The organism is Rhodanobacter sp. FW106-PBR-R2A-2-24 (assembly GCF_058789615.1).
In genome coordinates this window covers 2,837,521-2,893,748 of the sequence record NZ_JBYTBV010000002.1, presented here as the reverse complement: position 1 = coordinate 2,893,748, position 56,228 = coordinate 2,837,521, and the positions used below count along the sequence as shown (strand labels likewise).

Here is a 56,228-nt window from a genome sequence, read left to right as displayed (position 1 = left end):
GCGAAAGCGGTTGATGACAAAGCCGCGCACGCGCGCACGCTCGCTGTCGGAAAGCAACGCCAGCGTGCCCACCAGATGGGCGAACACGCCGCCGCGGTCGATGTCGGCCACCAGCAGCACCGGGCAATCCACCGCCTCGGCATAGCCCATGTTGGCGATGTCGCCCGCGCGCAGATTGATCTCGGCGGGGCTGCCCGCGCCTTCCACCAGTAGCGCGTCGTACCGCGCGACGAGCCGCGCGTGCGAAGCCAGCACCGCGTCCATCGCCACGCGCTTGTAGTCGTGATAACCCGCCGCCTGCATGGTGCCGATGGCGTGACCGTGCACGATCACCTGCGCGCCGGTGTCGCTGGCGGGCTTGAGCAGGATGGGGTTGAAATCGGTCTGCGGCGGCAGCCCGCAGGCCTGCGCCTGCACCGCCTGCGCGCGGCCGATCTCGCCGCCGTCCACGGTCACCGCCGAGTTCAGCGCCATGTTCTGCGGCTTGAACGGCGCCACCGCCACGCCCTGCCGATGCAGCCAGCGGCACAGCGCGGCCACCACGGTGCTCTTGCCAGCGTCGGAGGTGCAGCCCTGGATCATCAGCACGCGGGCGTTGGCTGGCGTTGAGAGTTCAGTGGCCGGCGTACCCTCACCCCAACCCCGCTCCCGGGGGGAGAGGGGCTTCAGGGCAGCGGCGAGGCGCGACCAGCCGGCCTCGTCGGCGGGCAGGCCGAAGCGCAGGCTGGGCGGCTCATCGAACAACCGGGTGAGGATGCCTTGCGCGGCCAGCGCGCGATGGCGTGCCGGCGCATCGGCGCACACACACCACTGGAACAGCGCGCAGCCGCCGCTGGGTTCCAGCCCGTGCGCGCGCAGCAGCGCGGCGAGCCGTTCGCCCTCGGCGGCGAGCCGTTCACGCTGGCGCGCCTGCCACGGGCGATCGGCCAAGGCCCGCCGCAGCACTTCGCGCGCCGGGCCGCTCAGCGTCCACGGCCCCAGCTGTTCGCGCAGCGCGGCGAGCAGCGGCGGCGCGGCGGCGACGAAGCCGGCGCGCGCGCCGGCCAAGCCGAAGAACTTGCCCACCGAGCGCAGCACGATCAGCCCCTCGCGCGCCGTGTACGCGCACAGGCTGTGCCGCGGCGTGGTGTCCATGAAGGCCTCATCCACCACCAGCCAGCCGCCGCACGCGGCGAGCCGCGCGTGCAGCGCCAGCAGCGCGTCGACGGTGAAGCGCTCGCCGCCGGGGTTGTTGGGATGGATCAGCACCAGCACGTCGAACTCGTCGGCGCGCGCCAGCAAATCAGTCGCCGCCGCGCGTTGCACATCGTGGCCCGCCTGCGCCCAGGCATGCGCATGCTCGGCATAGCCCGGCGCCAGCACGCCGACGCGCGAGCGCGCGCGCAAACGCGGCAGCGCCTGGATCGCCGCCTGCGAGCCGGCCACGGCCAGCAGTTGCGGCGCGCCATAGTAGTCGCGCGCCGTCTCGATCAGGCCGTCGTCGTCTTCCGGCAGGCGTTGCCAGCAGCGGGCGGACAGCGGCTGCGCCGGGTAACCGTGCGGGCTGATGCCGGTGGAGAGATCCAGCCAATCAGCCAAGGGAATGCCGTAGTCGCGCGCCGCGCATTGCAGCCGGCCACCGTGCTCAAGCATGCGCCAGCGCTCCGGCCACGCCGATCACCCAGGCCACGGCCAACCACAACACCACCGCACGACGCACCAGGGCCATCGCGCGGTCGATGTCGGCGGCGGTGGGCGGTGCGCCACTGCCCAGCTCGGGGCGCGTGATCCAGCGCCCTTGGTACGGCGCCAGCCCGCCCAGCCGCACGCCCAGCGCGCCCGCGCCGGCAGCCATCACCGGGCCGGCGTTGGGGCTGACCCACAACCGGCCCTGCGTGCGCCAGGCGCGCCAGGCGCCTTCGAAATGGCCGCACAGGCCGTAGCTCAACGCCACCAGCCGCGCGGGAATGAAATTCAGCACGTCGTCGGCGCGCGCCGCGCACCAACCGAAGAAGTGGTAGCGCTCGGTGTGATGCCCCCACATCGCATCCAGCGTGTTGGCGAGGCGGTAGAGCACCACGCCGGGCGCGCCCAGCACGGCGCACCAGAACAGCGCGCCGAACACCGCGTCGTTGCCGTTTTCCAGCACCGATTCGGTGGCGGCCTTGGCCACGCCCTCGGCGTCGAGCACGCGGGTGTCGCGGCCCACGATGCGGCCCACTGCCTGCTGCGCGGCGGGCAAATCACCAGCGGCAAGCGCCGCCGCCACCGGGCGGGCATGCTCGGCCAGCGAGCGCAGGCCGATGGCCGCGTACAGCAGCGCGGCGTTCAAGCCCAGCGCCAACCACGGCGACACGCCGGCGCACAGCCGCTCAAGCGCCCAGGCCAGCGCCACCAGCGGCAGCACCGCCAGCGCCCAGGCCAGTACGCCAGCAGCGCGCCGATCACGCCACAGGCGCTGTTCCAGATAGCCGGCCAGACGGCCAAACGCCACCAGCGGATGCGCGCGGCGCGGCTCGCCCAGCCAGGCGTCCAGCAGCACGGCGGCGAGCAGGGTCAGCGCCACGCTCACGGCAGGAACAGCCGCATGGCCGCCTCCGGGTTGGACGGAAAATAAAAGTGCACGAAGCTGGCGGTGAGCCGTCGGTCGCGATACACCGCCTCGCGGCTGGGCGCGCCGTTGGGGTTTTCCGCCAGCGCCAGCGGCGTGGCCGCGATGCTGGCCTGGGCGTGGTGGAAGGTGTGGCCGCGCAGCACGCCTTCGGGCAGGACCACCTGCTGCAGGCCCAGCGCCGCCAGCCTCGGCTGCAGCACGGCGTGGCCGGGCAGCAGGCCGGCCAGCGCGGCGGTCTGGCCGTGGCCGTCGCCCAGTTCATCGAACAGGCACAGCATGCCGCCGCATTCGGCCAGGATCGGCTTGCCCGCATCGCGATGGGCACGCAGCGCGGCGAACCAGTCGCCACGTTGCGACAACGCCGCGAGGTGCAGTTCGGGATAGCCGCCGGGCAGCCAGAGCGCGTCGCACTCGGGCAAGGCTTCGTCCGCCAGCGGCGAGAAGAAACGCAGCTCCGCGCCCGCCGCACGCAGCACGTCGAGGTTGGCGGGGTAGAGGAAACAGAACGCGGCATCACGCGCGATGGCGATGCGCCGGCCGCGCAGCAGCGGCGGCACGGCGGGCAGCGCGGCGGCGGCGAAATCCACCGGCGGCGGTAGCGCGGTGTCGGCGTGCCGGCCCCAGGCATCGGCCAGCGCATCGAGGCGGGCGTCGAGATCGTCGAGTTCGCCCGCCGCGACCAGGCCGAGGTGGCGCTCGGGCAGCGCCAGCGTTGCCTCGCGCGGCAGCGCGCCCAGCCAGGCGATGCCGGGCGGCAGGCTCTCGCGCAGCAGGCGGGCGTGGTAGTCGCCGCCGATGCGGTTGGCCGCCACGCCGTACAGCCGCACGCCCTCGCGGTAATGCGCCAGCCCGTAAGCCAGCGCGCCGAAGCTCTGCGCCATCGCGCTGCCGTCGATCACCGCCAGCACCGGCAGGCCCAGCCGCTGCGCCAGATCGGCGCTGGACGGCGCGCCGTCGAACAGGCCCATCACGCCTTCGACAAGGATCAGATCCGCGCGCTGCGCCGCCGCGTGCAGGCGCGCGCGCACCTCGGCCTCGCCGCCCATCCACAGGTCGAGCTGGCAGGCCTCGCCGCCGGCGGCGCGACCGGTGATCAGCGGGTCGAGAAAATCCGGCCCGGTCTTGAACACCGCCACGCGCCGCCCCTGGCGCGCATGCCAGCGCGCCAGCGCCGCGGTGACCGAGGTCTTGCCCTGCCCCGAGGCCGGCGCCGACACCAGCAGCGCGGGGCAGGCGACGTTCACAGCTCGATGCCCTTCTGCGCCTTGATGCCGGCCTTGAAGGCGTGTTTCACCACGCGCATCTCGCTCACCGTGTCGGCCACTTCGACCAGACCATCGGGCGCGCCGCGACCGGTGATGACCACATGCTGGCGCGGCGGGCGCGCAGCCAGCGCCTGGGTGACCTGTTCGAGTTGCACGTAATCCTTCACCAGGGCGATGTTGAGTTCATCCAGCAACACGAAATCGTAGCCGGGATCGGCCAGCATGCGCGCAGCTTCGCGCCACGCCGCCTGCGCCTTCTCGACGTCGCGCGCCTTGTCCTGGGTTTCCCAGGTATAGCCCTCGCCCATCACGTGGTAGTCGAGGAGGTCGCCCTCGAAACGGCGGAAGAACGCCTCCTCGCCGGTGGCGAAGGCGCCCTTGATGAACTGCACCACGCCGCAACGGAAACCGTGCCCCAGCGAGCGCGCCAGCATGCCGAAGCCCGACGAGCTCTTGCCCTTGCCGTTGCCAGTGTTGACCACCACCACACCGCGCTCGATGGTGGCGGCGGCGATCTTGCGATCCACCAGATCCTTCTTGCGCGCCATGCGCTCGCGGTGGCGATCCTCCGCCGTACCCGGCTCCGCAGGCGCGCTCATGCCGCGGCCTCGCCGGACGGATCGCGCGCCAGCGCCAGCCGCAGCATGGACAGCGCCGCCACTCCCGCGCCCACGTAGCCGGCCAGCACGCCCAGCCGCTGCGGGTAGTAATGCGCGATGCGCAGCGCAAAGCCGGCCAGGCTGGGCTCGGCATAGCGCCCGGAGAGGAAATAGAAACCGCCGCCGGAGAGCACGTAGGCCAGCAAGGCGACGGCCGCGCAGACCAGCGCCCCCAGCGCCCCCAGCGCCACCGACACCAGCAGGCGCACGGCCAGCGCAGACTCCGCCCGCACCTGGCCCAGCCAGTGCGCCAACACGCGCCCGGCCAGCCACAGGCTGGCGTAGGCCGGCAGCAGCACCCAGTACGAGGGCGACACGCACCACGGATCGACCTGACCGCCGTTGAGCAGGCCGAAATCCAGCGCGGTGGAGAGCGCGAACAACGCCGCGAAGCCCCACCACGGCCGCAGCCACAGCCCGGCCAGGAAGAACACCGCCCACGAGGCGCTGGGCAGCACACCGATGCTGGCCGCATGGTGGCCGCGGGTGACGATCATCAGCAGCGCCAGCGCGATGCCGGCGCCCCAGGCCGCCGCGCCGCGCAGACGCACGCTATCGCTGTGTGTGGCCGTCATGGCTCAGCCCTCCGCCGTCGCGCGGCGCTGGCGCGGCAGCCGCGCCAGCGCCGCGTAGCCCAGCAGGCCCACCGCCATATAGGTCAGCGTGGTGCGCACGAACAGCGGCCCCCACTGCCAGGCGCGGGCGAGATATTCGGCCAGGTGCGGGTTCGCATAGCGCCCGCCCAGCCAGTAGAACGCGCCGTTGGAGATGGCGAACGACAGCGCCGCCGCCAGCGCGGCCGCGCCGAAGGCCAGCAGCAGCGGCCACGGCGTCGCCTGCAGGCGGCCGGCCACCGCGCGGCCGGCATACCACAGCACGGCATAGGCCACGGGCAGGAAGCCGTAGGCCAGGGTGATGCAGAAATCGCTGTTGCCGGCCAGGCTCACCGATGCCCAGTCCACCGCCACGGCCAGCGCCAGCAACACGGCGAACAGCACATGCCGGCGCAGCCACAGGCCGCCGAGGAAGAACACCGCCATCGAGGCATCGGGCAGGTGCAGCAGCGACCCCAGATGGTGGTAACGGGTGGCCACCATCAACACCGCCAGCGCAAAAAACACGCTGGTGGACGCATTGCGGGACAAGGGCTTCATCGCGATGTACTCCTCGTGGAGGGATAGGCCGGTGGCCGGCGCAGGGCGCTCCGCCCTGTCCGGCCGCCTGGTTCGGCGCCTGTCCGAACCCGGCCCGACCGGCCGGGCCATCCCGCGCCCGACCGGCATGCGTCCCGTCCCTGGTTCGCGTGTCGCCGCTTCAGGACGCCGTCGGGCGATAGTTCAGCGTAAGCATCCAGTTGCGGCCGGGCTGGTTGTACCAGCGCGCGGTTTCGTAACGACGGTCGAACACGTTGTTGAGCGACAGGCGCAGGTTCCACGCCGGGCTGACCGTGTAGCCCAGGCGCAGGTCGGTCAGCGTATAGCCGCCCATGCGGCTCTTGTTGGCCAGGTCGTCGTAACGCTGGTCGGCGGCGTACAGGCTGCCGCCCACGCTGAAGGCGCCGAGCTGGCGATCCAGGTCGATGCGCACGCTCTGCCGCACGCGGCGCGGCAACACCTTGCCGTTCGAGGCGCCGGCCGCGTCGTTGCGCGGGTCCAGCCAGTTCGCGCTGGCGCGCCAGTTCCACTGCGCCAGGCTGCCGTCCACCGCCGCTTCCACGCCGCGGATGCGCGCCTTGTCGATGTTGGCCGGGGCAAAGGTGGCGGCGTCGAAGGCGATCAGGTGTTCCACCCGCGTCTCGTAGCCATGCAGCGACCAGTGGCCCCAGTCATGGCTGCCGCGCAGGCCCAGCTCGACGCTGCGCGAGGTTTCCGGCTTGAGCGCCGCGTTGCCGTAGCCGGGGAAATACAGCTCGTTGAAGGTGGGCGCCTTGTAGGCGGTGCCGTAGCTGGCGCTGAGGCGCAGCGCCTGGCTGAGTTGCCAGCCCCACAGCAGGCTGCCGGTGGTCTTGCCGCCGAACTGCGCGTTGTCGTCGCGGCGCAGGCTGGCCTGCAGCGACTGCGCGCCGAAACTGCCCTGCCACTGACCGAACACGCCCTGGTTGATGCGGTGATCCACGGCGTAATGCGTGCTGCTGTCGATGCGGTCGCGCTGCCAGTCCCAGCCCAGGCTGAACAGGCCACCGGCGGCGCCGATGTCGGCCTGCAGCGAGCCCAGGTCGCGGTGCGTGTCGAAGCGGCCGGCGGGCCAGCCATACAGCAGGTTGTCGCTCTCGTCGGCGCTCTTGCCCACGCTGGCGGTGACGGCGACATCCTTCGCAGGGGTGTAGCGCAGGCGCGCGCCGGCCACCTGCTGCACGACGTCGGCGGCATCGCTGACGCTGCCGTCGTACGCGTTGTGGCCCTGCGCGCGGAACAGCAGCGCATCGCCGTCCAGCTGCTCGCTGAAGCGGTAGCCGCCGCGCAGGTTGAGCGAGTTGTTGCGGTAGCCGTCGCGGTCGCGATCCACCGCCGGGCAACCGCCGTAGCCGGCGGGGTTGCAGCGGGTGGCGTCGATGCCGTCGGTGTTCTGGTGCGCCACATCCACCGAGTACCAGCCGCGCTCGCCCTTGCTGGCCACGCCCGCGCTGCCGCGCAGCGCGCCATAGCTGCCGGCGCCCAGACTGGCGTGCGGTGCGAACGGGCCTTGCGCGCGGCGGGTGAAGATCTGGATCACGCCGCCCACGGCCTCGGAGCCGTACAGGCTGGAATACGGGCCGCGCACGATCTCCACGCGCTCGATCTGATCCACCGGAATGTCCTGGATGGAGGCGCCGCCGGCGGTGGCCGAGCCGATGCGCACACCATCGACCAACACCAGCACGTGGTCCGACTCGGTGCCGCGCAGGAAGATCGAGGTGGACTTGCCCGGCCCGCCGTTGTTGGCGATGGACATGCCCGGCAGACCGCGCAGCAGATCCTGCAGCGAATTGGGCTGCAGGCGCTCGATCTCGGCGCGGTCGATCACGGTGACCGCGGCCAGGGTGGCCGATTCGGTCTGGTCGGTGCGGCTGGCGGTGACCACCAGCTGATCGAGGTCGGTGGCGCCATCGGCGGCGAAGGCCGGCGACAGCAGGGACGACAAGGCAAGCGCCAGCACACACCGGCGCGCAACAACGGGACGCAACGACACGCGAAACTCCTTCGGCCGCACCTTCCCGCGCGGCACCGTTTGGGTGGCGACAGGCGGCGAAGGAAGCGACGGCGCCATGCGGGCGCACGGCGTCCGCACACAAGCCCACCGCTTGTCGGGATACGCCGAAAGGCCGGTCTCCGGGCTTGCGAGCCAAGGCTTTGCGCCTTGCCGATCCACGCCTTCCCGCGCCGCAGCGCAGTGGCTTCGTGTGAACCGTTTGCTCGCCTACCGTTGCGGGGGCAGCTCCGGAATGGCCGTCCAAACGCGGACGACGGCACCGGATTCCCGTTTCAACCATTGGCACAAGCCAGCGGTCACCTCAGGCAGGACGCATGATAGGCGAGCGCCGCCGGCAAAGTCACGCGACGCGGCGGTACGCCACAGGCGAGCGCACCGCCGACCGTGGGAGCGTCCTTGCGCGCGACAGTAGCTCGCGAGAAACCCTTCGCATCTGAAGGCACTCCCACGCACGGTAACTGGCGGCTGCCGAACACGCGTCAGCTGGCGTGGAACACCAGGCGGCCCGCTTCGGCGCTGACGCGCACGGTGTTGCCTGGAACGTAGCGGCCATCCAGGATGTCCCGCGCCAGCGGGTTCTCCAGCTGCTGCTGGATCGCGCGCTTCAGCGGCCGCGCGCCATACACCGGATCGAAGCCGACGTTGCCGAGCAGGGCCAGCGCGTCGTCGCCCACGTCCAGCTTGAGCTGACGCTCGGCCAGGCGCTGCTCCAGGTTGGCCAGCTGGATCTTCGCGATGGCGCGGATCTGCGCCTTGCCCAGCGGACGGAACACCACCAGCTCATCCAGCCGGTTGATGAACTCGGGGCGGAAGTGCGCCTGCACCACGCCCAGCACCTGCGCCTTCATCTGCAGGTAGTCCGCCTCCGCATCCGTGCCGCCTTCGCTGGCGGCCTCCTGGATCAGCTGCGAGCCGAGGTTGGAGGTCATCACGATGACGGTGTTGCGGAAGTCCACCGTGCGGCCCTGGCCGTCGGTGAGGCGACCGTCGTCCAGCACCTGCAGCAGGATGTTGAACACGTCCGGGTGCGCCTTCTCCACCTCGTCCAGCAGGATCACGCTGTACGGCCGCCGGCGCACCGCCTCGGTGAGGTAGCCACCCTCCTCGTAGCCGACGTAGCCCGGCGGCGCGCCGACCAGGCGGCTCACCGAATGCTTCTCCATGAACTCGCTCATGTCGATGCGCACCATCGCGTCGGTGGTGTCGAACAGGAACTCGGCCAGCGCCTTGCACAGCTCGGTCTTGCCCACGCCGGTAGGGCCGAGGAACAGGAAGGAACCGCTGGGCCGGTTGGGATCGGACAGCCCCGCGCGGGCGCGGCGCACCGCATCGGACACCGCGCGCACGGCTTCGTCCTGGCCCACCACGCGCCGATGCAGCGCATCCTCCATGTGCAGCAGCTTTTCACGCTCGCCTTCCAGCATCTTGGCCACCGGGATGCCGGTCCAGCGCGCCACCACTTCGGCGATTTCCTCGGCGGTGACGCGCGTCTGCACCAGCTTGAACTCGCGATGTTCGGCATCGCTGGCGGCGGCCAGCTGCTTCTCCAGCTGTGGCAGGCGGCCGTACTGGATCTCGCTCATCGTGGCGTAGTCCTGCCGGCGCTGCGCCGCCTCCAGCTCATGGTGCGCAGCCTCGATCTGCTCCTTCACCTTGGTGCTGCCCTGCAGCGCGGCCTTCTCGGACTTCCAGATTTCGTTGAGGTCGGAGAACTCGCGTTCGAGCTTGCCGATGTCGGTTTCGAGATCCGCCAGGCGCTGCTTCGACTCGCTGTCCTTCTCCTTCTTCAGCATCTCGCGCTGGATCTTCAGCTGGATCAGCCGGCGCTCCAGCCGGTCCAGTTCCTCCGGCTTGGAGTCGATCTCCATGCGGATGCGCGAGGCGGCCTCGTCCATCAAGTCGATGGCCTTGTCCGGCAGCTGGCGGTCCGGGATGTAGCGGTTGGACAGCGTGGCCGCGGCGACGATGGCCGGATCGGTGATCTCCACGCCGTGATGCACGGCGTAGCGCTCTTTCAGGCCACGCAGGATCGCGATGGTGTCCTCGACGGAAGGCTCGCCCACGAACACTTTCTGGAAGCGGCGCTCCAGCGCGGCGTCCTTCTCGATGTACTTGCGGTATTCGTCCAGCGTGGTGGCGCCGATGCAGTGCAGCTCGCCGCGCGCCAGCGCCGGCTTGAGCATGTTGCCGGCATCCATCGCGCCCTCGCCCTTGCCGGCGCCGACCATGGTGTGCAGCTCGTCGATGAACAGGATGATCTGGCCTTCGTTCTTGGCCAGATCGTTGAGCACCGCCTTCAGCCGCTCCTCGAATTCGCCGCGAAATTTCGCGCCGGCGATCAGCGCGCCCATGTCCAGCGCCAGCACACGGCGACCGCGCAAGCCTTCGGGCACTTCATCCTTGATGATGCGCTGGGCAAGACCTTCCACGATCGCGGTCTTGCCCACACCGGGCTCGCCGATCAACACCGGGTTGTTCTTGGTGCGCCGCTGCAGCACCTGGATGGTGCGGCGGATCTCCTCGTCGCGGCCGATCACCGGATCGAGCTTGCCCGACTCGGCGCGCGCGGTGAGGTCGATGCAGTATTTCTCCAGCGCCTGGCGCTGCTCCTCGGCGTTCTCGCTCTGCACCTTCTCGCCGCCGCGCAACTGTTCGATCGCCGCCTCCAGGTTCGCCTTGGTGGCGCCGGCCGCCTTCAGCGCCGCGCCCAGCTCGCCCTTGTCCTCCAGCGCCGCCAGCACGAACAGCTCGCTGGCGATGAACGCATCGCCGCGCTGCTGCGCCAGCTTGTCGGTGAGGTTGAGCAGGCGGTTGAGTTCGTTGCCCAGGTTGATGTTGCCTTCCTGCCCGCTGACCTTGGGCAGGCGGTCGAGCAACTCGTCCACGCGCTGGCGCAGCGCCGGTACGTTCACGCCCGCCTTGGTCAAGAGTGGCGCGGTCGAACCGCCCTGCTGGGCCAGGAGCGCCGCCATCACGTGCGCGGGTTCGAGCATGTTGTGGTCGCGGCCCACGGCCAGCGACTGCGCGTCGGCCAGCGCCTGCTGGAAACGCGAGGTGAGTTTGTCCATACGCATCGGCTTGACCCCATCGAAGGTTTGGCGGCCGCGCCGCCACTGCCCGCAGAGATGCGGGTGGCGGCGCGGCATTCAAGCGGATGATGTCGCAGGGAAAGTCAAGGCGACGGCAGCGGGGCCGGGCGGGGCCGCGCGGCGCGACTCACCCCGCCAGCCAGACCAGGCTGGCAAATCGCCCGCTCTTCGCGCCTTCGCGGCGGTAGGAATAGAAACGCGCGTCGGTGAAGGTGTCGAAGCCGCCGCCGTGCACCCGCGCGACGCCGGCGGCGGCCAGGCGCTGGCGCGCCAGTGCGGCGAGGTCGCAGCGCCAATGCCCCGGCCGCGTGGCGACGAAACAGGCAGCGGCCGCAGGGGCATGATCCACGAAGGCGGCCCGCACTTCCTCGCCCACCTCGTAGGACGGCCCGGCGATGCACGGCCCCAGCCACGCCAGCAGGCGCGCCGGCGGCAGTTGCAGCTGTTCGATGGTGGCCTCCAGCACGCCGGCAGCCAGCCCGCGCCAGCCCGCGTGGGCGGCGGCGATGGCGCTGCCGTCGTCGGCGCACAGCAGCACCGGCAGGCAGTCGGCGGTGAGAATGGCGAGCACGGTACCGGGGATGCGCGAGACGGCGGCGTCGGCCTGCGGTTCCGCCGCGGCAGGCAGCGGGCCGAGTTCGGCCACGCGGTTGCCGTGCACCTGATGCAGCCAGCGCGGCGCACTGGGCAGGTGCAGCGCGGCGACCAGCGCCTCGCGGTTGCTGGCAACCCGCTCGACCGCTTCACCACTGCGCGAGCCGAGGTTGAAGCGGCCGTAGGGCGCGCTCGACACACCCGGGCCGTCGCAGGTGGTCACCGCGGCGTGCACGTTCGCGGGGGCGGGCCAATCGGGGAAGATCCAGCTGTCGGTCATGCTGCGGGAAGGGAGATGAGAGGTGGGGACGCGGTCAATCGTCGTGGCCGTGGGCGGCCAGGTCGTCGCGCAGGGCGACGATCAGCGCCGTCATGTCGGCAGGACGTTCAGTCGTGAAGGCCAGCGCTTCGCCGGTGATGGGGTGCTCGAAGGCCAGCCGCTCGGCATGCAGCGCCTGGCGACGGAAACCGCGCAGGGCGGCGGCCAGTTCCGGCGTGGCGCGCCGGGGCAGCTTGAGCCCGCCGCCGTAGAGTGGATCGCCCACCAGCGGGTGGTTGATGTGGGTGAGGTGCACGCGGATCTGGTGGGTGCGGCCGGTTTCCAGGTTGCACTGGATCAGGCTGTGCGCACGGAAGCGCTCGCGCAGGCGGTAGTGGGTGACGGCATGCTTGCCACTTTCCTCGTCGCGCACGGCCTGGCGCAGGCGGTCGCCCATGCTGCGGCCGATCGGCGCGTCCACCGTACCGCCAGCCACCAGGCTGCCCAGCACCACGGCCTCGTACTGCCGCTCCACCTCGTGGCGCGACAGCAGGTCGACCAGCGCGGTCATCGCCGGCAGGGTCTTGGCCACCACCATCAGACCGGAGGTGTCCTTGTCCAGCCGGTGCACGATGCCGGCGCGCGGCAGCTCGGCCAACGTCGCATCGTGGTGCAGCAGGGCGTTCAGCAGGGTGCCGGAGGGGTTGCCGGCACCGGGGTGCACCACCAGGCCGGCGGGCTTGTCCAGCACCAGCAGGTGTTCGTCCTCGTGCACGATGGCGAGCGCGATGGCCTCGGGCGCATCGTCCAGCTCGGTTTCCAGCTCGGCCTCCAGGTGCACCTGCTCGCCGCCGCGCAGCAGCTGGCGCGGCGGCGCCACGGCGCCGTCCAGGGTGGCCGCGCCGGACTTGATCCAGGCGGTGAGGCGCGAGCGCGAATAATCGGGGAACAACTCGGCCAGCGCCTGGTCGAACCTGCGTCCGGCCGCCGTCAGCGGCACCCGGGCCTCATGGCGTATCGCGGTCATGCTGCACCTCCAGCCACGCTGGCGGCGGGCCGCGGGGTCGCGCCGGTTTCGGCTATCATGCCTTTTCGATCAAACATCTGAATCCTCATTCATGCGTCCATCCAACGTCCTGCCCGCGTCGCCGTCCATCCGCCACAGCCTGCGCCTGCTCGTCGTGCTGGCGCTGGCATTGTCGCTGGGCGCCTGCTCGTGGTTCCACAAGCGCGACAACATCGACACCATGCCAGTGGGCACGCTGTACAACAAGGCGCACGTCTCGCTGGAAAACGCCGACTATGTGTCCGCGATCAAGGCCTACCAGCGCCTGATCGCGCGCTTCCCCTCCGGGGAATACAACGAGCAGGCGCAGCTGGAACTGGCCTATGCGCAGTACAAGGACGGCGACTCGGACGATGCCTACGCCACGGTCAAGCGCTTCATCAAGACCTATCCGGCCAACAAGCATGTGGATTATGCCTACTACCTGCGCGGCCTGATCAATTTCGACCGCACGACTGGCTTCATGGATCGCGTCTCCCGCAGCGAAGAGGCCGAATCGCGCCGCGACCAGGCCTACAACCTGGAATCCTTCGACGACTTCGCCGAGCTGTCGCGCCGCTTCCCCGACAGCGCCTACGCCAGCGATGCGCGCCAGCGCATGATCTACCTGCGCAACGTGCTGGCACAGTACGAAATCAACGTGGCCGAATTCTACCTGTACAACCGCGTCTACGTCGGCGCCGCCAACCGCGCGCAGTACGTGGTCGAGCACTACCAGCAGGCGCCGCAGACCGCCGACGCGCTGGCCATCCTCACCCGCAGCTACCTCGCGCTGAAGGAAGACAAGCTCGCCGACCAGAGCCGCCAGGTGCTGGCGCTCAACTACCCGAACCACCCCTACCTGAAAGACCCGAAGTGGCCGCACCAGGTGTCGATGTGGCGCAAGATGGTGCCGTTCGTGCGGCACCATTGAGGCCGCTTGCGGCCTCGATAAATCAGAAATGGAGGCTTCGGCTTTTGGCCGAACCCCACCGACTCACCGCCACCCCGAAGTAATCGGATAGCGCCGCTCGCGCCCGAAGGCGCGGGTGGTGACACGCGGGCCAGGGGCAGACTGACGGCGCTTGAACTCGTTGGCCAGCACCAGGCGCACCACGCGATGCACGGTGGCGGCCTCGAAACCCGCCGCGACGATCTCCGCCTGCGATTCCTCGCGCTCGATGAAGCGTTCGAGGATGGCGTCCAGCACCTCGTAGGGCGGCAGGGAATCCTGGTCGGTCTGGTCGGCGCGCAGCTCGGCGGAGGGCGCGCGGTCGATGACCTCTTCCGGGATTGGCGCAAGACGACTGACGCGCGAAGTCCCGTCCTGCCGAGTCCCGAGTTCCGAGTTCCACGTCCCGGCCCCGTTGCGCCAGCGTGCCAGGCGGTACACCGCCGTCTTGTACACATCCTTGATCGGCGCATAGGCGCCGCACATGTCGCCGTACAGCGTGCAGTAGCCCACCGCCATCTCGCTCTTGTTGCCGGTGGCGAGCAAGAGCTTGCCGTGTTTGTTGGAGAGCGCCATCAGCATCACGCCGCGGCTGCGCGACTGCAGGTTTTCCTCGGTGGTGTCCGGCCCCTTGCCGGCAAAAGCGGGAGTGAGCGCGTGGATGAAGCTATCCACCGTAGGCTCCACGTCGATCACGTGGTAATCCACGCCCAATTGCTCGGCCTGCAGGCGCGCGCCATCCAGCGAGAGCTGCGAGGTGTAGCGGGTGGGCATCATCACCGCGGTGACCCGTTCGGCGCCCAGCGCGTCCACCGCCAGTGCGAGGGTCAGCGCGGAGTCGATGCCGCCGGAAAGACCCAGCAGCACGCCGGGGAAACCGTTCTTGGTGATGTAGTCGCGGATGCCGCGCACCAGCGCGGCGTAGAGCACGGCCTCGGCGCCGTCGTCGCCATGCTCCGGCCAGGCGTCGGCACGCAGCACGCGTGTGGCCGGATCGAACTCGGCCCACAAGAGTGCGTCGACGAAGGCCGGCGCGCGCGCGGCGATGCCGCCGTCGCCGTTCACCAGCAGCGAGCCGCCGTCGTAGACCACCTCGTCCTGCCCACCCACCAGGTTCACGTAGGCGATGGCGCAGCCGGTTTCGCGCGCGCGCTGCGCCAGCACGGCCTCGCGTTCGGCCTGCTTCGCGCCGTCCCAGGGCGAGGCGTTCACCACCACCAGCAACTGCGCGCCGGCACGCGCGGCGGCCGCCGCCGGCTCGGCCTGCCAGATGTCCTCGCAGATCAGCCAGCCCACACGCACGTCGTCGATCTCGGCCACGGCACTGGCATGGCCGGGGCGGAAATAGCGCTTGTCGTCGAACACACCGTAGTTGGGCAAGGCCTGCTTGTGCGCGATAGCCTCCACCTGCCCCGCGCGCAGCAGCGCGGCGGCGTTGTAGACCTCGCCCTCGTTGTGAGGGAAACCCACCAGCGCCGCCGTGCCGTCGGCCTCGGCGGCCAGCGCTTCCAGCGCCTGTTGGCAGGCGGCGAGGAAACTGGGGCGCAGCAGCAGATCCTCCGGCGGGTAACCGGACAGCGTCAGCTCGGGAAACGCCACCAGCGAAGCGCCGCCGGCACGCGCCTCGCGCATCAGCGCGCGCACCTTCGCCGCATTCGCGGCGACCGCGCCCACCGGGAAATCGTGCTGGGCCAGAGCGAGGCGGAAGACGGTCATGCCGTGGGGATCCGGTAGCGGAAATGGCCTCGTATGATAGCGGCAGCCGGATTCCTCCCGGGCGGCGATCAAACCAGCGGCCGCTGCAACAGCAGCACGGCCAGAACCAGCATGAAGGCGGCCACCAGCCCATCCAGCGCCCGCCACGTCAGTGGGCTACGGAATACCGGCAACAGCAAGCGCGCGCCGTAGCCCAACGCGGTGAACCACAAGGCGCTGGCCGTACAGGCGCCACCCGCGAAGAACCAGCGCCCGGCTCCGGCGTAATGCGTGGAGAGGCTGCCCAGCAGCACCACGGTGTCTAGATAGACATGTGGGTTCAGCAAGGTGAACCCCAGGCAGGCCAGCACGGCGCGGCGCCGGCCGGCCGCGCGTTCGCCGGAAGGCTGCAGGCCGCTTTCGCCGCGCCAGGCGCGGTACAGCGCCAGCACGCCATAGGCCGCGAGGAAGCTCGCGCCGGCGTAGCGCAGCACCTGCAGGAGCCCGGGCAATTGCTTCACCAGCAGACCCACGCCGCCGACGCCGAGCAGGATCAGCAGCACATCCGAGAGAATGCAGACCGACACCACGGCACCGACGTGGCTGCGTTGCAGCCCCTGGCGCAGCACGAATGCGTTTTGCGCACCAATGGCGACGATCAGGCCCGCGCCGGCAGCGAGGCCCGCGAACCAGACGGAAGCTTGCATGAGATCGATCCGGCGATGAGGTACGCCATGGTGGCGTGCTGGCGTCCTTCAGTAAAACTAAATAATCTGAGTTCTGTTTAGAAAATCTGAATTGTCTTGCCGTTTCCAAGGAGGCCCCTGTGAGCCTGCTCCATCCGCAGCTTGCCGCCTTCGCCGCCGTGATCGGCGAAGGCAGCTTCGAGGGTGCCGCCCGGCGACTGGTGGTAACGCCTTCGGCGATTTCCCAGCGCGTCAAGGCGCTGGAGGATCGGCTAGGGCAGGTGCTGGTTCTGCGCCGGGCGCCCTGCCGCGCCACGGTGGCGGGCGAGCACCTGTTGCGCGGCTTGCGGCAGATGCAGCTGCTGGAGGCCGAAACCCTGGAAACCCTGCGACCGGAAAGCGCCACGGCTCCGGCGCGGACGACCCTGGCCATCGCGGTGAACGCGGACTCCCTCGCAACCTGGCTGATCGGCGCGCTGGCCAGCCTGCACGAACGGCACGGCCTGCTGTTCGACCTGCGGGTGGAGGATCAAGATCATTCGCTGGAACTGCTACGCGACGGCAGCGTGCTCGGCGCGATCGCGGCCGACGCGCGGCCCGTATCCGGTTGCACGGTGCGCCCACTGGGCATGATGCGCTACCTGCCGGTGGCATCGCCCGCCTTCGTGGCGCGCCACTTCGCCAATGGTTTGGACGCCGCCGCACTGGGTGGCGCGCCATTGCTGGTGTTCAACCGCAAGGACGCCCTGCAGTGGCGTTTCATGCGTCGTATCACCCGCGCACGCCTCAACCCGCCCACGCATTACCTGCCCTCCTCCACCGGCTTCGTGGAAGCTGCCGCGCTCGGCCTTGGCTGGTGCATGGCACCCGAATCGATGCTGCGCCCATGGCTACACGAACACGCCGTGCAGCCGCTGGCGCCCGGCCACTGGCTGGACGTGCCGCTGTACTGGCAACACTGGGCGGTGCGTTCGGCGTCGCTCGACCGGCTCACTGCCGCGTTGCTGGCGGCGGCGCGCCGGGATCTGCGGCAACGCGAAGCCTCCAGGTGAAGGATTTGCGCCGATGTGTGCGGGGGACGCGCGGCCGGAGTCATCGCAGGTCGGCGGCTTCCAGGCTGGCCACCAGCGCCAGCATGCCCTCGCACAGGGTCACCAGTTCGACATCGCCGATGACATAGGGCGGCATCACGTAGACCAGCTTGCCGAACGGGCGCAGCCAAATGCCCTGCGCCAGCAGGCGATCGAGGATGTGCTCCAGCCGCACGGCCTGCTGCAGTTCGATCACGCCGATCGCTCCCAGCACGCGCACATCAGCCACCTGCGGCAGGCTGCGCGCCGGCGCGAGGCGTTCGGCCAGCGTGCGTTCGATGCGCGCGATATTGGCCTGCCAGTCGCCCGCCAGCAGCAGTCGCGTGGAAGCCAGCGCCACCGCACAGGCCAGCGGGTTGGCCATGAAGGTGGGGCCGTGCATGAACACGCCCGGCTCGCCATGCGCGATGGCGTCGGCCACTTCACGCGTGCACAGCGTGGCGGCCAGCGTCATGTAACCGCCGGTGAGCGCCTTGCCCAGGCACAGGATGTCGGGCGTGATGCCGGCCCACTCCGAGGCAAAGAGTTTTCCACTGCGGCCGAAGCCGGTGGCGATCTCGTCGCAGATCAAGAGCACCTCGTGTGCGCGGCACAGGCGCGCGAGCTCGGCGAGGTATTGCGGGTGGTAGAAGCGCATGCCGCCGGCGCCCTGCACCACCGGCTCGATGATGAAGGCGGCGATATCGTCGCCGCGCTCGGCAAGGAGCTGCGCCACCGGCGCGATGTCATCGGCGTCCCACAACTCGCCGAAGCGCGTGCGCGGTGCGGGCACAAACAGGCGCTGCGGCAGCGTTGGTCCGAACAGGCCATGCATGCCGGTGACCGGGTCGCACACCGACATCGCGTTCCAGGTATCGCCGTGATAGCCCGAGCGCACCGTGGCGATGTTGGCCTTGCCGGGGCGGCCCTTGGCGTGCTGGTACTGGATGGCCATTTTCAGCGCCACCTCCACTGCCACCGAGCCGGAGTCGGCGTAGAAGATCGCGTCCAGCCCCTTGGGCACGATGGCCAGCAGCAGCTGGCCCAGCTCGATCGCCGGCGCGTGGGTGAGCCCGCCGAACATCACGTGGGCCATGTTCGCCAGTTGGTCGGTGATCGCGCGATTGAGCACCGGATGGTTGTAGCCGTGGATGGCGCACCACCACGAGGCCATGCCGTCGATCAGGCGCGTGCCATCGGCCAGTTCCAGATGCACGCCTTCGGCACGAGCGACCTTGAGCGCCGGCAAGCCGCCCAGCGCGCTGTAGGGGTGCCAGAGGTGGGCTTGGTCGAAGGGGTCGGTGAGCATGGGATTACCTCGCCACAGGCAAGATCAAGCCCCTCTCCCTCCGGGAGGGGGTTGGGGAGAGGGTTCGGGTGCTGCGATCCAGCATGCTCGCGCGTAGCGCACCCTCATCCGCCCCTTCGGGGCACCTTCTCCCGGAGGGAGAAGGGAACAACCAGGATTCGTCGTCGCCACTAAAAACAAGAGCCGCGACAGAGCGCGGCCCTTGCAACTCGTGGTACGAAGCCGCGCTTACTTCTTCATCAGCTTGGCGAGCGTCTTGCCGAGGTCGGCCGGCGACTTCACCGTGGTGACGCCGGCCTTCTCCAGCGCGGCGAACTTCGCCGCCGCGGTGCCCTTGCCACCGGAGATGATCGCGCCGGCGTGGCCCATGCGCTTGCCGGCCGGGGCCGAGGCGCCGGCGATGAAGGACACCACCGGCTTCTTGACGTATTCGCCGATGAATTCGGCGGCGTCTTCCTCGGCGCTGCCGCCGATCTCGCCGACCATGATGATGCCTTCGGTCTGCGGGTCGTCCTGGAACAGCTTCAGGCAGTCGATGAAGCTGAGGCCGTTGATCGGATCGCCGCCGATGCCGATGCAGGTGGACTGGCCCAGGCCTTCGTTGGTGGTCTGGAACACGGCTTCATAGGTCAGCGTGCCGGAGCGCGACACGATGCCGACCTTGCCCGGCTGGTGGATGTGGCCCGGCATGATGCCGATCTTGCATTCGCCGGGGGTGATCACGCCGGGGCAGTTCGGCCCGATCAGCACGGTTTCCGGATGCTGCGCCAGCACGTTCTTCACGCGCAGCATGTCGAGCACCGGGATGCCCTCGGTGATCGCCACGATCACGCGGATGCCGGCGTCCACGGCTTCGAGGATGGAGTCGGCCGCGAACGGCGGCGGCACGAAGATCACCGACGCATCGGCGCCGGTCTGATCCACCGCCTCGCTGACCGAGTTGAACACCGGCAGGCCGATGTGCTCGCTGCCACCCTTGCCCGGGGTGACGCCGCCGACGACCTGGGTGCCGTAGTCGATCGCCTGCTGCGCGTGGAAGGTGCCCTGCTGGCCGGTGAAACCCTGCACCAGCACCTTGGTGTTCTTGTTGATGAGAACGCTCATGTGTGTGTCCTTCGCTCTTGTAGGGGCCCGCTGGCGGGCGATTGCCGATGCACAGGCATCGCCCGCCAGCGGGCCCCTACGGGTGATTATTTGGCGGCGGCCACGGCTTTCTGCGCCGCGTCGTTGAGATCGTCGGCCGGCGTGATCGCCAGACCGGAGTTGGCCAGCAGCTCGCGGCCCTTCTCCACGTTGGTGCCCTGCAGGCGCACCACCACCGGAATCTTCAGGCCCACTTCCTTCACCGCGGCGATGATGCCCTCGGCGATCATGTCGCAGCGGACGATGCCGCCGAAGATGTTGACCAGGATGGCCTTGACCTTGTCGGACGAGGTGATGAGCTTGAACGCCTCGGTGACGCGCTCCTTGGTGGCGCCACCGCCCACGTCGAGGAAGTTGGCTGGCTCGCTGCCCGCCAGCTTGATGACGTCCATCGTCGCCATCGCGAGGCCGGCGCCGTTGACCATGCAACCGATGTTGCCGTCCATCGTCACGTAGTTGAGGTTGCTCTGCTGCGCGGCGGCCTCGGCGGCGTCTTCCTGGGTGAGGTCGCGCATCGCGGCGAGGTCGGGGTGGCGGAACTCGGCGTTGTCGTCGGAGTTCACCTTGCCGTCCAGCGCGGCGAGGTTGCCGTCGGCGAGGATGGCGAGCGGGTTCAGCTCGACCAACGAGAGATCCTTCTCGTTGAACAGCTTGTACAGGCCCAGCATGATCTTGGTCAGCTGATTGACCTGCTTGGGATTCAGATCCATCGCGAAGCCGAGCTGGCGGCACTGGTAGGGCTGCAGGCCTTCCACGAAATCCACCACGATGGTGTGGATGTCCTCGGGGGTGTCCTTGGCCACCTGCTCGATGTCCACGCCGCCGTGCTTGGAGGCGATGAAGGAGACGGCCTTGGAGTCGCGATCCACCAGGATCGACAGGTACAGCTCCTTGGCGATGTCGGTGGCGTCGGTCACCAGCACCAGGTTCACCGGCAGCGCGCGGCCGGCCGACTGGTAGGTTTCCATGCGGGTGCCGAGCATGCCCTTGGCGGCGGCACGCACGTCATCGAGGCTCTTGCAGAACTTCACGCCGCCGGCCTTGCCGCGGCCGCCGGCGTGGATCTGCGCCTTGACCATCCACTGGGAACCGCCCAGTTCCTTGGCGACATCGACGGCGGCGTCGGGGGAGTTGGCGACCTTGCCGGGCGGTACGTTGATGCCGTACTGCGCGAACAGCGCCTTGGCCTGATATTCGTGGAAATTCATTCGATAGCCTCGAGCGAATGGGGAAATACGGACTCGCGCGGCAAAGGAGCGGCGCGGGCTTGCGGGGGCGGGCGGCGAACGACGCTGCCGGCATGAAAGCGCGCCGCGCCGACCGGAATCTGGTCGAACCGCGCGACACGGCCTGCTATTTTCGCGTAAACCGCCCCGTCATGGAAAGAGGCCGGCCGGCATGCACGACCCTATACTCCACTTTCAGACGCCAGGGAACGCCGCCTGCCATGACCAGCACCGCCTTGCCGCAACTCGACGCCACCCAGGCCATTCCGCCGGCGATCCGCCACGAACTGCTGTTCCTCAACGGCTTCCGGCTGGTGCAGGCACTGGTCTATATCGGCCTGGCCTTCGCGCCACGGAGGATCGGCGGCCTTCCGCCCGATTCCATCCAGTTCGCCCTGCTGGTCACCCTGCCCTACCTGCTGTTCGCGGTGGCGGCGCTGAGCTTGACCCGGCGCTGCGTACCCTATGCCAAGGCCGCGGTATCGGTCTGGCTGGTGGTGGACATCATCGTCTCCGTGTTGGCGATTTCCGCGATCGGCTACGCCCGCATCGGCATCGCCATGATGCTGGCGGTGAACCTGGCTGCTGGCGCCCTGATCCTGTCGCTGCGCGTTTCCAGCTTCTTCGCCGCGCTGGCCACGCTGGGTCTGCTGGGCCACGCCCTGCTCGCCGCGCCAGACAACCTGCAGGGCGACCGCGACCTGCTGGAATCGGCGCTGTTCGGCGTGGCCTACTTCGCGATCACCGCGCTGAGCCAGGTGCTGGGGCGGCAACTGCGCGCCAGCGAAGCGCTGGCCGAGCAGCGCAGCACCGACCTGGCCAATCTGGCGCTGGTCAACGACCTCATCATCCGCCGCATGAAGACCGGCGTGCTGCTGGTGGACGACGGCAACCGCATCCACCAGATCAACGAATCGGCCTGGATGCTGCTGGGCAACCCCAGCGCCGACCAGCGCGACCTGGGCCGCCTCGCGCCCGAACTATCGCGCCGGCTGTACCACTGGATGACCTCGGGCAAGCTGGACGAAACCGCCACCCAGCTCGCCGACGGCGTACCCGAAGTGGTGCCGCGCTTCACCCGGCTGGCACCCAACGACGACTCGCTGGTGCTGATCTTCCTGGACGATACCTCGCTGGTGTCGCGCCGCGCCGAGGAGCTCACGCTCTCCTCGCTGGGCCGCCTGTCCGCCTCCATCGCCCACGAAATCCGCAACCCGTTGGCGGCGATCCGCTACTCGGCGCAACTGCTCGCCGAATCGGAAACCATGGACACCACCGACCAGCGCATGGTGGAGATCATCAACAACCACTGCGTGCGGCTGAACGAAATCATCGAGAACATCCTGCAACTGTCGCGGCGCGAACGTTCGCGCCCGGAGACGCTGGATCTGGCCCGCTGGGCACAGGCCTTCGTGGAGGAATACAAGCAGGGCAACGACATCGGCCACGATTCGCTGCGCGCCGTGGCCGGCGGCGGCGAGGCGGTGACCGCGCTGGCCGACCCGCAGCAGCTGCAGCAGGTGGCGTGGAACCTGGTGCAGAACGCGCTGCGCTACGGCCGCCTGCCCGGCGAACCGGCGCGCGTGATGGTGGTGGCGCGCAACGGCGAGCACGGCGTGCCGATCCTGGAAGTGATCGACCGCGGTCCCGGCATCCCGCAAAAAGTCGCCGCGCAGATCTTCGAGCCGTTCTACACCACCCACGAATACGGCACTGGCCTGGGCCTGTACCTCGCCCGGCAGATGGCCGAAGCCAACCAGGCCTCGCTGGAATACGTGCGCGTGGCCGGCGGCGGCAGCTGCTTCCGGCTGGTGCTCACGCCGGCGCAGCTGAACCGCGTCGCTGGCGAGGGGGAGGCGGCGGCGGGCTGAAGCGCCGCTTTGCCCGCATGTGGCTGCACGGGTATCCTGCCAGCATCCCCACCCTCCGAACCCGCCCATGAGTCAGCAGACCGTCCTGGTCATCGACGACGAACGCGACATCCGCGAATTGCTCACCATCACGCTGGGGCGGATGGATCTGCAGGTCGACGCCGTGGGCACGGTCGCCGAGGCGCGCCGCGCGCTGACCGGCAAAACCTACGACCTGTGCTTCACCGACATGCGCCTGCCCGACGGCAACGGTCACGAGATCGTCGAGCACATCGCGGTCAGCTACCCGGAAACCCCGGTGGCGATGATTACCGCCTATGGCAACGTGGACGCCGCGGTGAACGCGCTGAAGGCCGGCGCCTTCGACTTCGTCTCCAAGCCGGTGGACATCCAGATGTTGCGCCAGCTGGTGCGCACCGCGTTGCGCCTGGCCGAGGAGAAGCGCAGCGGCAAGGCGGCCGGCAAGGCCGGCGGCACAGGCGAACGGCTGATCGGCGACTCGCCGGCCATGCAGCAGGTGCGCGCCACCATCGCCAAGCTCGCGCGCAACCAGGCGCCGGTCTACATCGCCGGCGAGTCCGGCGTGGGCAAGGAACTGGTGGCTCGCCTGATCCACGAACAAGGCCCGCGCGCCGCTGGCCCGTTCGTGCCGGTGAACTGTGGCGCCATCCCCTCCGAACTGATGGAAAGCGAGTTCTTCGGCCATCGCAAAGGCAGCTTCACCGGCGCGGCCGCCGACAAGGAAGGCCTGTTCCAGACCGCCCACGGCGGCACCCTGTTCCTCGACGAAGTGGCCGAGCTGCCGCTGCACATGCAGGTGAAACTCCTGCGTGCGATCCAGGAAAAAGCCGTGCGCCCGATCGGTGCGCGCGAGGAAGCGCTGGTGGACGTGCGCATCCTCTCCGCCACGCACAAGAACCTGGCCGCGCTGGTCGAGCAGGGTCAGTTCCGCCAGGATCTGTTCTACCGCATCAACGTGATCGAACTGCACGTGCCGCCGCTGCGCGAACGCCGTGGCGACGTGCCGCTGCTGGCCGGATTCATCCTGCAGAACCTCGCCCGCAAGGACGGCAGCACGCCGCACAAGCTGCAAGCCGACGCCCTGCAGGCACTGGAAGCCTACGAATTCCCCGGCAACGTGCGCGAGCTGGAAAACATCCTGGAACGCGCCACCGCCATGAGCGACGGCGAACGCATCGAAGCCGCCGACCTGATGCTGCCGCAGCGCCTTGCGCGCGCTGATGCCACACCACAGTCCCCCCAGGCCGGCATCACGTCGCCCAGCACCAGCGATGGCGGGCTGGACGACTACATCAGCAACCTCGAGCGCGGCGCGATCATGAAGGCGCTGGAGGAATCGCGCTACAACAAAACCGCCGCCGCCAGGAAACTCGGCATCACCTTCCGCGCGCTGCGCTACAAGCTGAAAAAACTCGGCATCGACTGAGCACCCGTGGAAAAACCGCCCATCTGCGGCGGCTGCCCGCGACACTCCTGGCGGCGGCACGCGGCGCGGAAACGGTGGTCATTTCACCCCTCGCCCGTGGCCACCGGCCGCGCGCGGTCGCTGCACCAGCCGCTCCATGACGGCGCATACAGCCGCGAACCGGGCAGGCCGGCGTGCTCCATCGCCAGGAGGTTGTGGCAGGCGGTGACGCCGGAGCCGCACATGTGCACGGTGTCCGCGGGCTGGCGCGCGCCCAGCAGGGCGCGGAACTCGGCCCTGAGCGTGGAGGCATCCTTGAAGCGGCCATCGGCGGCGAGGTTGTCGGCGAACGGGCGGTTCAACGCGCAGGGCACGTGCCCGGCCACGGGGTCGAGCGGCTCGCTGTCGCCGCGATAGCGCGGCGCGGCGCGGGCGTCCAGCAGCAGCGGCGCGGGCGCAGCGTGCAACGTGGTGTGCTCGAGGATGACTTGCGCCGGATCGAACCGCACGGCTACCGCGCTCGGCGCGTGTACCGGCGCCGTCGTCGACACCGGCTGGCCGGCGGCCAGCCATGCCGCGTAACCGCCGTCGAGCACGGCCACCGCATGCTGCCCGGCGTAGCGCAGCAGCCACCACAACCGCGCGGCGGCCAGCGCGCCGTTGGCGGCGTCGTAGGCCACCACCTGCCGGCCCGGCCGCCAGCCCCAGCGGCCAAGCACGGCCGAGAAGGCTGCCGCCGACGGCAGCGGATGACGGCCCAGGCCCTGCGCCTGCAGCGAGAGATCCGACAGGTCGCTGTCCAACTCGGCGTACACCGCGCCGGGAATGTGCCCGGCAAGGTAATCGCGATGGCCCTTGCCGGGGTCGGCGAGATCCTTGCGGCAGTCGACGATGAGCACGTCTGCCGCCGGCAAGGCGGCCAGTTCGGCAACGGAAATCAGCGTGGTCTTCATGCGCGCCCCATGCGTGTGAGCAGGTTCATCAGGATGGAGGCGGTGGCGCCCCAGATGCGGTGTCCACCGTGCAGGAACTCCACCATGTCGCGGCGCTGGCCGCGATACTCCATGACATAGCGGCGGCGGTTGTCCGGTTCAAGGAAGAAGGCCAGCGGCACCTCGAACACTTCGGCCACTTCGTCGGGCGAAGGACGCAAGCTGGCGTGCGCGGCGATGCGCGCCACCACCGGCGTGACGCGGTAGCCGCTGATCGTTTCGAAATTGTCGAGGTAGCCCAGCGGCGTGACCATGGCGCGCGCCAGGCCGATTTCTTCCTCGCTCTCGCGCAGCGCGGTGGCCACCGCATCGGCGTCCTGCGGTTCGCAGCCGCCACCGGGAAAGGCCACCTGCCCCGCGTGCGCGGCGAGGTGGCGCGTGCGCACGGTGAACACCAGACGCGGCTGCGCGCCTTCGCGCAGGGCCAGCAGCACCGCCGCCGGCCGGCGCGGCGCGTCGCCCAGCAGCGCCTTGATGTCGGCGTGGTTCCAGCCCGGCGCCGCCGAAGGCGCATCCAGCGGCCGCAGCGCCGGCAGCAGTTCGTCGTGGCTCATGGTGCGCCGCGCCGCGGCAGCACCTCGCGCATCAGGTGCTGGCGTTCGGCATCGCTCATCGCCCGCCAGCGGCCGATCTCCTCGCCGCTGCGCCGGCAGCCGACGCAATAGCCGTGCTCGTCCAGCCGGCAGAGGCCGATGCAGGGCGTGGCGATGGCAACGGGCGGAAAGGGCGACGGCGGCATGGCTTGCCATGTTAGCAGCGGCCTCCCGCCCGCGGCGGCGTCAATTCCCTGCGGCGGCCTTGATCGCGAGCAGTTCGATGTCGAACACCAGCGCCTCGTTGGGGCCGATGCGCGGCAGCGCGCCTTCCTTGCCATAGGCCAGCCGCGGCGGAATCACCACCTTCCAGCGATCGCCCACGCGCATGCGCGGAATCACGTCGCGCCAACCCGGGATCACGTGATCCACCGCAAAGCTCACCGGCGCGCCATGCGCCCAGGTGCTGTCAAATTCGGTGCCGTCGGCGAGCATGCCGCGGTAGTTCACCACCACCGTGCTGCTGACCGTGGGATTTTGCTTGCCGTCGCCCTGCTTCAGCACGGAATACTGGATGCCCGAGGGCAGCGACACCACGCCAGGCAGCTTGGCGTTGCGCGCCATGAAGGCGACGCTCTTTTTCGCGTTGGCCTGCGCGAGCTGCTCGAACTCGGCCTGCGCGTCGCTGCGCAACTGCTGGTTGAAGGCGCTGAGCTGCTGGTGCATGGCCTGCATCGACACCGCCGGCAGGCGCTTGCCGTAAGCATCCTGGATGGCCCGTTGCAGGGTGGCCATGTCGATCTCGGGGACGCCGGGCTGACTGCGTCCCTCGGCGAATTGGCTGCCGATCTGGTAGCCGATGGCATAGGACAGCTTGACCTTGTCCAGCTTGGCCGGCGCCGGTTGCGGCGCCTGGCCCTGCGCGTGGGCGACGCCAGCCAGCAGCAGGCAGGGCAGCAGCCAGCACCATCGCGTCATGCCATTCTCCATCGTCATCGAAGCGCCACATCGTAGAGGCTTCGCACAGCGTGCGAAACGCATGCCGGTTTGGAAACCCCACGGCGGCAAAGGTTCCCGCTGTTACCATGCGCGTTTCGGTATCGCTGGAGTCGGCCCATGGCCTATCGCAACCTGGAAATCGCCAACCGCGGCGCGGTGCGCACCCTCACGGTGAACCGCCCCGACAAGCTCAACGCACTGAACCGCGACACGCTGAACGAACTCACCATCGCCTTCGCGCAGGCCGCGCAGGACGACGCGGTGCGTGCCGTGGTGCTGACCGGCGCAGGCGAAAAAGCCTTCGTGGCCGGCGCCGACATCGCCGAGATGAACGGCTATACGCCGGTGCAGGCGCAAGGCTTCTCGCGCGCCGGCCAGCGCCTGATGACGAGCATCGAGCGCCTCGGCAAGCCGGTGGTCGCGCGCATCCCCGGCTTCGCGCTGGGTGGTGGCATGGAGCTGGCGATGGCCTGCCACCTGCGCATCGCCAGCGAGAAGGCCAAGTTCGGCCAGCCCGAGATCAACCTCGGCCTGATCCCCGGCTTCGGCGGCACCCAGCGCCTGCTGCGCCTCGCCGGCCGCAGCGCCGCGCTGGAGCTGTGCCTCACCGGCGCGACGGTCAATGCGCAGCGCGCGTACGAGCTGGGCATCGTCAACCGCGTGGTGGCGCCGGAAGCGCTGGACGAAACCGTCAACGCGCTCGCCGACCAACTCGCCGCCGCCGCGCCGCTGGCCGCCGCCGGCATCCTCGATGCGGTGCTGCAAGGCGGTGAGGCCTCGCTCGACCAAGGGCTGGAATTCGAGACGCAAGGCTTCGCGCTGATGTTCTCCACGCAGGACATGCGCGAGGGCACCAGCGCGTTTTTGGAGAAGCGCAAGGCGGCATTCAAGGGCGCCTGATCGACGCTACAATCGTTCCGTTCTGCGGACACCGCTCCGCCCATCGAAGGCCAGCGCTGGCATCGGGCACCGCCCCGAGCCGGCAGTCGCCGGCCTTCTGTCCTGGAGCGCACCATGCAGCAGACTGCCCTTGCCAGCCATTCCGTTCGTTTTGGCCGCCTGGCCCCGACCATTCCCGTGACCGATATCGCGCGCGCGGTCGAGTTCTACTCAGCCGTGCTCGGCTTCCGCAAGGTATTCGAGAATGGCACACCCACCGGCTTCGTCATCCTGAAGAAAGACGCGGCGGAACTGCACCTCACCTTGCACAAGAACCACAAGGCTACCGCGCAGAATCTCGCGCACCTGCTGGTCGAGGACGCGGCCGCACTCCACGACCATCTGGAGCGCCACGGCAGCCGTATCATCAAGTCCCTGCGCGATGCGGATTTCGGCCTGCGCTGCTTCGTGTTCGCCGACCCGGACGGCAACCGGATCGACGTTGGCCAAGCTCTGTAGCGCAGAACTGTGCGCGAATGCTCCTGGCAAGTATTGCCCGAAGCCATTCGCGCACAACGTGCGCTCCCGCAGATCAATGCCCGCCGCGATATTTCTTCTCGCCCGCCGTCACCGCGAGATCCAACCGGTTCTCCGGCGGCGCCAGCGGGCAGGTGGCGAAGGGCGTGAAGGCGCAGGGCGGGTTGTAGGCCCGGTTGAAATCCAGCACCACGATGCCGGGATGGTCGAGGCCTTCGGCGGGCAAGCCGGCGTAGAGAAAACGCGCGGCGCCGTAGGTTTCCTTGCCCGAGGTCCGGTCGGCCAGCACGAAGAACAGCTCGCCGCCGGGTTCCTCCTGGTAGGGCAGGAGTTCGAACGTGCGGCCATCGCGCTGGAACACCGCCTTGCCCGGCACCTTCACCCTGTCGATGGTGCCGATGGCCGTACCCATTTCCAGGTCGTGCGCGGGATGGAACGGCACCCACTCGGCGCGGATGCGCCAGCTCGGGTCGATGGGGTAGTAGGCGATGCCGGCAAAGTGCGTGCGCGCCTCGGCGCCGGGGTCTTTCACCCGCAGTCCCTTGCGGCCGTCGCGGTCGATCACGTAGAAGCTTGCCGCGCCAAAGCGCACCAGGCTGGGCGTGGTGCTGTGCGCGTCATCCAGCAGCACGGCTTCGTGCACGGACTGGCCATCCACCGTGGCCTCGCTGCCCGGCGCAAGCTCCAGGCGCACGCGACCGCCGGCCGCCAGCGTCACATTGCCCAAGTGGGCGGGGCCCGCCTGGAGCACGATGTCGTTGTCGGCGGCGCTGCCTATGCGGTTGGCGCCTTCGCGCAGCCACTCCAGTCCGATCAGGCTGAGCCAGCCCGAGGGTGCGGTGAGCCGCGCCACGCGCTCGGCGCGCCACGCCAGAATCTCGTGGGTGTAGTCAGCAGGGGCTTGGGCGGCGGACACGGTGGCGGCTCCGGAAATCAGGGCGAGCAGGAGGATGGCGACGCGCAGCATGCAGGCAATCCACAACGGGTCGCGGCGAGTATGGAGCGGCCGCAGCGCCAAGCAAAGCCCTGGCCCGAGCGCCGGCGAGAAACATCGCCCACCCGCTGTGGCCCATCCTGGAAGCTCATCTGCCCCGCATGAACAGCTTGTCGAGTTCGGCCAGCGACAGCTGCGTCCACGTCGGGCGGCCGTGGTTGCACTGGCCGGAGCGTTCGGTGGCTTCCATCTCACGCAGGAGCGCGTTCATCTCGGGCAGTGTGAGGCGGCGACCGGCGCGCACCGAACCGTGGCAGGCCATGGTGGAAAGCAGCTCGTTTTCCAGCTCCTGCAGCCGGCGCGAGCTGCCGTGCTGGGCCAGTTCGGCCAACACGTCGCGGGTAAGCTGGCTGGCGTCGGCGCCTTCCAGCAGGGCGGGAATGCGCCGCACCAGCACGCCCGACGGCCCGCTGCGCGACAACTCCAGCCCCCAGCCGGCCAGCGCCTCGGCGTGTTCCTCGGCGGCGACGGCTTCCTTCGCGCTGACCGCCACGGTGAGCGGCACCAGCAGCACCTGCGAGCGCAAACTGCTGCCGGAGCGACCGCTCTTGAGCTTCTCGTAGGTGATGCGCTCATGCGCGGCATGCATATCCACCAGCACCAGGCCTTGCGCATTCTCGGCCAGCACATAGATGCTCTTGAGCTGGGCGATGGCATAGCCCAGCGGCGGCGCCGCGCCGGGTTCCGCCGGCGGCAGCGACTCGGCGGGCGCGCTGCGCGAAGGTTCGCCCAGCAACGCGGAGTAGTCGGCCAGCGGCTCGTCGCGCACGCCCAGGGCAAGGCGGTTCTGCGCGGCATGCGTGGGCCAGCTGCCCTGCCGCGCCGCCGCCGGCAAGCCCGGCGCGGCGGCGAACGCGGTGCTTGCCGTGCTCATCTGCAAGCGGCCGTCGCCGGCTTCGGCATGCGACTCCACCTGCCCCGCGCTGGTCTGCGCCAGCGCCTCATGCAGCGTGCGAAAGAGGAAATCGTGCACCAGCCGCTGCTCGCGGAAACGCACTTCGTGCTTGGCCGGGTGCACATTGACGTCCACCCCGGCCGGATCGAGCTCCAGATACAGCGCGAAGGCGGGGTGGCGGCCGTGGAACAGCACGTCGGCATAGGCTTGCCGCACCGCGTGCGCCACCACGCGATCCTTCACCAGACGGCCGTTGACGTAGAAATACTGCTGGTCGGGCTGGCTGCGCGAGGCGGTGGGCAGGCCGACCCAGCCGGACAGGTGCATACCGGCGGCGGCATGATCCACGCGCAGGCTTTGCGCGGGGAAGTCCTCGCCCAGCACAGCGGCCACGCGCGCCCGTTGCGTCGTTTCATCGCGCGCCGCCTTCCACACGCGCACCGGCTTGCCGTTGTGGCTGAGGCGGAACTCCACGCTGCCACGCGCCAGCGCCAATGACTTCAGGAGATCGTCAATGTGGGCGAATTCGGTGCGCTCGGCACGCATGAACTTCTTGCGCGCAGGCACGTTGTAGAACAGGTCGCGCACTTCCACGCTGGTGCCCGGTGGATGCTGCGCCGGGCGCGCGGCCTGCAGCCTGCCGCCATCCACTTCCAGCCGGAACGCGACCTCGGCGCCGCGCTGGCGTGAGGTGAGCGCGAAGCGCGCCACCGAGGACACCGAGGCCAGCGCCTCGCCGCGAAAGCCCATGCTGGCGACATGTTCCAGGTCGTCGAAGCTGCCGATCTTGCTGGTGGCGTGCGAGGCCACCGCCAGCTCCAGCTCGTCCGACGCGATGCCGCCGCCGTCGTCGCGCACGCGGATCAGTCGCGCACCGCCGGCCTCGATATCCACTTCGATGCGGGTGGCGCCGGCGTCGAGGCTGTTCTCCACCAGTTCCTTGACCACGGAGGACGGGCGCTCGATCACCTCGCCGGCGGCGATCTGGTTGATGAGCTCGGGAGGCAGTGCGCGGATGACGGGCATCCGCCGACTTTAGCAGTTGGCCGCGCCGCTGCCAGGGGCGCGGCGGCCACGGCAGGCGGGCGATCTCAGCTGGCGGGGATCGCCAGCACGGCGCCGGCGCGCACCCGGTTGCCGCTCAGCTGGTTGGCGGTCTTGAGCGAGCCGACGCTGACGCCGTAGAGCTTGGCGATGCTGCCCAGGCTTTCGCCGGAACTCACGCGGTGCAGGTCGCGCACCTTGCTGTCGGCCGGTGCGTCGGCGGCGGCCGGCACGGCGGTTCTGGCCACCGGCGGCTCGTCCGCCACGGCCAGCTCGCTGCCGCGATGCCGCGTCGCCTGCGCCGCGAACCAGGTGCCCGGCGGCGGGGTGGATTCGAAATAGCCCTTCACGCCGCTCATCACCGCACCGGCCAGCGCCTGCTGGTGCTCGGGGTCGCGCAACTTGCGCTCTTCGGACGGGTTGCTGATGAAGGCCGTCTCGACCAGGATCGAGGGCACGTCGGGCGAGCGCAACACCACGAAATTGGCGCGCTCCACGTAACCGCGGTGGGTGGGGCCGATCCGCCCCAGCGCCTTCAGCACGTTGCCGGCCACCATGTCGCTGGCCTGCACCGCCCAGCCCTGCTGCATGTCCAGCAGCACCTTGGCCAGGCCGTCGCTCTGCTCGGCCAGCGAGACGCCGCCGATCAGGTCGGCGCTGTTTTCGCGGTCGGCCAGCAAGCGCGCGGCCACCGAGGTCTTGCCGCGCGAGGACAGCACCCATACCGAGGAACCGCGCGCATCACCGCTGGTGTAGGAATCGGCGTGGATGGAAACGAACAGGTCGGCATCGTGCTCGCGCGCGATCCGGTAGCGCTGCGCCAGCGGAATGAAGGTGTCGTCGCCACGGGTGAGGATGGCCTGCATGCCCGGCTGCCGGTTGATCTCGGCGGCAAGGTCGCGCGCCACCGCAAGGGTGACGTTCTTCTCGTCCGTGCCGTCGGGGCCGATGGCGCCGGTGTCCTTGCCGCCATGGCCGGCGTCGATGCACACCACCACCTTGCGCTGGCCGTTGAGCAAGGCGGCCGCCTGCGCGGTCACCTGACGGCTGGCACCCACGCTACGGCTGCCGTGATGTCGGGCGACGACCTCGTCGACGGGCGGCACGGGCCTGGCTGCGGGCGCGGCCTCGGGTTTGTCGGCGGGCGTGTTCGCGGCCACGGCGGCCGTCTGGCCGTGACCAGGCAGGAGATCCAGCACCAGCCGGTAGTGCCCGTTCTTTCCGGACGGCGCCAGCACGAAGCTGCGTGCCTTGCTGGCAGCGGCCATCTGCGCGGTGATGCGTAGGCGACCGTCGTGCAGGCGATGGCTCATGCCGCGATACAGGCCTTGCGCGGCCGGGTCAGTGAAATCCGCGGCCAGCTCGCCCCCGGCCATCTCCAGCACCACCGCGTCGTGCTCGCGATCCAGGCGGTAATCGGGCTTGTCGGTGAGGTCGAATACCAGCCGCGTGTGGCTGGCGTCGGCCCAGACCCGCACCTCGTTCACCTGCGTCGCCCGCGCGGACACGGGCACGAGCGCCATCGCCAGAGCGACGGCGACTCCCTTTCCCAGGATGGGCAAGCATGTGCGCATGCGCCGCATTGAAGCGCAGCCCATCGGCAAATGCAAGACATTTTCCTTGAATATCCGTAGCCTGCAAATCATTCATCAGACCATGTCTAGCCAAGGCTTGTGTCCCCTGCGCGAAACAGCCCCATGCCTTGAGGTTTTTCGCCGAAAACCATCCCGCCGGCGTGTCGATCAGGCCAGCGCGGCCAGCACATCGCGGCCACGTGGCGTATGCGCCGCCAGCTGCGCCTGCCGCCCCTGGCCCGCATAGGCAAGCTGCAGCGTGAGGTCGGCCACGGGCAAGGCGCCGCGCCCGCGTTCCGGCCACTCCACCAGCACCAGTGCGGCGGGATCGGCCAGCGCGTCCAGCCCCAGCCATTCCAGCTCGCCCGGATCGGCGATGCGATACAGGTCGAGGTGCCAGGCCGGCCGGCCGTGGGCGTCATAGCCTTCGAGCAGGCTGTAGGTGGGGCTCTTCACCCGCTCCCCCACATCGAGCGCGCCCAGCAGCGCGCGGGTAAAGGTGGTCTTGCCCGCGCCCAGCTCGCCGCGCAGGTAGATCACCATGCCGCGCCCCGCAAGCGCGGCAGCGAAGCGGCGCCCCAAGGCCAGCGTGGCGGCCTCGTCGGCCAGTGGCCAAACCGGTTCAGTCATCGTCGACACCATTGCCCAGGGCGCGCAGCGGCGCCAACAAGTCGCTGGCGATGAGGCCGCGCTCGCCACGCCGCGCCGCGCGGTCACCCGCGCGCGCGTGCAGGCCTACGCCCAGGCAAGCCGCCTGCCACGCCTCGCCGCCCTGCGCCAGGAGCGCCGCGATGATGCCCGCGAGCAGGTCACCCATACCACCGGCGGCCATGCCGGGATTGCCCCACGGACAGACGTCCAGACGTCCATCCGGAGCGGCGATCAGGCTGCCCGCCCCCTTCAGCACCACCACGGCATGGAAGCGCGTCGCCAGTGCGCGGGCGGCGGCGAAGCGATCGGCCGCCACCTCGTCCACCGTACCCCCCAGCAGACGCGCGGCCTCGCCGGGATGCGGGGTGAGCACGGCCGGCTGCGCGAAGCGGCACGGCTCGCGCGCCAGCAGGTTCAAGCCATCGGCATCGAGCACCAGCGGCTTGCCGCTGTCCAGCGCGGTGCGCCACAGCGCGTGGCCCCATGCGCCCTGCCCCAGGCCCGGCCCCAGCGCCAGCACGCTGGCGCGCGCCAGCAGCGGTGCCAGTGCCTGCGGGCCGTCCACGCCATGCGCCATCAACTCGGGCCGCGCGGCGTTCAGCGCCAGCACGTGTTCAACGCGCGTGGCCACGCTGGCCAGACCCGCGCCGGCACGCAGCGCGGCTTCGCCGCACAGGCGGATCGCACCGGCCAGGCCGTGCTCGCCGCCGATCGCCAGCACGTGGCCGTTCATGCCCTTGTGCGCGGCGCGCGGGCGTGGCGGCAGGCACGTTTCCCGCAGCAGGCCGGCATCAGGCGCGCTGTCCTGCCACAGTGCAGCGGGCAGGCCCAGCCGGTCCAGCTCCAGTTGCCCCACATGATCGGCCGCGCTGCCGGTGTACAGGCCGCGCTTGGCGACGATGAAGCTCACCGTGACCTCGGCGCGGATCGCCACGCCCGGCGCGCTGCCGGTATCGGCGTTCAACCCCGATGGCACGTCCAGCGCCAGCACCGGCGCACCGCTGGCATTGATCGCCGCGATCAGGGCCGCCGGCTCGCCCTGCGGCGCCCGGTTCAATCCCGTGCCGTAAAGCGCGTCGACATGCACATCCACCTCGGGCAGGGCGTCGCCGGCCTGCCACACGCGCTCGCGGCCGCCGGTGGCCTTCCACGCCAACCAGGCCTGCGCGGCATCGCCGCTCGACACGCCGCCCAGCACGAACACCGTCACCTGCAGGCCAGCCTCGCGCGCCAGCTTGGCCAGCAAAAATCCATCGCCACCGTTGTTGCCGGGGCCGCAATGCACCGCGAGCCGCTGCGCCAGCGGCCAATGCCGCCGCAAGCTGGCCAGTGCTGTCCACGCGGCGCGGTGCATCAGCTCGATGCCGGGCACGCCCAGCTCGTCGATCGCGCGCCGATCCAGCGCGCGCACTTGCGCCACGGTATACAGCTCGTGCTGGCGGAGGTCTGGCGTCATCCGCGGATTATAGGCGCAGCCCGCACGCAAGCCGCCTAAAATGGCGCGATGCCCGACCGCCACAACATCGACTACGCCACACTGGCCCACGACATCAAGCAATGGGCACGGGAGCTGGGCTTTGCCGCCGCCGGCATCGCCGACGTCGACCTCGCCGAGGACGAGGCACACTTGCAGCGCTATCTGGAGGCCGGCCGCCACGGCGAGATGGAGTACATGGCGCGCCACGGCAGCAAGCGTTCGCGCCCGGCGGAGCTCGAACCGGGCACGCAGCGGGTGATCTCGGTGCGCATGGACTACCTGCCGCCGGGCACCACCAACGCATGGCAGGTGCTGGGCGACGGCGCGGCCGGCTACGTCTCGCGCTATGCCCTGGGCCGCGACTACCACAAGCTGATCCGCGGCAAGCTGCAGAAGCTGGCCGAACGCATCGGCGCGGTGGTGGGCGACTTCGGCTACCGCGCCTATGCCGACTCCGCGCCGGTGCTGGAAAAGGCGCTGGCGCGCAACGCGGGGCTGGGCTGGATCGGCAAGCACACCGTGCTCATCAACCGGCACGCCGGCTCGTACTTTTTCCTGGGCGAGATCTACACCGACCTGCCGCTGCCGGTGGATCAACCCGCCAGCAACCACTGCGGCAGTTGCACGCGCTGCATCACCGCCTGCCCCACCGGCGCCATCGTCGGCCCCTACCAACTCGACGCCAAACGCTGCATCTCCTACCTCACCATCGAGTTGAAGGGTTCGATCCCGGAGGAGCTGCGCGCGCCGATGGGCAACCGCATCTTCGGCTGCGACGACTGCCAGCTGGTGTGCCCGTGGAACAAGTTCGCGCAGCTCGCGGAGAACCCCGACTTCGCGCCACGCCACCAGTTGGACGGCGCCAGGCTGGTGGAGCTGTTCGCGTGGAGCGAGGCGGAGTTCCTGCAGCGCACTGAAGGCATGGCGATACGCCGCACCGGCTACGAAGGCTGGCTGCGCAACCTCGCGGTGGCGCTGGGCAATGCGCCGGCCGCGCCGGCCATCGTGGCGGCGCTGCGCGCGCGCGCCGACCACCCCTCGCCCGTGGTGCGCGAGCACGTGGCCTGGGCGCTGGCAAAACAATCGGCATCACCTCCGTAGGGGCCCGCTGGCGGGCGATACTCCTGCTCTGGTGCATCAAAGCAACGGCATCGTCCGCCAGCGGGCTCCTACGGGAGGGCGGTTTCAGCCCTGCGTGGCAGGGATCTCGAACACCTGCCGCAGGTAGGTCACGTAGGCCGCGTCCTCGCACATGTTCTTGCCCGGCGAATCGCTGAGCTTGGCCACCGGCTGACCGTTGCAGCGGATCATCTTGATGACGATGTTGAGCGGCACGGGACCGGTGTCGTTCGAGAGATTGGTGCCCACGCCGAAAGCGAGCAGGCAGCGGCCGCGGAAGTGCGCGTACAGCTCCATCACCCGCGGAATATCCAGGCCGTCGCTGAACACCAGCACCTTGCCGCGCGGATCGACGCGGTGGGCGAGGTAATGCGCCAGCAGGCGCTCGCCCCAGGCAAACGGATCGCCGGAGTCGTGGCGCGCGCCGTCGAACAGCTTGCAGAAGTACATGTCGAAGTCGCGCAGGAAGGCTTCCAGCCCATACACGTCGGACAGCGCGATACCGAGGTCGCCGCGGTATTCCTTCGCCCAGGCTTCCAGCGCCGCCACCTGCGAATCGCGCAGGCGCGGGCCCAACGCCTGGTGCGCCTGCAGGTATTCGTGCGCCAGCGTGCCCAGCGGGGTGAGGCCGAGCTTCCACGCGTACCAGACGTTGCTGGTGCCGGCGAGCTGGCTGCCCAGCCCGTCGCGCAACGCGAGCAGCACCTCCTCGTGCCACTCGCGCGAGAAGCGTCGGCGCGTGCCGTAATCGGCGATGCGGCAATGCTCGTAGCCGGGCGTGCCGTGCAGCAGGGCGATCTTCGCCCGCAGCCGACGCCGGCCTTCGGCCAGGTCGTGACCGGGCTGCGTGCGGCGGAAGTACACCTCGTTGACGATGGCCAGCAGCGGCACCTCGAACAGGATGGTGTGCAGCCACGGCCCCTGGATGCGGATCTCGATCTCGCCGTTGCCGGCGGCGGCCGGTTCGATCGTCACGTACTTCGCGTTGAGCTGGAACAGCCCGAGGAAATCCACGAAGTCGCTCTTGATGAAGCGCATCGCGCGCAGGTAGTCCAGCTCTTCCTCGGCAAAGCGCAGGGTGCACAAGGCCTCCAGCTCGGCGCGGATTTCCCGGATGCAGGGCACCAGGTCGATGCCCGGCGTACGGCACTTGAACCGGTACTCGACCTGCGCCGCCGGGTAGTGGTGCAGCACCACCTGCATCATCGAGAACTTGTAGAGGTCGGTATCGAGCAACGATGCGACGATCATCGGTCATCCATGGGGGCTGGCGCGCAACGCGCCGAATGGGCGATTATCCAAGATCCAACGCTTGGCGCGGGCATAAAAAAACCCCGGCAACCAGGGGAGTAGTTGCCGGGGTTCGTCAGGGCGGCGCGTCATTTAGGGGGAGAGGGGCCGCCCCCTCGACAGCGCGATGTGCTGCGCCGCCTGCTTTCGCCTCACGGCGATACATGGGCTTAGTGTAGCCGAAGTCACACAAGTTCAAGCGTGCCCCCCATCACGATTCAGTTTCCAGCCAGCCTCGGCAAGGGCGGCGACGGCATGACACGCGCCAAGGAACCGGCGCTTCGCGGATGGTCGAGGAAGAAGCGCACCATCGTCTCGCTGGCATCGAGTTGCCGGCTGGCGCGCCCCACGATGAACCTGGGCAGATACTGCGGCCCACCTGGCCAGGTATGACCACCATCCTGGATGGCATACAGCACCACGGCGCTGCCGCCACGGCAGCGCGACCACTCGCGGCGCGAGACGCGCGTAGGGTCGAGCGGGGCATGCGGCGGCAGCGCCTCGGCCTGGCCGGTGGACGCGCAGCCGTTCATGCGCGCCCAGAACGCCGTGGTGGCGTCGACCGCAAGCACCACGCCGCCCTCGCCGTGGCCACCGAAATCGGCCACCTTGCCGCCGCCATAGGGCATGACCGGATCAGCGGTGCCGTCGAATTGCAGCACGGAGATGGGCCGCGCCGGGCGACACTGATCCTGATAGTCCTGCGCAAGCGTGCCGGCCACGGCGGCGATGCCGGCGAGACGGTCGGCCAGGTCGCAGGCCAGTCGCTCGACGAAGATGCCGCCGTTGGAGATGCCGGTGGCGTAGATGCGCGACCGATCCACACTCGCGTCGCGCTCCATGGTGTCCAGGATCGCGCGCACGAAGCCCACGTCGTCCACCTTGTGCTTGATCGAGGCGCGGCCATCGTTCCAGTGCTTGTCCACCCCCTGCGGGTAGACCACGATCAGCCCCGCGCGGTCGGCGATCCCGTCCAGATGGGTGAAGCGCGGCATGCCGCGCGCGGTGCCGCCGCCACCGTGGAACACCAGCAGCAAGGGGTGCGCCGCGCCCGCGCCGCCGGGCGGCCTGTGCACCAGGTACGTGCGCGCAAGCCCGTCCACGCGCAGGGTGTAGGTCGTGTCCTCCCCGGCCCGCGCCGGCGTGAGGCCGAGCAGCGACAGCAGCAGGCAGGAGAGGGCGAAACGGATGATCGCGGGCATGCTCCGGCTTCCGTCAGTGCGCGGCAGGAGGGTCGGGTAGACGCAGCGTGGCGACGAAGCCGCCCCCCGGAGCATTAGCCAGTTCGAGCGCGCCGCCGTGCAGTTCGGCGGCACGCATGGCGATGCCGATGCCCAGGCCGGTGCCGGCCGTGCTGCGCGCGCGGTCGCCGCGCAGGAAGGGCCGCCCCAACTGCGGCAGCAGCGCAGGCGGCACGCCCAGGCCGCTGTCGGCCACGCGCACAAAGCAGCCTCGCGCATCGCGACCGACCTGCACGCGGAAAGGCGCCGCGCCATGGCGCTCGGCGTTGTCCATCAGATTGCCCAGCGCGCGGCGCAGGAGGCGCGGGCGCGCCGCGGCCAGCAGGCTTTCGGGGCCATCGGCCTGCCAGGCCTCGGGCTCGTGGCGCAAACCCAGCAACTGGCCGACCAGGGTGGCGAGGTCGATCTTCTCCAGCGCCTCGTCGCGGCCGTCGCGCACGAAGGCGAGGCACTGCTCCAGTGCGCCGTCGAGTTCTTCCAGATCCGCCACCATCGCCGCGCGGCGCTGCTCGTCGCCGGCATCACCCAGCTCCAGCGCCAGCCGCAGGCGCGCCAGCGGCGTGCGCAGGTCGTGCGAGATGCCGGCCAGCATCAGCTCGCGCTCGCGCGCGCTGCCACGCAGGCGTGCGCCGGCTTCGCGGAAGGCCTGCGCCAGGCGCTCGACCTCGCGCGGGCTGCCGTCCAGCGCCACCGGCTCGCCGCCGAGCAGGGCGCCGGCACGGGCAGCGAGCCGTTCCAGTGGGCGCGTCAGCATGCGTGCGAGCAAGGCGGCAAGCGCCAGCGCGATCAGCCCGGCAAGCACGGCGGTGCTCACCGAGGACGCCAGCAGGCGCTCACGGTTGCTGGGCTCGCGCATCACGATCCATTGCCCGGGCAACTGCTGGCTGCGTATCCATATCTGCGTGTCCGGCGTCTGCGTGAGCACCACGCGCGACGGATCGCCCAGCTCCACGCCGATGCGCCGTGCCGCGGCGCGCGCCACCGGGGCCACCCGAACGGTGGAAGGCGGCGGCGTGCCGGCGGCGAGGTGCACGCCCAGCGTTTCCAGTTGCGCCAGCGTGCGCTGGGCGTCGGCATCGTGGCGCGGCGCGAGCGCGTCGGTGGCCAGCGCGGTGGCGGTGGCGAGGCGGGCGTAGAGGTCGCTGGCCACCTGGCGGTTGATGCGCGCTGCGAACAGCGCCGACAAGCCCAACGCCATCAGCAGCGCCAACACCAGCAGCGCCAGCACCAGCGCAAAGGTGGTGGGCTTGCGTTTCACGTGGACTCCCCCGCGTCGGCCACGGCGCCGTCGGGCACGAACACGTAGCCCTTGCCCCACACCGTCTGCAGCCAGCGCGGCTGGCGCGGATCGTCCTCCACCAGGCGACGCAGGCGCGACACCATCACGTCGATGCTGCGGTCGAAGGCCTCGTGGTCGCGCCCGCGCGCCAGCGCGATCAACCGCTCGCGGCTGAGGGTTTCGTAGGGATGGCCAAGCAGGGTTGCCAGCACCGCGAATTCGCCGCTGGTGAGCCTGAGCGGCGTCTCGCCATCGAGCAGTTGCCGGCTGGCCGCATCGAAGCGGAAACGGCCGAAGCGCACCGGCCCGCGTTCGGCCTGCGGCGCGCTGGCCAGCGCACGCGGGCGCCGGCGCAGCACTGCACGGATGCGCGCCAGCAGCTCGCGCGGGTTGCAGGGCTTGGGCAGGTAGTCGTCGGCGCCGATTTCCAGCCCCACGATGCGATCCACCTCGTCGCCCTTGGCGGTGAGCATGATCACCGGCGTCTCCACCCCGCTGGCGCGCAGGCTGCGGCACAGCTCCAGGCCGTCGGCGTCGGGCAGCATCAGGTCGAGCACGATCAGGTCGGCATGGTGCGCGGCCAGTTCGCGATGCATGGCGGCGGCATGGGCGGCGCCGCGCACGCGGAAGCCCTGCTGGGCGAGATAGCGCTCCAGCAAGTCGCGCAGGCGCAGGTCGTCGTCGACAACGAGGATGTGGGGGCTGTCCATGGGGCGACTATCCCCTGCGCGCCGCCGCGCCGACAAGCGGCGGCGGGCGCCCATTGCAAGCAAATGTTTCCGGCCGGGGAATCCGCAACAAACGCTCACATTCGGGACAGACGCGGAAACACCTTGCCGCGCCGGTCGCGGGAAAGTGGCCCCACGCCGCCGCAACGACGGCGCCCTGCCATCGCCGAGGAATCCGCCATGCACCTTTCCCGCTCCATCCGTCTCGCCTCATGGGTTCTTGCCGGCACACTCGCCGCCGGTGCCGTCGTGCCGACACAGGCCGCCGACCATGGCTGGCGCAACGGCAAGGCCGGCCACGCGGCCGGTACCGTCCGCAACGGCCAGGGCGGCCTCACCCACTTCCGCGGCAGCCGCGCCAGCGGCGCCAACGGCACCGCCGCGCACGGCTCGGCCACCTCGGTGAACCCGGACGGCAGCCTCGATCACCGCAGCGGCACCAAGGTCACCGGCGCCAACGGCGGCAGCTTCAGCGGCAATAACCACTACACGCGCAACGCCGACGGCTCCGCCCAAGGCAGCTTCCAGCGCAGCGGCGCCGGCGCTGCGGGCAGCAGCTACAGCAGCAGCGGCAACTACGCGCGCAACGGCAACGGGCAGTGGAACGCCAGCCGCCAGACCACCGCCAGCGGTGCGCGCGGCAGCTACGACGGCAGCACCACGGCGTCCAACGGCACCGCCACGCACGACGGCACGATCACCGGCGCCAACGGCGACAGCTACACCAGCCAGACCAACTGGACCAAGGGCCAGGGCATCAGCCACAGCGGCAGTTGCACCGACGCCAGCGGCAACACCATCGCCTGCCGCCACTGAAGGCATCCGCCATGCCCATCGGACACGTGCGCGCGTTGTGTTTCCTGCTGGCCAGCCTGCCGCTGGCGCTGCTGGAATGGTGGTGGCGGCGCCGCGTGGCGCGGCTCGGCTACGACGGCAAGGCGGCGCTGACCTCGCTCGCCATCGGCGTGGGGCACGTGCTGAGCGCACTGCTCACCGCCGCCGCCATCGGTGCGATCTACACCATGACCTGGCGGCTGGCGCCGCACCACTGGCCGCTGCACGACTGGCGCACCTGGCTGGCCGGCTTCGTCGCGGTGGAGCTCGCCTACTACGGCTACCACCGCGCCAGCCACACGGTGCGCTGGATGTGGGCCACGCATGCGGTGCACCACACGCCCGAGGAGTTCACCCTGTTCGCGGCGATCCGGCTGGGCTGGACGCACCTGCTCTCGCTGGGCTGGCTGTTCTACCTGCCGCTGGTCGTGGCCGGTTTCGACCCGCGAATGGTCGGCGCGCTGCTGGCGCTCGACCTGCACTACCAGTTCTTCCTGCACACCGAGGCGGTGGGCCGGCTGGGGCCCCTGGAGTACGTGCTGAATACGCCGGCCCACCACCGCGTGCACCACGCCTCCAACCCGGATTACCTCGACTGCAACTACGGCGGCGTGCTGATCGTGTTCGACCGCCTGTTCGGCACGCTGCGCGAGGAGCGCGCCGACGAACCGGTGCGCTACGGACTGGCCCACCCCCTGCCCTCGCGGCGACCGGCCGCCATCGTGTTCGGCGAATGGCGACGGTTGCTGGATGCCGTACGCATGGCCCACGGGCCACGCGAAACCCTGACCACCCTGTTCGGGAGACCCTGATGAAAACCTTGCTGCTTTCCCTCGCCATCGGCGCCACGCTGGCTGCCGCCCTGCCCGCCACCACGCTGGCCGCCACCGTCCTTCCATCGGCATTGGCCGCGCCGGCGACGCACGCCGCCCCGCTGCCGCCCGGCGTGCGCGAAGTCCGCGATGTGGCCTACGGCGCGGGCCAACTGGAGCGCTTCGACGTCTACCTGCCCGCGCAAGAAGTGCACGACGCGCCGGTGATCTTCATGGTGCACGGCGGCGCCTGGGCGCACGGCGACAAGGCCGACACCAACGTGGTGCAGAACAAGGTGGCGCGCTGGGTGCCCGAGGGCTTCATCGTGGTTTCCACCGACTACCCGATGCTGCCCGAGGCGAACCCGCTGCAGCAGGCCCAGTTCATCGGCAAGGCGCTGGCCGCCGCGCAGCGCATGGCCGCAAGCTGGGGCGGCGACCGCCAGCGCTTCATCCTGATGGGCCATTCGGCGGGCGCGCACTTGGTCAGCCTGGTCAGCGCCGAACCGGCGCTGGCGCTGGATCGCGGCGCCACGCCGTGGCTGGGCACGGTGGCGCTGGACAGCGCGGCCTACAACGTCACCCGGATCATGCAAGGCCCGCACCTGCCGCTCTATGACAACGCCTTCGGCAGCGATCCCGCGTTCTGGGCCGCGGCCTCGCCCATCGTCCAGCTCGGCGGCCGCATCGCGCCGTTCTTCGCCGTGTGCTCCTCGCTGCGCCGGGAATCCTGCCCGCAGGCGCAGGCGTTCGTGGCCAAGGCCGACCTGCTGCGCTCACGCGCCAGCATGCAGCCCGAGCCGCTGACGCACGAGGAGATCAACGCCGACCTGGGCCTGTCCAATGCCTACACCGAAGCCGTGGAAGACTTCATGCGCACGCTCGATCCGGCGGTAGCGCGTCGCCTGGATCACGGCCGCATGTAACCATCCACCCTGCACCCCCGCGGAGCCCACGATGAAGCCTTGCCATGGCCCCCTCGTCCTGACCACCCTGCTCGCGCTGGCCACGCTCGTCCCGGCGCCGGCCAGCGCGCAGGCGGGCATGTTCCGCCGCCTGCTGACACAGCGCCGCGCGCAGCAACAGCCGGCGGCGCTGACCCCGATGACCACGCTGCCGGCGGGCGTGCGCGCGATCCACGACATCACCTACGGCAGCGACCCGCAGGAACGCTTCGACGTGTACCTGCCCGAGCACCCGGTGCACGACGCACCGGTGATCTTCATGGTGCACGGCGGCGGCTGGACACGCGGCGACAAGAACACCCTGCGGGTGGTGCAGAACAAGGTGGCGCGCTGGGTGCCCCGGGGTTTCATCCTGGTGTCCACCAACTACCCGATGGTGCCGCAGGCCAATCCGCTGCAGCAGGCGCAGTTCGTCGGCAAGGCGCTGGCCGCCGCGCAGCGCATGGCCGCATCCTGGGGCGGCGACCGCCAGCGCTTCATCCTGATGGGCCACTCGGCGGGCGGGCACCTGGTCAGCCTGATCAGCGCCGCGCCGTCGATCGCGCTCTCGCGCGGCGCCACGCCATGGCTGGGCTCGGTCGAGCTGGACGGCGCGGGCTACAACATCGTGGAGATCATGCAGGGGCGCCACCTGCGGCTCTACGACACCGCCTTCGGCAGCGACACGGCACTGTGGGCCGCCGCCTCGCCGTGGCAACGGCTGGACGGGCGCATCGCGCCGTTCCTCGCGGTGTGTTCCTCGCGTCGGAGCGAGTCCTGCCCGCAGGCCCAGGCCTTCGTGGCCAAGGCCACCGGCATGGGCACGCGCGCCAGCGTGCTGCCGGAGGATCTCTCGCACGAGGAGATCAACGAACAGCTCGGCCTGCCCTCGCCCTACACCGAAGCGGTGGAGGCCTTCCTGCGCAGCCTCGATCCCGCGGTGGCCAGGCGGCTCGACGGCACGCGCTGAGCGGCGCATGCGAGGATGACGGCGCGGCAGCCCGCCGCCATCCTCCGGAGCCCGCATGAAACCGCTGCTTGCCGCCTGCCTGCTCTGGCTGTGCCTGCCGCTGGCCGCCCGTGCTGCCGAGCTGCGCATCGACGCCGGGCACGGCACGCAACGCTGGAGCAGCGCGCAACTGCTGGCCCGCGCCGATGCCCACGACGTTTCCATTCCGGTCGACGTCGCCTACGGCCGAACCATGCAGTACCGCGCGGTGCCCCTGCTGGCGCTGCTGCCGGGGCTGGCGGCGGGCGAACACCTGCAGTTCGTGGCGCGCGACGGCTTCGTGGCCGAGATACCCGCCGACGTGCTGCTCAACCGGCTGGGCGCGCAGGCTTGGCTGGCGGTGGAGGACCCGGCCCGTCGCTGGCCCGCGCTGCCCGGGAAGGCCAACAGCGCCGGCCCGTTCTACCTGGTGTGGACGCAGCCGCAGGCGGCGCAGATCGGCCCCGAACAGTGGCCTTACCAGCTGGCGTCGATCCGCGCGCTCGCCAGCACGGACGCGCGCTTCCCGGTGATCGTGCCGCACGCCGACGCCGGCGCCGACGCGCGCCGCGGCTTCGATGTGTTCAAGCGCACCTGCTTCGCCTGCCACACCATGAACGGTGAAGGCGACGCGCAACTGGGGCCGGATCTCAACCTGCCCTACAACCCCACCGAGTACCTGCGCGCCGACCTGCTGCGTGGTTATATCCGCAACCCGCAGTCACTGCGGAAATGGCCCCAGGCGAAGATGCAGGGCTTCCCCACGCAGGCATCGCTGAGCGACGCCGACCTCGATGCGGTGCTGGCCTATCTGCGCTACATGGCGAAACACAAGCCGAAACCGTAGGAGCGCACTCTGTGCGCGATGGCTCTGGCATTTGCAGCTACGCCACGGGCGTTCGCGCACAAGAATGCGCTCCTACGGGGGAAGCAAGCCCTGCAACGCGGCGTCGCGGCGCGCCTTCGGCTCGCGCGCGAGTTCGCGCACCTTCGCGTAGAACGCCGGCCATTGCGCGTGGCTTGCGCGGAACAGCGCGGCGAAAGCCTGCGTCCACTGGTCGTACAGGCCGAACGGCAGCAGGCGCGCGTTGTTGATCGGCTCAGCCACCCAGGCGTCATAGCGGTGGTCGCCGGGAAAATGCGCATCGCGCCACTGCGCGTAGCGCTGGCGGAACGCGGCGATCTCGCGCTGCTTGCCCGCCTCCATTGCCTCGGTGTCCGCGCCGCTGGCATAGAGCTTTCGCAGACGCTCACGCAGATCCAGCACCAGCCTGGTGAAGCCGTCGTCCATCGCCTGCGCATGCCCGTCCACCGGCGGCAGGCCGCGCTCGGCGCGCCATTCGCGCAGGCCTTCGTCCTGCACGAAGCTGGCGAAGGATTCGTTGAACGCGGTGTCGCCCTTGGCGTAGATGAGCTGGTGGGCCAGCTCGTGGAAGATCGTGCCGGCCAGCGCGTCATCGTCCCAGCGCAGCATGCTGGAGAGGATGGGGTCGGCGAACCAGCCCAGCGTGGAATACGCGCTCACGCCGCCCACCCATACGTCGTCGCCCTTGCGGCGCAGGCGCGCCGCATCGGCCTCGGCGGCGGCCTCGGCGAACCAGCCACGGTAGGCCACGCAGCCAGCAATGGGAAAACAGTGGCGCACCGCCTCCACCGAATAGCGCGGCGCGGCGAACACGTTCCACACCACGTAGGGCCGGTGCAGCGCCACGTAACCGGTGTAGCTGCGGTTGTCCGGCAAGCCGAGCTGGCGGCTGGCGAACTCGCGCGCAGCCAGCGCCAGGGAAAGCCGCGCGGCGAGCCCGGGATCGGTTGCCGGATCGCGCAGCAGCTTGCGCACCGGCTGTCGGCGCAGCACCAGCTCGCCCTGCCCACGCGCGGCCTGCGCGTAATAGTGCACGCTGGCGCAGCCGCCCAGCAGCAAGGCCGCGAGCGCCGTCGCCGCCCGCCTCGACCATCGCCTGCCGGCGGCATGCATGCGGCGGGCCCTCAGAAGCGCGGCTGCTGCAGGGCGGCGAGAAAATGCGGCCACACCCGTGGGTTGGCCAGCAGGGTGAACACCACACCGTAGGCCGCACCCCACAGGTGCGCGCTGTGGTTGGTGCGACCCTGCCCACGCCGATCCATGACGATGGAATACACGGTGTACAGCACCGCGTAGACGATGGCCGGCATCGGCAGCACGAACACGATGATGCGCGACCACGGCGCCAAGAGAATGAAGCCGAACAGCACCGCCGACACCGCGCCCGAGGCGCCGAGGCTGCGGTAGCCCGCGTCACCCCGATGCTTGAGGTACGTCGGCAGGATCGAGGCCACCAGCGCGCCCAGGTAGAACAGTGCGAAGCCCCACGGGCCCAGCATCGCGGTGTAGAAGCCCTCCATCGCGCGACCGAAGAAGAACAGCGTGACCATGTTGAACAGCAGGTGGTTGAAGTCCGCGTGCACCAGGCCGTAGGTCACCAGCCGGTAATACTCGTACCCGCGGCTGATCGCCGGTGGCCACAGCAGCAGTCCATCCAGCAGCCCGGCGCGTTTGAACGCGAGCAACGACACCACGCAGGTGAGCGCGAGCAGGATGAAGGTGGTCGGCGTATCGACGAGGGGCATGGGCGGAAAACGGCAACCGGCAAGTCCATCATCTTGGCGGCGGCGCCCCGGCTTGTCGACCCGCCGCGCCGGGCGCCCGTGCCGCACGCGGCATATCCATATGCCCGCGCACGCAAGGACGCCGCCGCGCCGCACTCGCTATCATGCGCGACCCTGCCCCGTTCGATCTGCGCCATGAGCCGCTTGCGTTACCTGCATCTGGACGTCTTCGCCGCCAGCCACGGCGGCGGCAACCACCTGGGCGTGGTGGTCGGCGCCCACGACTGGACGCCGGCGGCCATGCAGCGCTTCGCGCGCTGGACGAACCTGGTGGAAACCACCTTCCTGCTGCCGCCCACCGACCCCGCGGCCAGCTACCGCGTGCGCATCTTCACCCCGCACAAGGAAATTCCCTTCGCCGGCCACCCCAGCGTGGGCAGTGCGCATGCGGCGCTCGCGTGCGAGCTGGCGCGCCCGGTCGCTGGCCTGCTATGGCAGGAATGCGGCGCCGGCACGCTGCCGATCCGGGTGGAGGGCGATGGCGCAGAGCGCCGCCTGTTGCTGCAATCGCCCGGCGAACGCGTGCTGCATACCGGCGTCGGCGCCCATCCGCTGCTCGCCGCCGCGCTGGGCGGTATCCGCCTCGGCGCCCTGCCGCCCGCCCTGGTGGATGGCGGCCGCCGCTGGTGGTTGGCCGAGGTGGAGAGCGAGGCCGCGCTGCGTGCCTGGCAACCCGACCACAGCGCCATCGGCGCGCTGGCCCAGGCCAGCCAGGGCATGGGCCTGTGCGCCTTCGCGCGCGCCCGACGGAAGCCCGTTGCGGGCAGCGCGCAGGCCGATTACCAGTTGGTGGTGCGCGCCTTCCCCGCCGGCGTGGGCATCGTCGAAGACCCCGCCTCCGGCGCCGCCAATGGCCTGCTCGCTGCGTACATCGCGCAGGCCGAGCCGCACGGCCCGCTGGCGCGCGGCTACACCGTGAGCCAGGGTCGCGAGATGGGCCACGACGCCCAGCTCGTCGCCCGCGTCGTGGATGGCGCGGTATGGATCGGCGGGCGCACCCATACCATCATCGACAGCCCGCTGCACTGGCGCGATGCATGAGCGAGCCCGCACAAATCCTGGTGGACGCCGACGCCTGCCCGGTGGCGATCAAGGACATCCTGTTCCGCGCCGCCGACCGCGCGCAGGTGATGGTGACCCTGGTGGCGAACCAGTACCTGCGCACGCCGCCTTCGCGTTACGTGCGCGCCGTGCAAGTGCCCGGCGGCTTCGACGTGGCCGACCACGAGATCGTGCGCCGCGTGGCGGCGGGCGACCTGGTGGTGACGCAGGACATTCCGCTGGCCGCACTGGTGATCGAACAAGGCGCGCTGGCGCTCGACCCACGCGGCGAACTGCACACGGCCGACACCATCGCCCAGCGCCTCACCCTGCGCAATTTCATGGACGAATTGCGCGGCAGCGGCGTGGACACCGGCGGCCACGCGCCCTTCCACGCGCGCGACCAGCAGGCCTTCGCCAACCAGCTCGACCGCTGGCTGCAGCAACGCCCGCGCCACGGCGACGCCTGACGCGGGCAAGCGTCTTCAAAACCGGCTGTACGACCACGACTGCATGCGACCGTCCCGGTACGGCATCACGCCGTGGAAGGGACGTGGATCGTCGTCGAACACCAGCGGCAGGAAGTGGCGGTCACCCTCCCACATCGGCAGCTCCATCAGCCGTTCGCGCGCCACCCAGCGCAGCGTGCCCTCGGGATTGCGCTCCAGCGGCATGCCTTCGTAGCGCTCGATCAGGAAGATGAAGCCCAGCCAGTCCTCGCCCTGCTTGCCGAAGCCCGGCCAGTTCAGCGTGCCGCGCAACTGCATGGACGTGCACGCGATGCCGGCTTCCTCGCGGATCTCGCGGCGCATGCACCCGGCGATGTCCTCGCCCGGTTCCATCTTGCCGCCCAGGCCGTTGTACTTGCCCAGGTGCTGGTCGTCGGGCCGTGCGTTGCGGTGGATCATCAGCACCTGCGAACGATCCGGCGAAAGCACGTAGCCGAGCGTGGCAAGGATGGGCGTGTAAGGCATGATGGGGTGCCCGCAAAGCGAGCATTGTAGCGACAGCCTGCCACACCCGCGGCGCACTTGATCGCGCGGCGGCAGGCGGCGACCATCACCGCATGCGCATCACGCCCACTCCCCTCCCCCGGTACCACTGGCTGGCCCTGCTGACGCTGCTCGTCGCCACCGGTTGCTCCGCCGGCGAGCACGCGCCCGCCAGCCGCGAGCTGAGCGTGGACGGCCTCGCCTACCGCGTGGTGACGATCGACCTCAAGCGCGCCCCGCTCAGCCTGCACTGGCGCGACCCGACCAGCGGCGCGGCCTACGGCGACATCGAGACGCTGCGCCAGTGGGGCGAGGCGCATGGCCGGCGCCTGCTGTTCGCCGCCAACGCCGGCATCTACGACCACCGGAACGCGCCACTGGGCCTGTACGTGGAAAACGGCAAGACCCTGGTGCCGCTGAACCTCGCGCACGGCAATCCGGCCTCCGGCAACTTCTCGCTGCTGCCCAACGGCGTGTTCGCCATCGACGCCGACGGCCGCGCCGCCGTGCGCACCAGCGCCGAGTTCAAGGCCATTGGCAAGCCGGTGCGCTGGGCCACCCAGTCCGGGCCGATGCTGGTGATCGCCGGCCAGCTCAACCCGCAGTTCGAGGACGGTTCGGGCAGCCTGAAATGGCGCAGCGGCGTGTGCGCGAAGACGCCGACCGAAGTGATCTTCGCGGTGAGCGAGGTGCCAGTGAACTTCCACGATTTCGCCCGGCTGTTCCGCGACACGCTCGGCTGCCGCGACGCGCTGTATCTCGACGGCAGCATCTCGCAGTTCTACGTCGACGGCGCGGGCTACGCCGGCGCGCCGGCCTTCATGGTCAAGCCCTACGCCGGCATCTTCGCCGTGTTCGGCGCGCCATGAGGATGCCGCGCCGCAGACGCCGCCTGCGCGCGGCGCTGCTTGCCGCACTGGCGCACGCGGCTTGCCGATTCGACGCCGGCCGCAAGTCGCCAAGCCGCGACCCGATGCGCGACGCAGCTAAGCGGGAACCGTGATCCACATGCCAGGCTGCGCCAGCGTCGTTGGCGCGCCATAGCGTTCGCGCAGTTCGGCGGCCAGCGCCTCGCGCGCGGGGTTCTCGCCATGCACCAGCACCACCGGCGGGCGGTTCGGGCTGGCGCCGTACCAGTCGAGCAGGCCGCGCTGGTCGGCATGCGCGGAGAGCCCGCCCACCGTGTGGATTTGCGCGCGCACCGCGACGTCCGCGCCGAACAGGCGCACCCGCGGCACGCGGTTGACCAGCAGGCGCCCCAGCGTGCCGGCGGCCTGGTAGCCCACGAAGATCACGTGGTTGCGCTCGCGCGCAAGGTTGTTGGCAAGGTGATAGCGCACGCGGCCACCGTTGGCCATGCCGGAGCCAGCGATGATGATGGCACCGGCATGGATGCGGTTGATCGCACGGCTTTCGTCCACGCTGATGCACACGCGCAGGTTGGGCAAGGCGAACGGCGAGCGACGCGAGCGCCACTGCTTGCTGGCGGCGACGTCGAACAGCTCCTCGTGCCTGGCATAGACGGCCATCACCTTGGCTGCCATCGGGCTGTCCAGGAAAATCGTCCAGGCCTTGAGCCCCCAGTCGTCCCAATGCCGCGCGAGCCAGTACAACAGCTCCTGGCTGCGCCCCACCGCGAAGGCGGGGATGACCACGTTGCCGCCATCCGCGCGCGCGTGTTCGAAGATGCCGCCCAGCTCAGCCACGGTGGCGGCGCGTTCCTTGTGGTTGCGATCGCCGTAGGTGGATTCCAGCAGCAGCAAGTCGGCGCGCGGCGGCGGCGCGGGATCGCGCAGGATCGGCTTGCCGCGCATGCCGAGGTCGCCGGAGAACAGCAACGTGCGGCCTTCGGCGGCAAGCGCCACCGTGGCCGAACCCAGGATATGGCCGGCTTCGTTGAGGGTGATCGTCACGCCCGGCAGGATCTCGCGCGGTGTCGCATACGGCAGCGCCCGCAGTTGTCCCCCCAGCGCCGCCACGTCGGCGGCGGTGTAGAGCGGCTCCACCTCGGGCTTGCGCGGCTCGCGCGCGCGGTTCTCGCGCTCGGCGCTGCGCGCGGCGAGCGAGGCGGCATCCTGCAGCATGACCGGCAGCAGGTCGACGGTGGCGGTCTGCGCGAAGATCGGCCCCCGGAACCCGCGCTTGACCAGCAGCGGCACGCGGCCGATGTGGTCGATGTGCGCGTGGCTGAGCACCAGCGCGTCGATGCTCGCGGGGTCGAAGCCGAACGGCTCGGCATTGCGCGCCTCCGCCTCGCGGCCGCCCTGCAGCATGCCGCAGTCGAGCAGGATGCGCTGGCCGGCCGCTTCGACCAGATGGCAGGAGCCGGTGACTTCGCCGCCCGCCGCGCCGTGACATTCGATCCGCATGGCCTGCTCCCGTGGTGGTGGTTTCAATCCTTCAGCATCTGCCGGCAGATGGCCTGGTACAGATCCGGCAAGCGCTCCAGCTCGGCCACGTCCACGCATTCGTCCACCTGGTGGATGCTGGCGTTGACCGGCCCCAGCTCCACCACCTCGGCGCCCAGCGGCGCGATGAAGCGGCCGTCCGAGGTGCCACCGCCGGTGCTTTGCGCGGGCTCGACACCGCACAGCTCGCGGCACACGTCCACCACCACCTCGCGCAGGCGGCCGCCCGGCGGGGTGAGGAAGGGTTCGCCGGAGAGGTTCCAGTCCAACTCAAAATCCAGACCGTGCCGGCGCAGGATGACCTCGGTGCGCGTACGCAGGTCGTCGGCGCGACTGGCGGTGCAGTAGCGGAAGTTGATGAGTGCGGTGAGCTCGCCGGGAATCACGTTGTTGGCGCCAGTCCCGGCGTTGAGGTTGGACACCTGGAACGAGGTAGGCGGGAAATCCGCGTTGCCTTCGTCCCAGCGTTCGGCGGCCAGTTCGGCCAGCGCGGGCGCGAAGGCGTGGATCGGGTTCAGCGCCTTCTCGGGATAGGCCACGTGGCCCTGCACGCCGCGCACCGTGAGCGTGCCCGAGAGCGAGCCGCGCCGGCCCACGCGGATCAGGTCGCCCAGCCTTTCCTTCGACGACGGCTCGCCCACCACGCACCAGTCGATGCGCTCGTCGCGCGCACGGAACACCTCGGCCACCTTGCGCACGCCGTCGAGGTTGGTCGGGCCTTCCTCGTCGCTGGTGAGCAGCAGCGCCACGCGACCGGGATGATCGGGATGCGCCGCCACGAAGCGCTCCAGCGCCACCACCATCGCCGCCACCGCGCCCTTCATGTCGGCGGCGCCGCGACCGTACAACTTGCCATCGCGGATGGCGGGCTCGAACGGCGGGCTCCGCCAGCGCTCTTCCGGCCCGCTGGGCACCACGTCGGTGTGGCCGAGGAAGGCCAGCGTGGGGCCACCCGCGCCATGCACGGCCCAGAGGTTGTCCACTTCACCGTGGCGCTGGTGCTCGATGCGGAAGCCCGCGCGCTGCAGGCGCGCAGCCAGCAACGCCTGGCAGCCGGCGTCCGCCGGCGTCACCGAACGGCGGCGGATCAGGTCGATGGCAAGGTCGAGGACGTCGGACATGGCGGGCTCATGCGCGGGGACGCCCGCAGCATACTCAACCCGCCAGCGTCACGCCCAGGATGCGCCCCACGCTGTAGGTGATCGCCGCCGCCGCGAGCGTGATGGCGAACTGGCGCACGATGGAGAAGGTCAGGCCGCGCCCGGTGAACAGCGCGGTACCCACGCCGATCAGCGCCAGCCCCACCGCCGTGGTGCCCATGCTGGCCCACAGCGCGTGGCGCCCACCGGTGAAGAAGTACGGCGCCACCGGAAACAGCGCGCCGCAGGCGAACAGGCAGAACGAGGAGATCGCCGCGTTCCACGCCGAACCGCCCAGTTCGGCCGGATCCACGCCCAGTTCCTCGCGCACCAGCATGTCCAGCGCCGCGCGCGGTGCCTCGGCCACGTGCCCGGCGAGGTGGGTGGCCGCCGCCGGCTCGAAGCCTTTTTCCCGGTAGATGGCGGCGATGCTGGCCTGGCTATCTTCCGGCGCGGCGGCGAGGCGTTCGGCGCGCTCGGTGATCTGCGCCTGGTAGAACTCGCGCGAGCTGTTCACGCTGAGCCATTCGCCCAGCGCCATCGAGCAGGCGCCGGCCACCAGCCCGGCCAGGCCGGCCAGCAGCACCGCGCGGTCGCCAGTGGCGGCGCCGGCCATGCCCATCACCAGCGAGACGTTGGACACCAGGCCGTCGTTGGCGCCCAGCACCGCCGCGCGCAAGGTGTTGCCACTCTGCACACCGTGCCGGCGAACCTCCGCCATGGGCGCCGGCGTGGCGACGAAATGGTCGCGGTGGCCGCTGCGATCCACCGGCGTGGCGAGGTGGTCGGCGTGCTCGCGGCGCACCACGGTGGGCATCACGAACTCGGTGCCGAAGCGCCGCGCGAACCAGACCAGCACACGCACGCGCGCTCCCGTGTGCGGCGGCGGCACGGCCTCGCCCAGCGCGCGCAGGCGTTCCTCCCAGAACGCCGCGTTGGCCGCCTCGCCCTCGGCGATGCGCCGGTAGGCCTGCGCCAGCCGCGCGTCGTCGGCCAGCACGGCGAGACGCGCGTACAGCTCGGCATTGTCGCGTTCGATGCGCAGGTTGGCGCGGTAATGTCGCGTGCGTGGATCGCCCATGTGGGCTCCGGCAGTGCAGGGATGGCAGCGCCCATGATGCCCGCCTGGCGCGGCGCGGCGTTAAAGCGTTCCCATTATCGGCCGACAGCCGCTGCCCAGGCGTATGCTTGCCGGGGGCTGCCGGCATGCGCGCAGCCATCGGGAGCGGTCACCAAGGGGACTGCATTGGGCCAACAGGACGACACCCGAGGGGTAACGGGCACGCGCCGCCTGCTGGCGCTCGTCGCCTGCGCCCTGCTGCCGCTGGTGACCGCCGCCATGCCCGCCGTCCCCATGCCCGCACCCGCACTCGATGCCGCCACGATCACGGCGGGCCTGCCCTTCATCCAGAATTTCAGTCCCACCGACTATCGCGGCGCCGCGCAGAACTGGGCCATCGCGCAGGATCGCAACGGCCTGATCTACGTGGGCAACGTGGAGAGCGGCGTCCTGGTGTTCGACGGCGCGCGCTGGCGGCGCATTCCGGTGCCCAACCATGCCGCCGTGCGCGCCTTGGCGCTGGGCAGCGATGGCCGCATCTACGTGGGCACGGTGGGCGACCTCGGTTACCTGCGGCGCGAACCCGACGGCCAGCTCGCCTACGTCTCGCTGCTGGACGCGATTCCGCCGACGGAGCGCGATTTTGCCGACGTGTGGAGCATCCACCCCACGCGCGGGGGCGTGTACTTCACCACGATCGACCATGTGTTCTTCTACGCGCACGGCACGATGCGCGTCTGGAAACCCGCCACCCGCTTCCACCTCAGCTTCCTCGTCGACGATACGCTGTACATCCGCGAAGTCGGTCGCGGCCTGCTGCAGATGGTGGGCGGCGAGCTGCAGCTCCTGCCCGGCACCGAGCGCTTTGCCGACGAAAAGATCTACGTGCTGCTGCCCTGGCGCGGCCCCGGCGCCCAGCCCGGCGACCTGCTGCTGGGCACACGCCAGCGGGGCTGGTACCTCTGGCACGCCGGCACGCTGCAGCCCTGGAACAACGCCGCCACGGCGCAGATCCAGCCATACGCGTTGTACGCCGCACGCTGGCTGGACGACGGCCGGCTCGCCGTGGCCACCCTGCGTGGTGGCCTGTTCCTGCTCGACGCCCAAGGCCGCCTGCTGCGCCACCTGAGCCACGCCAACGGCCTGCGCAGCGACATGCTGCTGGGCCTCCTGCAAGGCCGCCAGGGCGGGTTGTGGCTGGCCACCAGCAACGGCGTCGCGCGCATCGGCGTGGATGCGCCACTCACCGTGTTCGATGCCCGCACCGGCCTGCGCGGCGAGGTGCAGGCCTTGCATCGCTACGCCGACGCGCTGTACGTCGGCACCACCGAAGGCCTGTTTCGCCTGCACGCGGGGGTCGATGCCGACTTCGAGGAAATACCCCAGGCGCCCGGCGAGAACTGGGATCTCGCCGTCGTCGACGACGATCTGCTGGTTGCCGGCGACGAAGGCGTGATGGTGTTGCACGACAACCCGGCGCAGCACTTCCCCGACGCCACCCGCGCCGTCAGCGGCAAGCAGCTCGCGCTCGCCCTGCAGCCCTCCCGACTCGACCCCAGCCGCGTCTTCGTGGGCTATGCCGACGGTCTGGGCAGCCTGCGCCACACCCCCGGCGGCTGGATCGACGAAGGCCGCCTCGCCGGTATCCACGAGGAAATCCGCGCCATCGAGCAGGACGCCGACGGCCAGCTGTGGCTGAGCCCCTGGATCGGCGGGCTGATCCGCCTGCGCCTGCCGCCGCGCTGGCACGGCCCGCAGGACACCGCCGCCAGGCCGGCACTGGTGCGCTACGGCATCGCCGCCGGCCTGCCCGAAGGCCTGATCCAGGTCACCCGCATCGACGACCAGATCCGCTTCATCACCAGCCGCGGTATCTACCGCTTCGACGCAGTCAGCGACCGCTTCTCGCCCGACCCCGGCGCCCGCGGCATGCTGCCCAGCAGCGACCAGCCGGTGGACAGCCTGTACCAGGATCACCACGGTACGATCTGGGCCACGGTGGCCGACCGCGAAGGCGCCCGCCAGACCGGGTTGGCCGTGCGCCACCGTGGCGCCTGGCAGTGGAGCAGCACGCCCTTGCAGCCGCTGGCCGGCACCGGCGCGAACGCCTTCCTCGACGATACTCAGGGCGACCTGTGGCTGGGCACCGACAACGGCCTGTACCGCTACCGCCACGCCACGCCGGCCGCGACCGCGGCCACGCGTGCACCGTTCCACACACTGCTGCGGCTGGTCGGCGTGCAGGGCGGCGACGCCTGGTACAACGGCCAGCTGCCACCAAACGGGCTGCGCCTGCCGCACGACCACAACGCCATCCGCTTCGAGTTCGCCGCCGCCAGCTACACCGACCCCGCGCAGACCCGCTACACCGTCTGGCTGCAGGGGTTGGACGACGGCTGGTCGCCATGGAGCGGCGACGCCTACCGCGACTACACCAGCCTGCCCGCCGGCCACTACCGTTTCCATGTGCGCGCCCGCGACGTATACGGCCAGGAGGGCCGCGAGGCCACGTTCGACTTCCGCATCCTGCCGCCGTGGTACTTCACCGCCTGGGCCTGGCTGCTCTGGATCGCGGCCGGCGTGCTGGCGTTGTGGCTGCTGCTGCGCTGGCGCTCGGCTGCGCTCCGGCGACGCAACCAGGCGCTGGCCGCGCTGGTGGCGCTGCGCACCGACGAGCTGGCGCAGGCCAACCAGGCGCTGCAGGAAGCCAACGCGGCGCTGGCCCAGCAGGCCGTCACCGACCCGCTTACCGGGCTCAAGAACCGCCGCTACCTCAAGCAGAGCATCGAAAGGGAACTCGACGGCAGCGCGCAGCTGGTGCTGCTGATGGTGGACATCGACCACTTCAAGCGCGTCAACGACGAGCACGGCCATGCCGCCGGCGACCTGGTGCTGCAGCAGTTGCGCGACATCCTGCTCGCCACCACGCGCGAATCGGACATTCCGATCCGCCGCGGCGGCGAGGAGTTCCTGGTGGTGGCGCGCAGCGTCGCGCCCGAGGCCGCCGCGCAGTTCGCCGAACGCCTGCGCGCCACGGTAGCCGCGCACGTCTTCGACC

48 protein-coding genes, 3 pseudogenes and 1 riboswitch (2 of these 52 only partly in view) are annotated in these 56,228 nt (G+C 70.1%); of the genes and pseudogenes, 16 read left to right on the top strand and 35 right to left on the bottom strand.

Annotated features, from left to right (window positions below):
- The 11 genes and pseudogenes from AC3WQA_RS14285 to rluD form a co-directional block, all read right to left on the bottom strand.
- On the bottom strand, positions 1-582 hold the 5' end (the start) of the coding sequence (locus tag AC3WQA_RS14285; RefSeq protein WP_492676369.1) for a cobyric acid synthase. Its footprint begins 873 nt before the window's first position; 582 of the gene's 1,455 nt are visible here — the first part of the coding sequence; the start codon lies at positions 580-582; its stop codon lies beyond the left edge, outside the window.
- Positions 583-663: 81 nt separating this feature from the next.
- Positions 664-1,632: pseudogene (gene cobD / locus AC3WQA_RS14280) on the bottom strand (threonine-phosphate decarboxylase CobD); the annotation flags it as partial.
- Positions 1,625-2,551, bottom strand: coding sequence for an adenosylcobinamide-phosphate synthase CbiB (gene cbiB, locus AC3WQA_RS14275; protein WP_492675707.1), 927 nt, complete (start codon positions 2,549-2,551; stop codon positions 1,625-1,627). The gene cbiB and the pseudogene cobD, both read right to left, overlap by 8 nt.
- The gene (locus AC3WQA_RS14270) at positions 2,548-3,837 is read right to left on the bottom strand and encodes a cobyrinic acid a,c-diamide synthase CobB (RefSeq protein WP_492675706.1); all 1,290 of its coding nucleotides are present in this window, start codon (positions 3,835-3,837) and stop codon (positions 2,548-2,550) included. The genes cbiB and AC3WQA_RS14270 overlap by 4 nt, the downstream gene beginning before the upstream one ends.
- Positions 3,834-4,457 carry a cob(I)yrinic acid a,c-diamide adenosyltransferase gene (gene cobO, locus AC3WQA_RS14265; protein ID WP_492675705.1) on the bottom strand — a complete coding sequence of 208 codons (624 nt, stop codon included), beginning with the start codon at positions 4,455-4,457 and terminating at the stop codon, positions 3,834-3,836. Before cobO ends, AC3WQA_RS14270 begins: the two co-directional genes overlap by 4 nt.
- Positions 4,454-5,092 (bottom strand): hypothetical protein, encoded by a 639-nt coding sequence (locus tag AC3WQA_RS14260; protein ID WP_492675704.1) that lies wholly within the window; start codon positions 5,090-5,092, stop codon positions 4,454-4,456. The genes cobO and AC3WQA_RS14260 overlap by 4 nt, the downstream gene beginning before the upstream one ends.
- Positions 5,093-5,095: 3 nt before the next feature.
- A complete protein-coding gene (locus AC3WQA_RS14255; RefSeq protein WP_492675703.1) occupies positions 5,096-5,671 on the bottom strand; it encodes a hypothetical protein in 576 nt (191 codons plus the stop codon).
- Between the two features lie 160 nt (positions 5,672-5,831).
- Positions 5,832-7,763: a TonB-dependent vitamin B12 receptor gene (gene btuB / locus AC3WQA_RS14250; RefSeq protein ID WP_492675702.1), complete on the bottom strand. Its 1,932-nt coding sequence runs from the start codon at positions 7,761-7,763 to the stop codon at positions 5,832-5,834.
- A 36-nt stretch (positions 7,764-7,799) separates the two neighbouring features.
- A riboswitch (cobalamin riboswitch) is annotated at positions 7,800-8,025 on the bottom strand.
- A 160-nt stretch (positions 8,026-8,185) separates the two neighbouring features.
- Positions 8,186-10,780: an ATP-dependent chaperone ClpB gene (gene clpB / locus AC3WQA_RS14245; protein WP_492675701.1), complete on the bottom strand. Its 2,595-nt coding sequence runs from the start codon at positions 10,778-10,780 to the stop codon at positions 8,186-8,188.
- A gap of 142 nt (positions 10,781-10,922) precedes the next feature.
- Complete coding sequence (gene pgeF, locus AC3WQA_RS14240) at positions 10,923-11,669, bottom strand: peptidoglycan editing factor PgeF (RefSeq protein ID WP_492675700.1); 747 nt, start codon at positions 11,667-11,669, stop codon at positions 10,923-10,925.
- 34 nt (positions 11,670-11,703) lie between these two features.
- Positions 11,704-12,675: a 23S rRNA pseudouridine(1911/1915/1917) synthase RluD gene (gene rluD / locus AC3WQA_RS14235; RefSeq protein ID WP_492675699.1), complete on the bottom strand. Its 972-nt coding sequence runs from the start codon at positions 12,673-12,675 to the stop codon at positions 11,704-11,706.
- Positions 12,676-12,766: 91 nt separating this feature from the next.
- Between rluD and AC3WQA_RS14230 the strand changes: the two genes are divergently transcribed.
- On the top strand, positions 12,767-13,627 hold the full coding sequence (locus AC3WQA_RS14230; RefSeq protein WP_492675698.1) for an outer membrane protein assembly factor BamD: 861 nt from the start codon (positions 12,767-12,769) through the stop codon (positions 13,625-13,627).
- 63 nt (positions 13,628-13,690) lie between these two features.
- Here the strand turns inward: AC3WQA_RS14230 and AC3WQA_RS14225 are convergent, their stop codons facing one another.
- Together AC3WQA_RS14225 and AC3WQA_RS14220 are read right to left on the bottom strand one after the other, a co-directional pair.
- On the bottom strand, positions 13,691-15,361 hold the full coding sequence (locus AC3WQA_RS14225) for an NAD+ synthase (RefSeq protein WP_492675697.1): 1,671 nt from the start codon (positions 15,359-15,361) through the stop codon (positions 13,691-13,693).
- A gap of 68 nt (positions 15,362-15,429) precedes the next feature.
- The gene (locus AC3WQA_RS14220; RefSeq protein ID WP_492675696.1) at positions 15,430-16,047 is read right to left on the bottom strand and encodes a LysE/ArgO family amino acid transporter; all 618 of its coding nucleotides are present in this window, start codon (positions 16,045-16,047) and stop codon (positions 15,430-15,432) included.
- 119 nt (positions 16,048-16,166) lie between these two features.
- On the opposite strand from AC3WQA_RS14220, the gene AC3WQA_RS14215 reads away from it, so the two are divergent.
- Positions 16,167-17,078, top strand: a complete 912-nt coding sequence (locus AC3WQA_RS14215) for a LysR family transcriptional regulator ArgP (RefSeq protein ID WP_492675695.1) — start codon at positions 16,167-16,169, stop codon at positions 17,076-17,078.
- Positions 17,079-17,118: 40 nt separating this feature from the next.
- On the opposite strand, the gene bioA is transcribed toward AC3WQA_RS14215, so the two are convergent.
- The 3 genes from bioA to sucC form a co-directional block, all read right to left on the bottom strand.
- A complete protein-coding gene (bioA, locus tag AC3WQA_RS14210; protein WP_492675694.1) occupies positions 17,119-18,405 on the bottom strand; it encodes an adenosylmethionine--8-amino-7-oxononanoate transaminase in 1,287 nt (428 codons plus the stop codon).
- A gap of 228 nt (positions 18,406-18,633) precedes the next feature.
- Positions 18,634-19,509, bottom strand: a complete 876-nt coding sequence (gene sucD, locus AC3WQA_RS14205) for a succinate--CoA ligase subunit alpha (protein WP_492675693.1) — start codon at positions 19,507-19,509, stop codon at positions 18,634-18,636.
- 86 nt (positions 19,510-19,595) lie between these two features.
- On the bottom strand, positions 19,596-20,756 hold the full coding sequence (gene sucC, locus AC3WQA_RS14200) for an ADP-forming succinate--CoA ligase subunit beta (RefSeq protein ID WP_492675692.1): 1,161 nt from the start codon (positions 20,754-20,756) through the stop codon (positions 19,596-19,598).
- Positions 20,757-20,995: 239 nt separating this feature from the next.
- On the opposite strand from sucC, the gene AC3WQA_RS14195 reads away from it, so the two are divergent.
- Both AC3WQA_RS14195 and AC3WQA_RS14190 read left to right on the top strand, forming a co-directional pair.
- Entirely contained in the window at positions 20,996-22,645 is a 1,650-nt protein-coding gene (locus AC3WQA_RS14195) for a sensor histidine kinase (RefSeq protein ID WP_492675691.1), read from the top strand.
- Positions 22,646-22,712: 67 nt separating this feature from the next.
- Positions 22,713-24,092 carry a sigma-54-dependent transcriptional regulator gene (locus AC3WQA_RS14190; RefSeq protein ID WP_492675690.1) on the top strand — a complete coding sequence of 460 codons (1,380 nt, stop codon included), beginning with the start codon at positions 22,713-22,715 and terminating at the stop codon, positions 24,090-24,092.
- A gap of 83 nt (positions 24,093-24,175) precedes the next feature.
- On the opposite strand, the gene AC3WQA_RS14185 is transcribed toward AC3WQA_RS14190, so the two are convergent.
- From AC3WQA_RS14185 to bamJ, 3 genes and pseudogenes are all read right to left on the bottom strand, one after another.
- Positions 24,176-25,024 (bottom strand): sulfurtransferase, encoded by an 849-nt coding sequence (locus AC3WQA_RS14185; RefSeq protein WP_492675689.1) that lies wholly within the window; start codon positions 25,022-25,024, stop codon positions 24,176-24,178.
- A pseudogene (locus tag AC3WQA_RS14180) lies at positions 25,021-25,802 on the bottom strand (CoA pyrophosphatase). Before AC3WQA_RS14180 ends, AC3WQA_RS14185 begins: the two are co-directional and overlap by 4 nt.
- Positions 25,803-25,842: 40 nt before the next feature.
- Complete coding sequence (gene bamJ / locus AC3WQA_RS14175) at positions 25,843-26,574, bottom strand: BamJ family beta-barrel-assembly machinery protein (protein WP_492675688.1); 732 nt, start codon at positions 26,572-26,574, stop codon at positions 25,843-25,845.
- Between the two features lie 138 nt (positions 26,575-26,712).
- Between bamJ and AC3WQA_RS14170 the strand changes: the two genes are divergently transcribed.
- Together AC3WQA_RS14170 and AC3WQA_RS14165 are read left to right on the top strand one after the other, a co-directional pair.
- On the top strand, positions 26,713-27,495 hold the full coding sequence (locus tag AC3WQA_RS14170; RefSeq protein ID WP_492675687.1) for an enoyl-CoA hydratase-related protein: 783 nt from the start codon (positions 26,713-26,715) through the stop codon (positions 27,493-27,495).
- Between the two features lie 114 nt (positions 27,496-27,609).
- The gene (locus tag AC3WQA_RS14165) at positions 27,610-27,993 is read left to right on the top strand and encodes a VOC family protein (RefSeq protein WP_492675686.1); all 384 of its coding nucleotides are present in this window, start codon (positions 27,610-27,612) and stop codon (positions 27,991-27,993) included.
- A gap of 73 nt (positions 27,994-28,066) precedes the next feature.
- On the opposite strand, the gene AC3WQA_RS14160 is transcribed toward AC3WQA_RS14165, so the two are convergent.
- From AC3WQA_RS14160 to AC3WQA_RS14140, 5 genes are all read right to left on the bottom strand, one after another.
- Positions 28,067-28,978 carry a DUF1684 domain-containing protein gene (locus tag AC3WQA_RS14160; RefSeq protein WP_492675685.1) on the bottom strand — a complete coding sequence of 304 codons (912 nt, stop codon included), beginning with the start codon at positions 28,976-28,978 and terminating at the stop codon, positions 28,067-28,069.
- A 115-nt stretch (positions 28,979-29,093) separates the two neighbouring features.
- Positions 29,094-30,926, bottom strand: a complete 1,833-nt coding sequence (gene mutL, locus AC3WQA_RS14155; RefSeq protein WP_492675684.1) for a DNA mismatch repair endonuclease MutL — start codon at positions 30,924-30,926, stop codon at positions 29,094-29,096.
- 65 nt (positions 30,927-30,991) lie between these two features.
- Complete coding sequence (locus tag AC3WQA_RS14150; RefSeq protein ID WP_492675683.1) at positions 30,992-32,467, bottom strand: N-acetylmuramoyl-L-alanine amidase; 1,476 nt, start codon at positions 32,465-32,467, stop codon at positions 30,992-30,994.
- Between the two features lie 219 nt (positions 32,468-32,686).
- The gene (gene tsaE / locus AC3WQA_RS14145) at positions 32,687-33,148 is read right to left on the bottom strand and encodes a tRNA (adenosine(37)-N6)-threonylcarbamoyltransferase complex ATPase subunit type 1 TsaE (RefSeq protein WP_492675682.1); all 462 of its coding nucleotides are present in this window, start codon (positions 33,146-33,148) and stop codon (positions 32,687-32,689) included.
- Positions 33,141-34,625 carry an NAD(P)H-hydrate dehydratase gene (locus tag AC3WQA_RS14140; protein WP_492675681.1) on the bottom strand — a complete coding sequence of 495 codons (1,485 nt, stop codon included), beginning with the start codon at positions 34,623-34,625 and terminating at the stop codon, positions 33,141-33,143. The genes tsaE and AC3WQA_RS14140 overlap by 8 nt, the downstream gene beginning before the upstream one ends.
- A gap of 48 nt (positions 34,626-34,673) precedes the next feature.
- Here AC3WQA_RS14140 and queG point away from each other — a divergent pair, with 48 nt between their 5' ends.
- Positions 34,674-35,747 carry a tRNA epoxyqueuosine(34) reductase QueG gene (queG, locus tag AC3WQA_RS14135; RefSeq protein WP_492675680.1) on the top strand — a complete coding sequence of 358 codons (1,074 nt, stop codon included), beginning with the start codon at positions 34,674-34,676 and terminating at the stop codon, positions 35,745-35,747.
- An 84-nt stretch (positions 35,748-35,831) separates the two neighbouring features.
- On the opposite strand, the gene pncB is transcribed toward queG, so the two are convergent.
- The 4 genes from pncB to ompR form a co-directional block, all read right to left on the bottom strand.
- A complete protein-coding gene (gene pncB, locus AC3WQA_RS14130) occupies positions 35,832-37,016 on the bottom strand; it encodes a nicotinate phosphoribosyltransferase (protein WP_492675679.1) in 1,185 nt (394 codons plus the stop codon).
- Between the two features lie 257 nt (positions 37,017-37,273).
- Positions 37,274-38,257, bottom strand: coding sequence for an extracellular catalytic domain type 1 short-chain-length polyhydroxyalkanoate depolymerase (locus AC3WQA_RS14125; RefSeq protein WP_492675678.1), 984 nt, complete (start codon positions 38,255-38,257; stop codon positions 37,274-37,276).
- A gap of 13 nt (positions 38,258-38,270) precedes the next feature.
- Positions 38,271-39,554 (bottom strand): ATP-binding protein, encoded by a 1,284-nt coding sequence (locus AC3WQA_RS14120; RefSeq protein WP_492675677.1) that lies wholly within the window; start codon positions 39,552-39,554, stop codon positions 38,271-38,273.
- A complete protein-coding gene (gene ompR / locus AC3WQA_RS14115; protein ID WP_492675676.1) occupies positions 39,551-40,285 on the bottom strand; it encodes an osmolarity response regulator transcription factor OmpR in 735 nt (244 codons plus the stop codon). Before ompR ends, AC3WQA_RS14120 begins: the two co-directional genes overlap by 4 nt.
- A 198-nt stretch (positions 40,286-40,483) precedes the next feature.
- Here ompR and AC3WQA_RS14110 point away from each other — a divergent pair, with 198 nt between their 5' ends.
- The 5 genes from AC3WQA_RS14110 to AC3WQA_RS14090 are packed head-to-tail and all read left to right on the top strand — an operon-like array spanning position 40,484 to position 44,728.
- Complete coding sequence (locus tag AC3WQA_RS14110) at positions 40,484-41,119, top strand: hypothetical protein (RefSeq protein WP_492675675.1); 636 nt, start codon at positions 40,484-40,486, stop codon at positions 41,117-41,119.
- A gap of 11 nt (positions 41,120-41,130) precedes the next feature.
- Positions 41,131-41,949 carry a sterol desaturase family protein gene (locus AC3WQA_RS14105; RefSeq protein WP_492675674.1) on the top strand — a complete coding sequence of 273 codons (819 nt, stop codon included), beginning with the start codon at positions 41,131-41,133 and terminating at the stop codon, positions 41,947-41,949.
- On the top strand, positions 41,949-42,875 hold the full coding sequence (locus AC3WQA_RS14100) for an alpha/beta hydrolase (protein ID WP_492675673.1): 927 nt from the start codon (positions 41,949-41,951) through the stop codon (positions 42,873-42,875). The genes AC3WQA_RS14105 and AC3WQA_RS14100 overlap by 1 nt, the downstream gene beginning before the upstream one ends.
- 31 nt (positions 42,876-42,906) lie before the next feature.
- Positions 42,907-43,863 (top strand): alpha/beta hydrolase, encoded by a 957-nt coding sequence (locus AC3WQA_RS14095; RefSeq protein WP_492675672.1) that lies wholly within the window; start codon positions 42,907-42,909, stop codon positions 43,861-43,863.
- Between the two features lie 55 nt (positions 43,864-43,918).
- Positions 43,919-44,728: a cytochrome c gene (locus tag AC3WQA_RS14090; protein WP_492675671.1), complete on the top strand. Its 810-nt coding sequence runs from the start codon at positions 43,919-43,921 to the stop codon at positions 44,726-44,728.
- Between the two features lie 72 nt (positions 44,729-44,800).
- Here AC3WQA_RS14090 and AC3WQA_RS14085 read toward each other — a convergent pair whose 3' ends face one another.
- A complete protein-coding gene (locus tag AC3WQA_RS14085) occupies positions 44,801-45,859 on the bottom strand; it encodes an aminopeptidase (protein WP_492675670.1) in 1,059 nt (352 codons plus the stop codon).
- Positions 45,860-45,870: 11 nt separating this feature from the next.
- A complete protein-coding gene (locus AC3WQA_RS14080; RefSeq protein WP_492675669.1) occupies positions 45,871-46,491 on the bottom strand; it encodes a rhomboid family intramembrane serine protease in 621 nt (206 codons plus the stop codon).
- Between the two features lie 174 nt (positions 46,492-46,665).
- On the opposite strand from AC3WQA_RS14080, the gene AC3WQA_RS14075 reads away from it, so the two are divergent.
- Together AC3WQA_RS14075 and AC3WQA_RS14070 are read left to right on the top strand one after the other, a co-directional pair.
- A complete protein-coding gene (locus tag AC3WQA_RS14075; protein ID WP_492675668.1) occupies positions 46,666-47,571 on the top strand; it encodes a PhzF family phenazine biosynthesis protein in 906 nt (301 codons plus the stop codon).
- A complete protein-coding gene (locus tag AC3WQA_RS14070; protein ID WP_492675667.1) occupies positions 47,568-48,041 on the top strand; it encodes a YaiI/YqxD family protein in 474 nt (157 codons plus the stop codon). Before AC3WQA_RS14075 ends, AC3WQA_RS14070 begins: the two co-directional genes overlap by 4 nt.
- Positions 48,042-48,056: 15 nt before the next feature.
- Here the strand turns inward: AC3WQA_RS14070 and AC3WQA_RS14065 are convergent, their stop codons facing one another.
- The gene (locus tag AC3WQA_RS14065; protein WP_492675666.1) at positions 48,057-48,545 is read right to left on the bottom strand and encodes an NUDIX hydrolase; all 489 of its coding nucleotides are present in this window, start codon (positions 48,543-48,545) and stop codon (positions 48,057-48,059) included.
- Between the two features lie 92 nt (positions 48,546-48,637).
- On the opposite strand from AC3WQA_RS14065, the gene AC3WQA_RS14060 reads away from it, so the two are divergent.
- Positions 48,638-49,432 carry a phosphodiester glycosidase family protein gene (locus tag AC3WQA_RS14060; protein ID WP_492675665.1) on the top strand — a complete coding sequence of 265 codons (795 nt, stop codon included), beginning with the start codon at positions 48,638-48,640 and terminating at the stop codon, positions 49,430-49,432.
- Positions 49,433-49,549: 117 nt separating this feature from the next.
- Here the strand turns inward: AC3WQA_RS14060 and AC3WQA_RS14055 are convergent, their stop codons facing one another.
- The 4 genes and pseudogenes from AC3WQA_RS14055 to AC3WQA_RS14040 all read right to left on the bottom strand — a co-directional run bounded on the left by AC3WQA_RS14055 (position 49,550) and on the right by AC3WQA_RS14040 (position 53,191).
- Complete coding sequence (locus tag AC3WQA_RS14055; RefSeq protein WP_492676368.1) at positions 49,550-50,197, bottom strand: MBL fold metallo-hydrolase RNA specificity domain-containing protein; 648 nt, start codon at positions 50,195-50,197, stop codon at positions 49,550-49,552.
- A 99-nt stretch (positions 50,198-50,296) separates the two neighbouring features.
- Positions 50,297-50,932: pseudogene (locus tag AC3WQA_RS14050) on the bottom strand (MBL fold metallo-hydrolase); the annotation flags it as partial.
- 23 nt (positions 50,933-50,955) lie between these two features.
- Positions 50,956-52,092, bottom strand: a complete 1,137-nt coding sequence (dapE, locus tag AC3WQA_RS14045) for a succinyl-diaminopimelate desuccinylase (RefSeq protein WP_492675664.1) — start codon at positions 52,090-52,092, stop codon at positions 50,956-50,958.
- Between the two features lie 34 nt (positions 52,093-52,126).
- On the bottom strand, positions 52,127-53,191 hold the full coding sequence (locus tag AC3WQA_RS14040) for a VIT1/CCC1 transporter family protein (RefSeq protein ID WP_492675663.1): 1,065 nt from the start codon (positions 53,189-53,191) through the stop codon (positions 52,127-52,129).
- A 165-nt stretch (positions 53,192-53,356) separates the two neighbouring features.
- On the opposite strand from AC3WQA_RS14040, the gene AC3WQA_RS14035 reads away from it, so the two are divergent.
- On the top strand, positions 53,357-56,228 hold the 5' portion of the coding sequence (locus tag AC3WQA_RS14035; RefSeq protein ID WP_492675662.1) for a ligand-binding sensor domain-containing diguanylate cyclase. Its footprint extends 281 nt past the window's final position; only the first 2,872 of its 3,153 coding nucleotides appear in the window; it begins with the start codon at positions 53,357-53,359; the stop codon falls past the right edge of the window.

Coding starts and splice junctions, on each gene's coding strand:
- ompR (WP_492675676.1), bottom strand. CDS start 40,285: ATGGACAGCCCCCACATCCTCGTTGTCGACGACGACCTGCGCCTGCGC.
- mutL (WP_492675684.1), bottom strand. CDS start 30,926: ATGCCCGTCATCCGCGCACTGCCTCCCGAGCTCATCAACCAGATCGCC.
- AC3WQA_RS14255 (WP_492675703.1), bottom strand. CDS start 5,671: ATGAAGCCCTTGTCCCGCAATGCGTCCACCAGCGTGTTTTTTGCGCTG.
- AC3WQA_RS14065 (WP_492675666.1), bottom strand. CDS start 48,545: ATGCCTTACACGCCCATCCTTGCCACGCTCGGCTACGTGCTTTCGCCG.
- AC3WQA_RS14150 (WP_492675683.1), bottom strand. CDS start 32,467: ATGGCGCTCGTGCCCGTGTCCGCGCGGGCGACGCAGGTGAACGAGGTG.
- AC3WQA_RS14075 (WP_492675668.1), top strand. CDS start 46,666: ATGAGCCGCTTGCGTTACCTGCATCTGGACGTCTTCGCCGCCAGCCAC.
- AC3WQA_RS14230 (WP_492675698.1), top strand. CDS start 12,767: ATGCGTCCATCCAACGTCCTGCCCGCGTCGCCGTCCATCCGCCACAGC.
- AC3WQA_RS14225 (WP_492675697.1), bottom strand. CDS start 15,361: ATGACCGTCTTCCGCCTCGCTCTGGCCCAGCACGATTTCCCGGTGGGC.
- sucD (WP_492675693.1), bottom strand. CDS start 19,509: ATGAGCGTTCTCATCAACAAGAACACCAAGGTGCTGGTGCAGGGTTTC.
- sucC (WP_492675692.1), bottom strand. CDS start 20,756: ATGAATTTCCACGAATATCAGGCCAAGGCGCTGTTCGCGCAGTACGGC.
- cobO (WP_492675705.1), bottom strand. CDS start 4,457: ATGAGCGCGCCTGCGGAGCCGGGTACGGCGGAGGATCGCCACCGCGAG.
- AC3WQA_RS14165 (WP_492675686.1), top strand. CDS start 27,610: ATGCAGCAGACTGCCCTTGCCAGCCATTCCGTTCGTTTTGGCCGCCTG.
- pncB (WP_492675679.1), bottom strand. CDS start 37,016: ATGATCGTCGCATCGTTGCTCGATACCGACCTCTACAAGTTCTCGATG.
- AC3WQA_RS14060 (WP_492675665.1), top strand. CDS start 48,638: ATGCGCATCACGCCCACTCCCCTCCCCCGGTACCACTGGCTGGCCCTG.
- AC3WQA_RS14190 (WP_492675690.1), top strand. CDS start 22,713: ATGAGTCAGCAGACCGTCCTGGTCATCGACGACGAACGCGACATCCGC.
- AC3WQA_RS14160 (WP_492675685.1), bottom strand. CDS start 28,978: ATGCTGCGCGTCGCCATCCTCCTGCTCGCCCTGATTTCCGGAGCCGCC.
- AC3WQA_RS14085 (WP_492675670.1), bottom strand. CDS start 45,859: ATGCATGCCGCCGGCAGGCGATGGTCGAGGCGGGCGGCGACGGCGCTC.
- clpB (WP_492675701.1), bottom strand. CDS start 10,780: ATGCGTATGGACAAACTCACCTCGCGTTTCCAGCAGGCGCTGGCCGAC.
- AC3WQA_RS14125 (WP_492675678.1), bottom strand. CDS start 38,257: ATGCCCGCGATCATCCGTTTCGCCCTCTCCTGCCTGCTGCTGTCGCTG.
- AC3WQA_RS14100 (WP_492675673.1), top strand. CDS start 41,949: ATGAAAACCTTGCTGCTTTCCCTCGCCATCGGCGCCACGCTGGCTGCC.
- queG (WP_492675680.1), top strand. CDS start 34,674: ATGCCCGACCGCCACAACATCGACTACGCCACACTGGCCCACGACATC.
- bamJ (WP_492675688.1), bottom strand. CDS start 26,574: ATGACGCGATGGTGCTGGCTGCTGCCCTGCCTGCTGCTGGCTGGCGTC.
- AC3WQA_RS14040 (WP_492675663.1), bottom strand. CDS start 53,191: ATGGGCGATCCACGCACGCGACATTACCGCGCCAACCTGCGCATCGAA.
- pgeF (WP_492675700.1), bottom strand. CDS start 11,669: ATGACCGACAGCTGGATCTTCCCCGATTGGCCCGCCCCCGCGAACGTG.
- dapE (WP_492675664.1), bottom strand. CDS start 52,092: ATGTCCGACGTCCTCGACCTTGCCATCGACCTGATCCGCCGCCGTTCG.
- AC3WQA_RS14170 (WP_492675687.1), top strand. CDS start 26,713: ATGGCCTATCGCAACCTGGAAATCGCCAACCGCGGCGCGGTGCGCACC.
- AC3WQA_RS14080 (WP_492675669.1), bottom strand. CDS start 46,491: ATGCCCCTCGTCGATACGCCGACCACCTTCATCCTGCTCGCGCTCACC.
- bioA (WP_492675694.1), bottom strand. CDS start 18,405: ATGCTCACCGACCCCTTCGACCAAGCCCACCTCTGGCACCCCTACAGC.
- AC3WQA_RS14105 (WP_492675674.1), top strand. CDS start 41,131: ATGCCCATCGGACACGTGCGCGCGTTGTGTTTCCTGCTGGCCAGCCTG.
- AC3WQA_RS14095 (WP_492675672.1), top strand. CDS start 42,907: ATGAAGCCTTGCCATGGCCCCCTCGTCCTGACCACCCTGCTCGCGCTG.
- AC3WQA_RS14195 (WP_492675691.1), top strand. CDS start 20,996: ATGACCAGCACCGCCTTGCCGCAACTCGACGCCACCCAGGCCATTCCG.
- AC3WQA_RS14220 (WP_492675696.1), bottom strand. CDS start 16,047: ATGCAAGCTTCCGTCTGGTTCGCGGGCCTCGCTGCCGGCGCGGGCCTG.
- AC3WQA_RS14110 (WP_492675675.1), top strand. CDS start 40,484: ATGCACCTTTCCCGCTCCATCCGTCTCGCCTCATGGGTTCTTGCCGGC.
- AC3WQA_RS14260 (WP_492675704.1), bottom strand. CDS start 5,092: ATGACGGCCACACACAGCGATAGCGTGCGTCTGCGCGGCGCGGCGGCC.
- AC3WQA_RS14070 (WP_492675667.1), top strand. CDS start 47,568: ATGAGCGAGCCCGCACAAATCCTGGTGGACGCCGACGCCTGCCCGGTG.
- rluD (WP_492675699.1), bottom strand. CDS start 12,675: ATGACCGCGATACGCCATGAGGCCCGGGTGCCGCTGACGGCGGCCGGA.
- AC3WQA_RS14185 (WP_492675689.1), bottom strand. CDS start 25,024: ATGAAGACCACGCTGATTTCCGTTGCCGAACTGGCCGCCTTGCCGGCG.
- btuB (WP_492675702.1), bottom strand. CDS start 7,763: ATGGCGCCGTCGCTTCCTTCGCCGCCTGTCGCCACCCAAACGGTGCCG.
- AC3WQA_RS14090 (WP_492675671.1), top strand. CDS start 43,919: ATGAAACCGCTGCTTGCCGCCTGCCTGCTCTGGCTGTGCCTGCCGCTG.
- tsaE (WP_492675682.1), bottom strand. CDS start 33,148: ATGACTGAACCGGTTTGGCCACTGGCCGACGAGGCCGCCACGCTGGCC.
- AC3WQA_RS14140 (WP_492675681.1), bottom strand. CDS start 34,625: ATGACGCCAGACCTCCGCCAGCACGAGCTGTATACCGTGGCGCAAGTG.